This window comes from Hahella ganghwensis DSM 17046 (assembly GCF_000376785.1).
GTDB classification, from domain to species: Bacteria; Pseudomonadota; Gammaproteobacteria; order Pseudomonadales; family Oleiphilaceae; genus Hahella; species Hahella ganghwensis.
Genome location: NZ_AQXX01000102.1, coordinates 1 through 57671, shown reverse-complemented (window position 1 = coordinate 57671; position 57671 = coordinate 1). Strand labels below are relative to the sequence as shown.

The following is a 57671-nucleotide window of genomic DNA, read 5'->3' as shown; positions in this document are numbered from 1 at the left end:
AAAGCGCTGCGCTGCGCCCTGCGCCTGACCCGCTGGCGAAGCGCGGGGAGGCAAAGAGCAATTGCAAAAATCGGAGGGGGATCTCCCGGCCTGCACAAATGAGGAACGAATGCGGAAGGTTGGGGATACCGTTTTTTGGCGTAGCGAACGGTTGATCTGCGCCAGGGGCAGAGCCCCTTAGTGTTCTTAAGTGATCAAAGATCAAAGATGGGCTGCTACCTCACCTTTTTGTTTAAAGCATTTTGATATGCTTCTACCAATTTATATCCTGCCTGCAGGGCTTTTACAGAAGGTTGTTCTCGATATTTGCATTCATGTTGATCCCAGGAAGCCTTTGATTGCTCTATTTCAATTCCCAAAGTTGACCGCTTACCATCAGGCTCTTGAACAGAAAACACTCGGTATCTCCCTTGATAACAAAGCTCAGCATAATCTCCAACACAATGGTCTAATTCGTATCCCTCTACAGCAAGCGATTTCGAGCAATTTAACGGCACGAAAAGGACCTTATCTATCATTGTTTCGTTGATTAATGATCCCCATTTCAAAACCGTCAAACCACTTAGTGCATCTTCCATTCGTTGTATGGCTATACGTTGATGCCAATCATCAGACCTGCGTATTAATGCTTTCCATGTTGAACGCTTATTAAGGACTCCTTCCTCAAAGCCCTCAGCCTCCAGGTAATCTAATAAATCTCTAAAAGTCGAATGAGAGCTATCGCGTAGCCAAATTCGCACTGCGGTATAGCCCTTCTTTTTCCATAACTTTGCGCTGTAATCAAAAAATAGCCTTAGTAACAACTGCATTCTTTCCGAGACCCCGTATCGTTGAAGCCTTCGGGCTAGCCGAATAATCTGCACATAAGCATAAACCGGTGCTTTAGAACAGATATTCGCAAGGGCTATATTTGTGATGATGGTATTATCTTTGCGCCCCGCCCATTCTCTGACGATAACCGAGGAAGCATTTGATAACCATCGCCAGGCTGCAGCTACCTCAAAACTTTGATAGTGAGTAGGTATTCTACGATTAGCGCCCTTACCGTTCTGGATCCGTACAGGTGACCTATCCAGAGGTGTAGTTTTCCTCCCATCTTTAACCCACAAATTTCTAGATAACAGGTCATTACGCCCCCACTGTTCAGGGTTAATACCAGGCAGAAGCGGAAGTAGATTTCGGCGTTCTGTTGATACTTTAAGCAAACCAGATCGAAACCGTGCGTAGCGAAGATAGCTCAGGAAACAAGTATCTCGATAGTCGATGGCCAGCATGGCTGACAACACTTCATGATCAAGAATGTAGTTAAAAAAGGCCCCGCGCAATGAACGAGCCCCGTTTTTCGCAGACTCAGGATCTAGCCATCCAGGTATCCAATCAAATTCTTTCTTCTTTTTATTGAATGCACCTTGTTCTCCTATGTAATGTTTTATCAGGAAGTAAGCCATTTTGTTTGGGCTCATTGTTTTTCTAGATCTTGGAGCAGGGATTGGGTTTCCTGCTGAATCGAGAGTCCATGTTTTCTCCTCAGGATAGTTCTTAAGGGAGAAAAACCCTGCTGCAGATAAGGCTTTCCATATCACTTGTCTGACGATAGACCGCCACCAGTCAAGTGATTGAGTATTCTTGATGGGGTAGAAGGGTACCCTCGGCCATCCTTCTAACTTTTCCACTTCCAGCCATAGACCCGACTTCAGACAATATTCAAAAGTTAAAAGCGAGCTATCTGGCATTCGCTCAATTCGCCAAAGATTGCATATTGTTAGGATTCTCGTCTCATCATGTTCTTCATATTGGCAAATTCTGAATAAGTTATGCCTGATGATGATATCTTTAGCAGTCCGGTAACATTCAGCCAGGTCTTCTCGACCGAATGCATTTTTTCGTAGTTTTCCAACGAATGAACTGGCTTCCGGCTCCTCAAGCCTGACACTAATTTGCAGATCTCTGATCTCATGAGATTCCGGAATCCACTTAGGTGTAGAGCCGCAATTGAGAGCTACTTGAGTCAAGTCTGATAGTTGTACTGTCATTTTTGATCGTCCTGTTACTAATTAAAAATTTCAGCTATCAGACTGTAGGAATCCCATCTTGGTCTCGAATGAACTTCCGACATTTCTTTGCATGCGAGTCAGCCTTGTGCATCCAGAAATAGGAATCCTTATTCTTCGAATACTTACGAATGATTTTTTTAGAGCATGCTGGGCAATCCGAAGTCTGTCCGCCCTGGATAACAGGCGTTCCCTCGTTATCATTGAGGAATTTCACGCAGCCCTTCGCATCTTTTTCCTGGGAGTGTGCCCAGAAAATTTTCTCACCTTTAACAATCCGCTTAATTTCCTTCTGACATCCTGGACATGCTGCAGTTTCATATTCCTGCTTTTCCCGATAAACCGGCACGCCGTCTTGATCGCTCAAATAACGCTCACAGTCGGAGTCCTCCAAGTGGACCCAAAAAGGACTACCGCCCCGTTTTTTTGACGGCAATTGTTTGAGGTCTTTTTGACACAATGGACAAGGCGCTGTGGTAACAAGCTTGGACATTGAAATGTGGCTAGACTCAGCCACAATGGTTTCGTAAACATCAGTTACAACTTGCAGGTATTTGGCTGTTCCCTGGGCGATGTCATCCAGCCGGTCCTCGACTTGTTTTGTGTAGTCGAGTTTGAGAAATGACATTGCACGCAACCCTTCAACCAACCGCTCAGCCAATTCTTCTGAATAGATCCGTCCTTTCTCGATTTTGATATAAGCCCGCTTCACGATGGTTTCAATAATCTGATCATATGTCGATGGCCGGCCAATTCCCTGTTTTTCCAACGCTGCGACTAATGATGCTTCAGTATACCGGGGAGGTGGTTCTGTCGTTTTTGTCACCAATTCAGTTGAAACTGCCAGGCTCTCTCCTTCATTCACCAATGCCGGTAATTCTTTGTCTGTCGCCTTCTTACTAGGTTTTTCAATTGAACAGATTGCTCGCCATCCTTTGTACTTTTCGACTTTCCCTGACACTGTAAAAACCGGGTATCCAGAATACTCCACCACGTTCACCTGTTCGTGTGCTGTCATGACGATCGTAGTGACACTATCAATCGCAGGTCGCATAGCACTGGATAAAGATCGTTCTCGGATGAGGGCATAAAGCTTTTGCTGGTCTGAATCTTCACCCGCCTCCTCCAATGTGAAGTCAGTTGGTCGGATAGCTTCATGGGCCTCCTGGGCTCCGGCTTTTGACTCTCTGATAATTTGCTGTTCCTGGTAGTCAAACCCCATTTCAGTTAATTGTTTTGTTGCCAGTCGAAAACCTTCATTAGACAAATTGGGTTTGTCTGTCCGGTGATAGGTAATCACTCCCTGCTCAAATAACGACTGAGCGGCCTGCATAGTTTTGCGAGGCGACAACTTAATTGCAGAAGAGGCCGCTTGTTGCATGGTGGAAGTGGTAAAGGGTGGCCGAGGGTTTGATCGCTTGTCATCGATGGAAACGGAGGTGACAGAAACCTGGTTAACTTCACGCGCAATCGCATCAGCAACCTGCTTATCAAAGATGTGTTTGCCATCTTTACACCATCCTTTTGGATCCAGAAATGCCGTTAGTCCGTTCGGGCAGGTGACAGCTACCAGATAAAAATTCTGTTTGGTAAAAGATCTAATTTCCTGCTCACGCAATACTGCTAATAAGACTGCAGGGGATTGAACACGGCCGGCACTAAGCTTTAAACCAGATTGCTCTGAAATGATTGGGGATATGTAGTAACCCACAATTCGATCCAGAACCCGCCTGGTTTCCTGGGCTCCGACAAGCCGGTAATCGATCTTACGTGGGTTTTGGAGGCTCTTTTGTAAACCAGCCTTGGTTACTTCATCGAATGTCAAACGGATTGGATCATGCAAGTTCAAGCAGGATTTAAGATGAAACGCTATGGCTTCGCCCTCTCGATCTCGGTCAGTTGCCAGGTAAACCTCACTGGCTTTGGCGACAAGTGATCGTAAGTTGGAAACCACTTTCTGCTTGTTTTTATAAATCACATATTTCGGCTTGAATGAGGGGGGCTCTACTCCCATCTCATCATCCGGTAGATCACGAATGTGTCCAACACTCGCCGCCACTTGCCAGCCTTCGCCAAGATACTTTCGAATTTGTTTCCCCTTGGCTGGACTCTCTACAATCATCAATTTCATATGTTCGGCCTATCCGATAGTCCTTGCAGATTTATAACTTTCTCTCCAGCGTTCAAGTTCTTCGGGGCAAGATGAGCACACCCCCTTCCCTATTTTTCGGTCTACAACCAACCAATGGCACGGCCGATGAAGCTCTAAATCAATGCATGCGTGATAATCATCACAACCACACCCGATACAAACTGCAGGGGTTTCAGGAAGTGAATTGGATAACAAAGTGATGAACGTTTCGCTTGGAATATACAGCGAACTATTAAGGGCAGTGGTTATTTGAGTCATTGGATATCTCCTTTAATCCGGTCTGTGTTTTAGCTCCAATTAACCACTCTTTCTCATTAAGCAGAGAACAAAAGATTAAAGGATGGGTATTCCATTGATTAGGACCAGAACGACTGTAGTCCTGGCCCAAGCTAAAGGCATTACCGGGTGAGATCGGTTGAGCAAAGATTGCTTCATAGTCCGGTGGGAGATTGACATTATGAAGCACGACATAGCACTCCATAGTCTTCTGAACTGTCAGAAATCGCTTCTTTAACATCTCTTAGAAGCCTTGAAACCCTGACATCAGCTGATGGGTCAGACATGTTAATTGTGCCGCCTGAATTACGATAACCATAACTGCTGAGGTATCGGATGCTATAACGCAACGTTTCAGAGGCTGGCCTTGATAAATCTATTTGAAGGCCTTTGATTGAGCACGAACGATCTACAAGCGTATGAATCTGTTTCAGACAACTAGCGGTATTTGCTTTCATGGAGCCCTCCAGCAAGTGAGTGGTATTAGTCTCCGTATATACTGCTTTCATTAAGCATATATGGAGCGCTCCATATTTTCAAATGAATCTAGTTCATTTTTTATTCTTTTTCAGATTATCAAGATGCTCTGCTATAGCAATAAAAATCCCCTCTTTCAGGTTGCTATAGTAACCTTCGAGCGCCTTGATAAGCTCCGCTTCGTCTTCGTTGAGGTAATAACCGGTCAGCCTGGGTTTACCCTTTCTATTACGTTCGTAATACCCGCGCTCTGCTCGCTTTGTAGACGGTTTTCTTTCGCTCATTTAGCCAATTCACAATAGAAGGCCTCATAAAGAGGCCTGTAGTTTCAAGTCAATATCCACTGTTCTTCTAAAGAACTGAGTGAATCATATCCGCACCCTACTCCACCAATGGGGTCATCATCGACAAAGTAAAGTTTTCCGTTGAACCACACATCACACAGGATACAAGAGGCGATGCCAAATGCACGTGAATCTCGTGCCCGGGCAATGACTTCTCCTCCTAAGAGTGCAAAGGCTCCCTCAAACACTGTGACATGACAAGAACCTTGTGGGGTATCAAAGGAAATATGATTACCATTTCTCAAAGATGGGATTACATCATCCGCATCAACATCATAGAAAGCAGATAGTTTCCTAAAAGCAAGATCTGGATCAGCAACATAATATTGCTGGCTATCGGGTAGCGTGACCAGGTACGCAGTCATACATCCCTACAAATCTTGATCTGATTCTTCCTGGTAGGTCTCGATCAATTCGAATAAGCACTGATCAGGAATATCATCAATGGCTGCGAGCAAATCAGGCAGGATATCAGCAGGACAACTTGCTTTTACCTTAGCTTCTAACTCTTCACGCTCCATTTTGCCTACTGCCTTTCAACAAAGTGCTGATATTCGGCTTCACTTATCCAAGAGATCCGTGTGCCCTTTGGTAAGGTTTCATCCGTTGAGATCTTGTAGTCATAAAAACTAATGACCTTGTCAGGCTCACCAGAGTTAACAGATTTGCTGTTAGTGGCATAGGCCGTTAGATAACCAGGTACTTCTCGGCAGGCATCTAGAGCTAACTCGACATCATCACTAGATCGGTAGGTGTGACTTATCATCAACACAGCTTTCATTTTCTATCCTCATGAACAGAGGCATTCACCCATAAGTGAATACCTCATGGGCTTATTGCATGTTCGATAAAGAACTTACACTACAGTTCTAAACCAAGCGGCTATAGTCGCAAAGGAAGGCTGATCAGCTAAAGATCACCCTGTTTGCAGGGACATAGTGGACATTGCACGGATTGGCTGATGGTCGGACCAAATAATTGGTATCACCTTCATGTTCATCGACATCAATTATCGTACCTTCATGAGTACAACGATCCCTAGTGATATAGTTTATGGATCGGAGTACTTCTTTAGGCCATTGATACTTTGCCAATAATTTGGTCACTTCTACGTCTGACTGCAGGTCGACTTTTTCATACCCTGCATGGTAGAGGTTCTGGTCAATCGAAAGATTCGAAAGCCATGGAGAATAGAATTGGGAAATCATCTTCCTGGCAGATTCGTAACGATCAAAGACACCGCCATATACACGATATGCTTCTCCACTTGAGAGAAGCAATATTAGGGCTTTGCCCTTCTCACCGATATAGAGCGATGGCGAATCATCACAAATATGCTGATAGTGGTACTGCATCGCCGATCCTTGGCTGAAATTGATGTGTGATAAAGATTGACTCATAGCCATAATAGTTCCTCTTGCTAATTTTCCGTAAGTAGGCGCAGGAACCATCATCCCTGTGGGAAGATACTTCCCACGGGGTTGGCTTTACACTGGACTATTTTCTAGTGGTGTCTTTCACCAGCTTGGACACCTAAGTTTTGCTGACAAAGCAGCGAACTACTCAGTTAATATAGGATAAATTATATCCGATTTAAAGAGATTACCTGTCGTAATCAAACGGATCGTCGAACGGATCATCGAAAACAGTCCGGCGATGGTACTGGAATCCTTCGGTAGACAAACGGACACTTTGGTCATCGTCTTGTGCATCACCAACAAGACCCAGCCGCACACCTTCAACAATCCCTTCAATTATTTCAGTTAATAGTTTTTTCAGTAGTGTAAACATATCATCACCTTTTGAATCTCAATTAGAGGAGATCCTGTACTGAATTTACTTTCGATTCTGAGAGTCCATTGGCAATATTTACCCAGACGTCTTGTCCACCGCTTTCAACACCTGAGTGAAAATAGGATATTCCAAAGGTCTTCTCTTCAAGAATACGTTTCTTCTGAGTTTTCAAGTTTCTCGCCACAACCTGAGTGCCGGACGTCTCCAGGGAGACTAATATCGGTCCAGATGACACTGAATGGACTTGCCACATTGATGACAGTTTATCTAACTGCCTATCGTAAGATTTTCCTTCCAGGGAAACCTCTAACGCAGTAGTCACTTGGCCTGTATCCAGGCTAAATAGCATTAGTGCATATTTGTGGCTATCCTTCGAAGCCAAACCCAACAAAGCATTATCTCTTAATGGCTTTAGTAATCCTATGTGCCTGCTCGCGGAAATATCTGAGTTCTGCCTCGGTATAACTCTGGCCCCCTCTGGTAACGTAAAGCGATTACTACGACCTTGCTCGATATAAGTTACAACCGAGTCCTGATTGTTAAACAACACGCCTTTAGAGCCGAGAATAATTCCAGTCCCCCCCTGGATGCGCTGCCCATCCTCACCAACAAAATGGTAAAAGCTGGCATTCCGCTCAATTGTTCCCCATTTGGAACGCCTGGTGATCTGCCCATCACTCTTGAAATGCAAAGTATGCAAATCGTATAACTTGATATATCCATCTCCAGCAAAATCCCTAAATGTAAGCAAAGTGACCGCCCCGGTTGCAGAGCTTTTCGAAAGCTCATTGATGGGGATTTCCAGCTTATGCTCCTGGTTATTTACCGTGAATGAATCAGCTCCGACCTTCTTGACAGTCAATCGACTAACGACTGGGAACTCATTTATATTTTGATTTGTTCCCAGAGGATCTTGGATCGATGACTCCAGTTTTCCCTCTTCCTTAGAAGACATTGATACAGAAAGCCCTGTCAAATCCTTCAACTGCTCATTAACTGCACAGCCCTGAAGCAAAGCCAATGTAAGAATTAATGCTAACTGCCTCATAAGGCCTCCCTATCCCCTCTGGGAAAAATACGTTTTTCTTTCTTGCCTTAGCTGCCTGGTCAGTGGCTGCAAGATTTTTCGTAGTTTTTCTCGATCTTTCGTAGCACGAATCGAGATTACCGGTTGATCAACATCGTTAGTTTTCAATATTAACGTAGCCCGACCTACCAATCCTAACAGTCCCGCAGGTGGAGAGTGTATATCCGTAATATCAGAGATTTCACAATAACGTTCATGTCGAAATACAGAGGTCAGGCCACGCTTTTCAGTAATTTTGTTTCTTGTGATAACAATCCGCTCTGATCTTATACGTAAATAGTGGACTAAAGCCATCACTGGCGGCACAGCAAAGAGAGTATAAACCACAGTCAGGTAGTAACGATGATACTCTTCATAAGAGAAATAATATCCTCTGCCGTGCCAAACAATTACGATGCCCGTTGCAACCACCCACCACAAGAGATAGAAGAAATATTTCCCAAAATTCAACCATTGAGAGGGACTCCCCTGCCACAATATGGTTTCGTCATCGTAAGCTGTACTCCCTATGGAGGCTTGGTTGTTATCCATTGAATCTACCCTTTAAGAGTCACTGTAATTCCACCAAATGGTATTCCAAGTCACAATGCTCAAAATCTCGCGTACACGTTTCTAAAACAAGATATAAGCGTTTTGGTAACTCGCTGATCATATCGCTTACATAAACTTCTGGGTTGTCAGGGAACTCCTCACCGGTCAGCCCACAAGACATATAAAGAGCCATTGAAAACCGGCATTCTATCTGCGTAGTGTCGCCACATGCCTTGTCCGCTGCACAGAAGTCGTCCCAGAACTGCATAGAAGCCGATGCTTTTGCATCATAACTCAGACTCAAAGCAGCGTAATATGCATCACGATCTACGCTCCATGTCGCTACAAAACGACCATTTTGGATAGAAGCATTAATCCCCTTGATCAGATCCTGGTCCTTCATCTCAAAACTCTTCCCGTAACTATCTTCGAGGCCAAACCTCTCTATGACAGGAGTGGGATCTTTCTCAACCAGGTCAGAACCGCATCCTGCAAGTAGCAATAATGCGGTTATCAATGTTAGAAATTTCATGAAATCCTCAATGAATAGCTCAATAGAGATCAATATTTAACCTAAATATATATGGAGCGCTCCATATTTTCAAACATTTTCCATATCTCTAGTGGAATACACCTACTTCTTCCCTTTCATGGGAATCTTCGCACTGCCTCCAAATCTAGCACCCATGCTTCGAACCGGCCCCATAAGAGACTGCCCACCAGCAAACGCTACATTGACGCCAGCAAACGAAATGATACTTAGTAGTATGAGTGGGCCAACAACGTAGAACACACTCATCACGATGTCGAGCAGCAAACGGTTTATGTTTAAAGTGAGTACACTTCCTACGATGGAAGTATCTGGAAACATGGCTACAAATAATTGGGCATCCAATAGCTCCGCGGCTACCCATAATGGGGTAAAAAGTCGAATGACAAAAAGTGCTGCTAACATCATGAATACAGCTCGCACGCTGAAGCAACTTACCAGTAAGTAAAGCGGCAAAAACATATAGATGAGCATGAAGATAATTGATTGAACCATCGGGGCAGCTTTTCGTGCCAGATACATCGAGGCATAAAACGAAGCGGCTTCCTTGGCCATTGTTATGCCAGTGAAAACGCCGGCAACGGCTGTAGCTTTTAGGCCGACTGTGGATACAACCGCCGCACTCAGGGCGCCTGAGGCAACACCTCCACCAAAGGAATCGGTGTAGGTAACTGTCGAACTAGTCTCTACAAGGTCATCCATCCCTGTAAAATCTACGCCGTTACTGGTAATGAGCCGTTCGATGATGATTTGGTCCACATCATCGTCATCCCATCCACTCACTCCAAGTTTATCAGCAGACCAAGCTAATGCTTTTGCAACACGATCTCTTATACTTTCACCGACAGTTGGCTCAACCTCTTCAGCCGCATTTACCAAGCGTGCTTTTAATCCACTACCATCTGCACTTTCCCACCACTCATCGCAATAGGGACGACCGATCCCTGCCACAATTTCCTCGGCTGTATAATCAGCATCTCTTGTCGCATCATACCCAAAACCCTCCACAGGAGCCTTGGCCCTGAACCTATGCAACCCACATTCAGCTGGATCTACACAAGGGACATATAACCCTTCAGTATCCATGTAGAACTTTGATCCGATATAATATGGATCACCTTCATCCCATTGATCATCATCAACACCGTCAGTGAATTTAGCTTGAATATAGTCAGCCATTGCTCCATCACCCATGGCAGTAACAAACCGACTCTTAACCGGTACAAAACACTCATTGGCAAATCGGTTAAATTCCTCCTGCAGAGATCGATTCTTAAGTGTTAAATTTCTGAGCTTATAATCCAATTCAACGACGTCTTCGAAGCATGACATGCCAGCTATCAAGGCTCTTGAGGACCCATTATTAATCGCCATGCTTAAATAGAAAATTAGAGGCACGTCAACAGTCGCATCATTAGCGATAAAATCATCAATCGAATCGTAGGTAGTATTAGTATTGCCACCTGGCACCTCCTCAATCTCACTCTCATCTGAACCGTCGGCACAGACCAGTTTTGGGTAGTTCAAATTGTCCAGATCCAACTGGACAAGTGGCACCCCAGCAAACATGACGACAACAAACATGGGAATAAGCGCCCACCCCATAGCCACATTGGCGTCAGCAGCGGATTTCCTATGTCCCGATAAAGCTATTTGCTTCCAGGTCGAGTAAACAGCAATGATGAAAGGAATGTATAAAAGCCCTGTAGCCGATAATAGTTCCCAGAGCAGTTCATAAAATGCCCAACCAAAAAAGGTGGTATATATTTCTAATAGAGAGCCGACAGTCATCTAGTAGTAACCTCTCAATTTAGAAAATACTGAGGCAACCTCAGTACAAAACAAACTTCAAAAAAAAGGATCAAGGATAGAAGCATCCACTTCTGATCAACCAGGTTTCTTTCAAGCTGCTCCTCCCATTTGTTCCGGCGGGCGATCCATCGCACAATCTGTTTCCAGTACAAAACAACAACTGAAAGTATGAGCATTCTCCCGATAAAAAAAGCGTACTTATGAGTAGCAACAAACTCTTGGGCAACCACCACATTGTTTGCCCCAATCGCGATATATAGGGCCAATGCAACATTAAGGAGAACCGCAAGTAATAACAGGAAAAATAGGAATCGACGGCACTTCCTAAAGATGCCTAACCCTACTGACTTCGGTACCGCATCATTAGTCACTGTCTACTCCTCCGTCTTGACGAACTGTATTCGGATTTACGGTGGCAGGCGGCTCTTTTCCAGCAGCTGATATAGATTGTTTATGCCCATACTCCAGGATCACAAGAGCGGTCGAATGCAAAGCCTTTGATTTGAATTCATAAGCTTTCAACATGTCTTCTACCTGGTTATCTAATTCAGGAATTGTGGTTTTACGAACATGTGTAGAAGCAATTGATGAGGCTTTTGAGGCTGTTATGTCAGCATTCTTTAGTCCTGCGTTCAGCAGTTGTTTAATTAGGGTGATTCGTTCCTGGGTTTCTGCTACAGCCATTTCGGAGGCAACCTTCGAGATCATTAAGGCTCTCAAATATGGCGGCTCTTTACGGATTGCCTCTACAACAGGTACGGCCACCCCCATAGCATCGACGTCTCTTAGCTCGGCCCAATCATTTTCCTCTACTGCGGCCTGCAGATACGACTGAATATTTTCTGTCATCAAGTCAACAAAAGGCCTCACACCACGGCCTGCTTTAGTGGTCGTGGTCCCAGAGTTATCTGTTTTTAATTCTGACTCACCCACAATATCAACGAGAAACTCTGCAGCGTCTAAAGGAGTTCCCCAGACTTTGACAATGTACTCGTTGTCCAATGGGGAATCAGGAGGATCTGTTTCACTGGTAGGAGCTCGTCCAATCAGCGTGTTATAACCAGCTACAACCAGGTCTCGGTTAAACCGTATCGGATCCTGGTCCAGCCCGGCATAACGAACACCATCCAACCATCTAACCCCATTGTTTCCAACTTCAACTGAAACTTCCTCTTCTATCTGATCCAAAGTCCGCCCGTCATCCAGTCCAATTTCAAATTCATATCGCTCTGCAACACTGGCTTGAATCAAGTTCTGATATGGATTGAAGTCTTCCCCCATCGAATTCATTTCCTTTTCAATTTGGCGGCAATTCTTCACGGAGATTTGAAATAGCTCGAAGGACTTATCCAGAGTTTGGGTGATTATCCCGTAGAGGCCTGGGTAGGCGCGTTTTAGCAGGTAACCAGGCAGGCTGACCATTGCCGAAGTAAATGCAGCAGTCAGCTGCGAAGGTAGCTCTCTGAGACTATCTTTAATTTGGTTGATCATCTGGGTAACTGTTTCATGCGGGTTAAATTGCCCACAGCTATACCCAAACGAAGAAGTAAAACCAACCGTCAACTTAATAGTGTCGAAACCGGTCAGGGGGCTCCCTACAGCTCGCCCTCCTCCGATCTTATAATAAATTGGACCGATAGATGACGGCACAGACTCAGACCGAGCAGTGCTCACAAATAGACAGAAGATGATCAAAGCAATTTTGATCATCAGTCGAGCAAATTTCACATTACAGTAGGCATATATCATCGATATTCACCGTCTCTACATAATTACCTTCAAAATTCATGCAACACTCATACTGTCTCCAGAATGTCCATGCATTTTTCCCATCACCAATTGTTCCACCGCTATCAATAACATCTCCCTTATAGGCAACTGATGAGTAACACTGATCGCTTGGATCAGGGTAAACCTCAGACCATTTCCCACCTGTCCAGCGAGGCGAGAAAAGCGCCCGATATTCATCGCTTGATGGGAGCTCAGATGGTGGAATCCTAATCCTATATCCACCCTCTTCCACAGCGACATCAACAGCTCGTGCAGCCATTACACCTGCAGTTTTGTAGTCGTGGTATGTTTGTAGAAATCCATGACGGGGGAATAAAGGCCCCCATTCATGGGAATCCTTTTTAACAGCTTCTGATGTGAACGGATTTAGAACATCCACAGCATGTTCGATATCTGTGATTGGCCAGCCGTTTCGCCAAAAGAAGCTATCCATGGTAGAAAGATAGTAGGGAACGAATGGGTAGATTGGGGTATCACACAGTAACCGTTCAGTCTTCAACTCACCATTTATGCCAACCCCTACAGTAACGCTATCAGCCACAGACTGTATGTCTTCCAGAAGGTCAGCCAGTTCTATTATTGACTCGAATTGATCCCTGGTTGAATTCGCAGCATCAACTACATTGAACAACCTGGTTATGCGTGGGTCTGCTATTAGCTGCTGAACACCAAAATTTTGGATATACTCAATAGCAGCATCAGAACCTTTATCGAAAGCCTCCTCAAGCGTCAGATCCTGATCAGTGCCGGTGTCTGGACCATCATCACAGTATTCTTCCTCCCAGTTACACCAAATGTCACCACTGTCATCAGAATTGTTTGAGCCTTGTAACCCAACGTCTCCTAGCTCTCCAGACAGGCTAGACACAGGTCGAAATTCACCATTGGTCGTCAGAATTTTTGGCAGTAAGGACAAGGGATGACCAATAACCGATGCTTCTTTAAAAAGCGTTTCTCTATCCTGGGAGTCGTATTCAACATCTACAACTTCATGCCCGCCTGAGAAGTCAACACCCATCAAGGAAACTAGCAAGCTCTGAGCTTCTTTTTCTGCAGGAGCAAATACCTTTGACCATTCCCACCAAGGCTCTTCTCCAACTTCAGGATGGGTTTGAACAATATACTCCGGAAGGTAATGCCTTATTTTTGGACTCAGGATGATGTTAATGCCGGCAGGAAAGGCAAACTGCCAGTGGACGCATACCCCAACAAAACAATAGTCCATGCAGTCTGGTATCTGTTGACCTGTAATTTCTACAATATCAAAAGTTGTAAATTGATCACTAGTCGGCAAGCCATCAATACTACCCACTTTACTATCAGTTGCTTGGATATCGGGCATATCAAGGCTTTCCAATGAAAAGTTGTTGTTTTCATTGGCAGCGTGCCCTTGTAGTGGAAAAATGAACAACAGAAAGAGACAAACAACCATCCTGCTATTCATTTGTCACCCCGCAGGTCTTCTTGCCAGATTTGGATGACTCGATCTAAATCTAAAACGCCATATACTACAGATTCGCCATTATTAAATACGGCAGCAGGATAGCTAGTCAGCTTGTATTTCTTTGCGAGTATTAAACCGTGAAACACTTGTTGGAGCTCACCGTTGGCTTCATATTTTTTGAGCCTGGCTTTTATTTTATGAGTAATAACGTCCTTATCTTCTTTTGATACTGAATGAGGAACTGACTCGAATCCTGCACCAATCTTTCTTTCCAAAGCAGCAGGGGCATCCAAGCTATACTCGTTGACTTGCACGCCTTTTGATTGCCAGTATTTAATCTCTGACGGTTCTAACTTGAGCGAGTCATTTGAGATGAAATCAATGGAACTAGGTAACACTTCAGCCACGCCAAATAAACTTGTTAAGAGGAGTAGCAAGCAAATTAGAATTTTAGGCATACCTCCACTCCCTCTGTTCCTTGATCCTATCTGCAATTGCCAGTGCAGCATCTAGATCGTCAGCTTTGGGATCATTTGCTTGAAGGTCTTTCTTAATCTGCTGAATTTTCTTCTTTTCATCTCCATCCGTCATAGCAAGGCATAGAGGAAGGGCAGGAATAACCGAACGATATTGCATAGTGAGCTTATCGCTCATAACCACCCCTTCAACATAGGCACCAGGTTGTTTCTGAGTCGTCATGCACAAATGAACCTGTTCATCTGTCATCTGAGTACGAAACCGGGTTTTCATTTCGTTGATTTCATTTGGTGCCATGTTGAGGCAATACCACCACTCTGCCAGGTTAAGCATTTTTTTGGCTTCGTTGGGGTAGTCATCGAGGTTTTGAGTCGCCTGAATCAACCAGATAGCAAGCTTCCTCCAGGTTTTAACACCAAATACGAACGGACCCACGATAGTGGGGTTTGTTGTCAAAACGTGACCTTCATCAGTCCAAACAACGGTCTCTCTATTGTCTGTATATTGATACTTTTCCCCGATTCCAGTGATCGTGTTTACAAGTGTGATCATCGCCAGGGTAAGCATGTCATTGTTCTCTGGCTTGGCCAGGATGCCCATGTCTATAACGGTAAGGTCAACATCTTTCCAACTCTCACCGTAGCGATTAAAAATCATCCCCTTAAGACCACTGGTCCATCCTTTCAGGGATCTGGAAAACTTGCGAATTCTTTGGAGTTCCAGCTGATCATAGAGTGGCTTTCCTTCTGCACTCTTCGGTGGGTTTGTCACTAGGTCTTCCATAACCTCAACCAAGTCTGTGACTCTGGCATGGGGATTCCCTTCTCGAACGGCCTTCTCAAGGGCTTTAACTATGCATTCCCTGATAAGTTGGCGTTCATCAGACTTAATCGCAGATAATTCATCCTTGTTTGCATTGGATATCATTATCAACGTGGCCTGTTCCATCTCACCGAGATAAAAACGCTCTTCGTCTTCTTCGTCTATCTCTGCATCAAGCCAATCCGTAACATCCATTGTGATGTAATTATCGTCCTCCTCTAGTTGCTCCAATGCTTTGCGTGTTTCAACAAATGGCGGAAGTGATGGGCATAACTCTTTCTTGGCTGTGAATCGCAGATAGCTAACCGTTTTACCTTGTCGCTTGAAATACTTTGCTAGAAGTTTAAAAGATTGGCCTTTTTCGATTATGAATTGTCGATGATTAAACATCGCTGCGTAATAAAGACTCTTATAATTAATTGAGGCAGACTTACCTGCCCCGGTTGAACCAAAAATTAACCCATGAGCCGTTTTAGTACGATCTCGCTTATTGAATTTATCGTACATAAGGGGCTGGCCGATTTTGTTGAAATACAAAATCCCTGGATTTCCGGTGCCTGTAGACCGACCAAATAAGGGGAGTAAACGTGCGACATGATGGCTATAAGTCATTCGAGCACGTTTTGAAACTTTATCTTTATCAGGCCGATAAACCATCGGCAAGTTTCTTAAATATGAGTCCCTACCAATTGGCTCATCTTCAGGTTCAATAGGCTTTAAGCCCGCGTCGCTCAAAATATTGGCAGCATCCAGGCATTTAGCCTGCAATGCTTCCTCAGAATCAGCACGCAGATACACTCCGGCATATAGGCGATATAGTTTCTTATTGCGGGCTAACTGCCTTTTTGCTTCTTCAATTTGTTTCTGAGCCTCTGCTGCTTTTGGGCTTACCGCCCCACCCTTTTCTCCCATCACATGTAAGTGATTCTTTATTTGCAATTGGGACTCAATAACTATGGTCATGACGAAAATGGAGCCCTGAGGCATTTGATCCCAGGTGGAAACACTTGTTGTTTTCGCTCCACTACTTCTTTCGGACGTTATTATTCCAGGCGAAGGCGGTGAATCTAACGGCTGTAACGCCATAAACCGTTGGTACTGGCCACAAAACTTGAAAACCCCCTTTTCATCACATGATGGACGCTTAATCAACGTCGATTGGGCTAAATCAAAATATGCTGGATCATCTTGATTCTTCTTAAATGGGTGTTTTGCCATATATTCATAGGCATCCTTAAATCCAACAGGGTGGGGAGAAAACCAGGGAAACATCCAAGTCCTGAGATCTGAATCATCGTACTTCAAATGTCGAATCCCAGCCTGTTCCAATGCTCTACAAAAACTCCGGACAACCTGATGATTCTCTGCGGTCGGAGTCATTACGCCAGGTACCGGCTTACCATTCTTGTAATGGCTTTTTTCGTTTGCAATTCGATACAGGCAACACCTGACTCTCCGGATTATTCCTCTCCAAGGAACACCAGAACTGTCATCAAAAAATAGCCCTTCAGGGTTAGCTAAGTGGTAGATATGTTCTTCCAGCTCTTTCATGAAAACTTCATGAAGCTTTGTCTTTTTGGCATCGGGGGATGCATAGGCTCGAAGTTGATCGATCAGAGAAATGATTGGTTCATCGTTCAAATAGACCTGGAGTATCCACGGATTATCAGTTCTCTCCGGAATCCGCCCTAATGCAGAGTCCAAGGACGCCTCTAGCATTTTTTTTACAGTTTCGGGTTTTCCATCAACATCTGCAGGAAAGATTTCAAATGCCGCTCCGACAGACACATCATCATCAAATAGAAAAACTCCGTCTTCGTATTGCCGCCATGGAAGATACCCCGTAAATGACCGCTCAGCCCGGAATAAAGAGTCAAAATCGTGAGCAGTAAGAGGCTCCTCACCTTTAAATGGCAATGATCCGGACAACTTCCGGATTGCTGTAGAACATTTGTTGTAGAGTGTCATCGATATTCATCCGTTTGGATTTCATTATCGAAACTCTACATTGAGGGGGGAGAACTTAGGCGAAAGTAAAGAATTTAGATGTAAAGCATTAAAAATGACAGGTGATTAATACCAATTATGCTAGAACAAACATAAACCGGCGAGTTATAACTCGCCGGATTTATATTCCATCCAATCAGTTGGTAACAAAGCTTTCTTTTTTTTCCACAGACCTATCGGGGACCAATTCCCCGGGAAGGGCATAGTGGGTTTTCTCAAAAAGTGGCCATTGAGTGGCATACATTGGAATGGGCAATCCCCCTACTCTCGTAAGATGAGGGTACACATAAAAAACGAACTCTGGATTTGGTAACTTTGCATACTTTGTCCGCAAAACTCCTGCGTCCGTGGCACTGGTATATAAACGGTAATCAGTAGCTTTCTGTAAAGCAGTTCGTTGCAACGGTAAGTTTGTGCGCTCTCGATCTGCAACTATTTTTTCAACTTTGCCAGGATTTGATTCGGCTTCTTCGTCCGTCTTATTTTCCCCATCCCTTTTGTTGGGTAGTTGATCCTTAACACCACTTGGCCGTTGGCCAATATGTTGCTGGTAGACCTCTAGTGTAGTAGGTCCGGTAGCTGGTAGTTCCATTGAAGTGGAGCACCCTGCTGCACTAATCAATGTACTGACCAGGAATAGATGTCTTGGCAATTGAGTCATAATGAATCAGTCTCCGGCCATTGGTTTCATAATCAATTTCTATTTGCTGTTCAACATGGATCGTCACATCCTGGCCTGTTTGAAGATAAACCAGATCAATCGCATCAACTTGGCGTTCTTCCAGCCATTTGGCCAACTCACCCAGGGAAGCTGACAAAGTTTCGCCGGCAAGAAACTTGGTTGAATCTCCATCGACAATAGTCGTAATCAGGCCTTTTTCGACATTGTTTATCGTTGTTTTATTCGTCTCTGCCGCAGCCTTTGATAAAGCACTTGAACCGCCAACCAAGACTCTGTTGCCGATATACTCATGAGCATTATCAATTAGGATACCTGGCAAACAAGGTTGGCCCCATTTGTCTGATATATAGCCAAGACCTACCTCTTTATCTTTCGCAGTTACAGTTCGAATAGTTCCGTCAGCAAAAGTAAAGGTCACTTTGTCAACAATGCCTTTTGCACAACTCAACTCCCTATTCCCTATTACTACTCCAGACCAAACTATATCTCGCACGTTCGGAAGGAAATAACCGTTTGTAGCAATATTATTTCCACCTGTAATCACCTTGAACCGAAACGGATCTTTTACCTTGCCTTTTTTGGGGACTATTCCTATTAAGGAAGTCATAGTAGTGTTAGAAAACAGGGTGCCATTCGCCGGAATGGTGTAATAAGGTTTATTCTCTTCTGCTTTGTGCTTCGTTTTTTCGTGACCATTTGGTGATTCAGGCTCATCGAAATTGACTTTTCTAAGTCCACTGCCTTTACCTTTCTGTTCCTGCTGCTCTAAAGGAACTCCCTCATAGTCAAATAATCCACCATGACTTGGCTTTAGAGTAACCCTTTCGCCTTCCTTTTTATTTTGAATCAGCCTGCGAATAGCCTCAGATTCAAATTCATTGCCTGAACTGGAAGTTCCCTTTTCAGAAATACCTGATGAGGGTTTCGGCAAATCATCGAAACCCAATCCATTAGGCATATCTGTTGCCAATACATTGCCCTTTTCATCAAGAACAATCTGCTTAGCAGGGGCATTTTTAATCTTGCCGTCAATCTGAGTCATGACTTGATTCTTAAATGCTTCAAACTGCTTCTGCATTAGATCAATGCCCTGATTAGTTTCCTTCTGAACTTTCCCAGTGAGATCATTCATTAGTGTTTGACTCATCGATTCGTCGATGGTCTTCATACGATCTTCTAAGGTTTCTTGCCTTGCAGCGACTGTTTGAATTGTTTCTAAATAGTTACTTTGTTCAGCTTCTGCTATTTCCTTAACATCATAGGTCAGGTCTTCAGGTTTACTGGGTTGGGTATCTAACACAGTCGAAACGGGGGGCGCAGAGTCGGGGTCATCCTTCCTTTCGCCCTTACTTGCATAGCCAGCAATCATATAGGCACATAAAAGGAAAAGTGCCAAAACGACAACTGGTACAAATTTATTGGCCATTGACTGCCTCCTGGAAGGAGCGATTTGAGACTAGTAAAACCACCATGGTATCAGAGGGCGTTCCTGCCGGGGCTACACCAGGAAATAACGGGCTAGATCCAATAAAATCACCAATGATCAATGTTGGATCAAACTCGACTTCATAGCTCATTTTGTTTACCAGCTTAACTGATGTCACATAGAAACTATGAGGTGGAGGAGCTTTATACTGTTTAAGCGGGAAGGCTAGCAGCTCGCCAGATAGATACAGTTGAATTGATTCGCCGGACACAGGTACAGAGGTGACTCCGGGAAGATTTCCAACTAAGCGCCGCGGCACCTGCTTCAGGGTATCTTGAGCGGCAAGCCTCATAATATCCACATAATGGTAACCTTGCTCTGGCGCTCCAATAATTGCCTGGTTTCCATCTGCAATTGGGTTGGGATATCGAGTATCAATTATAGTCACAGGATGAGTAGGCCCCCCTTTCTCTATCGCCATAATGTCCAATAGATAGGTGTACCCAGAAGCTGTTGTTACTGCCACTCGTTCTGCTTCAAAAGGCGAATTAGCCCGCCAGAAAACAACACCATCCCCCAGTACCTCGATGGAAGAGCGATTCACTAGTCGCTTTGTCAAATTGACTTCAACCATTTCAGGGAATTTTATTACCCGCTCGTGCCCAACAGGAATGACGATCTGAATGGCAGTATTTTTCCAAACGATTTTTTCGACCTCACTTTCTTGAAAAGCCAATGCACTTCGAGAAAAAAACAAGGCAGCCAGTAGAAATGTCGTAACAAGCATCTTAGCGTTCATTAACCACCACCTTTTTTTGAGAGCTGAATAGGAGGAGTCACGTACCCTGCTAGAGCTAACTGCCATGGGTTTGCCTCACGAGCTACCTCATACCGAACGACCTTCATTGGATATCTGATATAGACGTCTTTTACTGGTGAGCCTTTTATGTATTCCTTGACCTGAAAATCCAGAAAGACCACCCAACTATTTGGCCCTAACACCTTGACCGATTTGCTTTCAAAAGAGCTCCCTGGTATTGGGTGCAACTCTCTTCTCCTATACAGCAAATCTGCTTTTCGGCTTTCTGCATCATCTGTAATAAACTGCTGATATTGCGGCGTAAGGAAAGCACGGAACTTCTTCCGATTGTCCATGTAATCCTGAGCTCCATTTGTCTCCCAGTTTTGTAGATGCTGGAAAATGTAGTGGGAGAACGAATATATATTCTCAGGAGGAATCTCACCTATCTTGGAAATTGCCCCACTTCTCAGGTCAGGTGGATAGTGGAGATCTATGTCTTTTGGCGCATCTTTCCACCCCCAAAGACAAATTGTTAATAGAATGAATAGCCCGACTATAATTCTGTCTCTGTATCGAATATCCCGGGCTAAATTATCGGTTTTGGATTTATAGTCACCCATTTCGTTCTATACCCCATGTACCAACGTGATCCTCAAATTGATTTGCCTTACCCAGAAACTTTAAATACTTCTGAAAACGTAGATACATCACGATTTGAAAGTAGCCCTCGGGCCGATTCAATTTAGCAAGCTGCAATCTTTTCAGAGCGATAACAGTGGTAATGAAGAGCATCACGATGCTCATTGGAAGTGTCGCCATGACAATAATTCCGGCCCCGACCAAATATGCAATCGTTGAAAACAAAATTCCCAGAAATACAAACCAAAAACATCCAGAAACGACTACCACTGTCATAATTTCACCACCTGTCGCGCCAAGAAAGATTTCTTGTTCGTAGTCAAGCAAATTTGCCAATGGTTCATCATTCTCAGTAATGCTCTCCATCCCACCAGATCCTTATTAACTCAGGGGTGAAAACTCACTCAGATAGGTGTAGCCAAGAATGCACAAAGCATCTGCAATGACCACCACAAATACACCAATCGCGGCGACTTTTGCGAATTCACTCCATCCGTCTTTTTGCGACCGTGCTTCTGAAAATGCACCATAGACGTGAGCACCGGTACCAAATGTTGCGACAGCCCCTATCACTACACACAGTACCTGCAGGCCAATGAAGAATAATTTCGTTCCAAACCCGATTGGATCATCGGAATCAATTCCATCAGGAACGATATCGGAAGCATCTGGCAGGTCGGCCAACGATACAGGCGATACAACTGAGAAAAGTGCTGCCATGGCCACCCAGGAGCGTAGAAGCAAATGACTGCCAGCTTTTTGGACTGCCGTAGCTGTTGAAAAAGTTGCCGTGAAGAGCTTTAAGCTCAGAAGTTGATTTTTGAGGTTGTTCACTGTCCTTCCTCCAAAAAATTACTCTTAAAATAAAATGAATACAATTCCAATTACTGCTAAACAAATTGAAAAAATGATGTTTGAACATAGTGCAACAATATTGATGTCTTCCTTCTTTTCCTCCCTCATATTTTTAAATGAAACCCAGACATTCCAAGCAGCCCAAACAACAAGAAAAGCTGCTAAGAAAGTGCCTAAACCAACCTGAGATGCTTCCAAGCTGAATCCAGCTCCTGCTTCAAATTCTTCATTCACCCCAAGCCTCCTTATTCGAATAATCACCGTTGATGCTGATTTGCTCGCGGACGCCAAGGTTGGAATTTCTCAACTGGTTATCCAGCCCGGTTTGTATTGCAGACAAATCAGCCTCCAGCTGCCTGTAATTCAATAGCTTAAACCCCTCGCTCCGGAGCTTCTGCACTTGGAGTTTTAGGTAATGCACTTGATTTGTAATGAGAGCTAATTTTTCCAGGTGGATCGATTTATCACGCTCTTCGCCATACATTTGTTCTGTATGTGCCAAGCCAGAAGTAACCAGAAAAACGCAAATGAAAAATACTTTTATCAGTTTCATAGATGCTTCTTGAATGTCGTTGCAGTTAGATAAATAGCCAACGCACTAAAGCTTGCAGCGGGTACGAATACAAAATTCGGGTGTAAACTGACTGGAAGCCCCAGATAGACTGCGATAGCGAGTGATACACATGGAAATATTACTGGTTTGATTTTGTGATAGATAAATGCCGACTCGTTCCCACCGCCAAACTTACGGAGATCGCGCTGAACTAAGCCGTCAACCAAAGCCCCTACGCCAGAAAGAAGAAAAACGGGGAGGCTGAATAAAACAACAACCAATTTGATGAAGAACAGTTTTGTAATGGTCAGGCTGGCGATGACATAATCCCTTATCGACCAATAGAGCACTTTAAAATTGTCCATAAGTGAGCTTTGACCATTCAATGGGGATTCTAATTTTTCCAATAATTGGATAAGTCCTATACCTTCATATAATTCATTCACCTGTTGGCTAACCTTATCTCCAACATGTAATGGCGAGAGACCATAAAGCGTTTCTTGGCCGTTATCCGCCAAGTAGCTCATTTCAAGTTCCAGCATCTCCTTGCTGTGATTAACGCCTTGGTCGCTCCAAATAAAAGTCATTCCGACAAGCTCAATTACTATTGAAGTTAATAACGAGATAAATAGTACACTGAACAAAATCGATGGCAGCCCAAGTAAAGTTTGAATCGCTGAAGCTTTACTTTTTTCAGGAACTTTCACTTGTTGAACCGGTTTAGACATGGCTTTGCTCCCAAGATGGAGTAAATTTGTACCAATCCCTTGAACAAGAGTGATACTTGGCCGCCATGTCTTCAGTAAGATCAACGATGTTCTGCGGGATGTTTACAAAATCACTCTTATCGGGCAGAGGTAATCGCGATTTCCATAACTTTCCTCCTTCAGACTGAATGAAACAGTGACCTTTCGGTAACGAGTAAATATCATTTACGTGAATCAAATCGAACAATTGAGATGATGCCCGATCTTCAGTACGAGAAGTAAAGTCCACACTGGAAGAGGGATCGGATGAATCCGAGGCGGCCGAGACAGTTGTTAAGAGGTCTATTGGTACTTGCTTTAACGACTCGGTTAGGAGTTTTGCTGTTTTTGGTTCAATTACACGAAAATAGACACTGGTATTGAAGTTACCGCCAATTTGACCAGCCTTTGCCTCGCTATTTACTCTTGCCTCGACATCACTCCAGGTTTGCGTGTACGCGGTGACCTGGATTCCGCTCCCGCCAGCCTTGTTAAGCAAGGGAATAAACTCATCGCCGATTAACTCATTAAACTCATCAGCATGAACGTTTATTTTTGACTGCGTGACCCCAGCATCAGGCAGGCCTGCATAAGCTCCCTGCTTATATAGGCGACCAGACCTGGCTGTAAGGTCTGCAAACATGGAATTGCCAACTGCGGATGCAACTTCTGGGTCTGAAAGGGCGTCAAGGCCGACATAGACGATTCCGCCGGTTGCAATTATCTCTTGCCAGTTAAAGATGGGACGTGGGTCATCGAGATCCAGATAATCGGGGCTAATTAGCTCTGAACATTTACCTGTGCAAAGCTTTTCCATAAGAGGGAGAAGTGAAGCGACCAGGTTATCAAAATGCTTTTTATCGTACTCAAAGGTCTTGATCAAAGAGTGTGCTACGTTATCTTTTAGACCAAGCTCTTTATATAATCTGGCAGCAGCCAACGCTCTGTCTGTACGGTCCTCATTATTACGAGTGCGCTTAAATCCAGAGTCATGACTTCGGTAACTCTTTTCATACTCATCAAGCTGGACTTTCCAATCTTTCGGTACCTCGCCTTTCTGTAGCCCTCTTGTCATCAAGAACTCAACGTACTCAACAACCAGGGGATCAATGTCTTCTCCGTAATATTTAATTTGTTCGTAATCGATTTTTTTGCCAAGAGCATTTAGGCACTTGGAGATGACATTAACGTACCTCCAAACAAACTCACGGAACGCTTGTGAGGGCCCTTCTCCAGGCATTTGCCCAGCAACTCTTGCAGCAACTTCAGTAACTCGTAAATAATCCGAAACCGGATTATATCGTGCCGATATGTTGGGATATCCGAGATGGAAGAAATAGAGCTTGTCCAGCCGGCCAGCCGCTCTTGCTTCAACATACATCCTCTTAAATAAGTCTGGATCGCCCTTAGGATCAATGACGATGACCACTTCGCCCCTTCGGATGTCCTGAGCAATTAGTAATTCAGCCAGTCTGGTTTTTCCAACCCGAGTAGTTCCCAAAACTCTCGTGTGCCCAGGCCTTACGCCTAAATCAATTTCAATTTTGTACTCACCCTCAAGAAGGCCAACAGCATGTATTGCAGGCTGCCCTTCACTTGCCGGGAGAGGTTTCAAAGGATTCCAAAAGATTTGAGAAGCAAGGGCTCTAGATAGGAACTCGAACCGTGTAGCATCGAAATAACGCTCAATCCGCCTGGCTATTCGATATGACCAGGACTGCCTCAAGTATTTGGATCCAGATTTCAAGCTCAGATCAAATAGTCGTTGTGTATGTCGTTGATCCCATGGAAAACCAATTCCCATGTATAGAGTGCGCTTGCTAACTGGAAGGTCAGCGGAGGACATGACCGGAATTTTCAACTTTAGTAGGCCTTTCTGATAACGATAGATCCGCCATCCCTGGGCAAATCTTATGTATGCCCGGCCAGTTAGTATGCAAAAGGCAAGTATTGAAACATCAGGTGTGAAAAAGAATAGCCATTGCCCCAACAGCGCAAGGATTGCCAATAGCGACAAGCAAGCCACGGAATAGAATTCCACGACTGGTCTAAGCAAGCTTTCAATTGGGTATTGATTAGCCATCTATCTGTATCAGTATTGAACGATTTGTCTTTGAGTGATTAGCACTGGGTAGTGCTGCAAATCGAACATCTCGACAAGAACGCTTCCTTTAACAGGGATGACCTGAAGTCCGTCTGTGTGTGCTTTTACTCGTTTCAAATCATCGACAGTTTCAGCTTCAACCAACCAACAAAAAGCGTTAATGGTTTTTAGATAGTCCAACTGTATTTGGACCCACTTCAAACTATTGAGATCTGATCCAATGACACATATGGGACGACTTACATTGGAGAAGTACCCTTCTCTTGGCTCTACTTCACCAAATGTAAGCTCAGGTGTGTGAACAGGCAGATATGATCCAAGCATATTTTTTAAGTTTATTGCCAATTGTGCGTACTGCTGATCCATATTTTCCTTTGATCTTTTTTTTCTAAAAAATGCGCCGTCATAATGTTTGAGAGAATGTGTATTCTCTGTGTTTGAATGCAGAATTTTGGGTTCTGAAAATGCAGGACCAGTAATCATTGCCATCAAAAAAATGAGTGTGAGTTTTTTCATTTTGAAGCCTCTAAAAATGCTCTCAGGTTTGATCTAACCCTAGCTTTATACTCCTCAGCAGGAAGTGGTTTGTTTGGGCTGTAATAGGCACCGACAGCGGCCTCATAGCTCCCCCTGTTTTTGTAAAAGAATTGAAGCACCTGAATTCCAACATCTATGTTCTTTTTTGGATCTAAAGCTTCCCAGGGTGAGGAGAAATATGAATGGTTATACTTCCAATAAACCTGCATCAAACCTATGGCAATATTTTCATTACCTTTCTCCAGTTCTGCTTGGAGCTTGTTGAACGCAGCTTCTCTTGAACTGAAGTAATATGGCCTCTCGGAAACATTAAGTGTCCAAGGCCATGGAATGCGTTTACCAGCAACGGGGCGACCGCTTTCAGTTAATGCAATGGCATAAATCAGATGCGGGCTAACGCCATGCTTCACCGCCGCTTCCCAATAGAGAAACGGAACCTGGTCTCCAAGGGCCTTAAATGGCAGCAAAGTCCATATGATGAAAAAGAGAGTCGAGCGATAATTCATACCAGGGATCGATGCCTATTATTTAAAACTGAAGCGGTACAGCTTCGTTGCCTCTGACGTTAAATAGTTTTGTTTGAATCTCATCGAGACCAAAAACCTTAGACTCACCATTATCGTAATTGAGCGTTATCGCTCCTTTTTCTACATCTTCCGGATCGATCTTGGCCGCTTTTGCCCAAGCTTGGATTTGCTTATCCGTAGTGGCCTGCATGAAATACACCTCCAGAGCCACGGCCGTTTTCAAAGAAATCTGTCTGGCAGTCTCAAACTTCGAAATGCTTTCTTGATCGCTAGAATTTACAAACATAACCAACGTATCACCTAGCTTCGGAAGGTTTGATGCTTGTGATTTCTGATTGTCTGGGAGGTTGTAGGTTTGTGCTATTTGCCTATAGTCAATAAATGGAATCCCGGCAAAAATCTCCCTTCCAACACGGTCATGAACTGCCTCAAAGGCTTTAAAGCCATCCATTCTCTTCTTGTCCTGGAGTATCAATAACCGTGCATATCGCTCTCTATCTGTCACGTTATCCGCATAGATACCCAGAACAAAAACTGGCGGCAGATTGGCAAATTGGTACTTTGCATCGGTCTCCATTAATACCTGGTATCTGCTCCACTCTTTCTCGCTTAACCCCCAGTGGATCCGTTCAGCTTCAGAATGCTCAATGGCAAAAGTATCAGTCGCAGTTTTTGATATCTCTGTTTGTTGAATATCAACAGCCAAAGTTAGACCAGGCATCAGTATTAGGGGGATAGCAATTAGGCACTTAAGGTTCATAGTCGCCTACTCCGTCAATCTCTGTTTAATTACTGGAGTCACACCGGTCAAAGACGCCAGGTTCTTTTGACGACGTTGCGCGTGAGGGAGATCAAAGTAGGCCCCGACATAGATAAAAAAATTGCCTGAATTCCCTCCCTTCCACTTATCACTTTCAGAGAGCCGCTCCAAGGTGTCCCAAAGTTCCTCACGTGGTGGTTTTATTGGAAACTTGTAAACCACCGTGAAGTTGTACCCGGGAAGCTCTTTTTGATCTGAAGGGGTGGCATTGTTCTTTAGATCAGTTACCTGGTCTGTACTGAATTCTGACGGCTCGACTCGGGCATTCTTAGAACTGGTTGTATACGCGGCTTTAACTACGGGTTGAACCGCTGCAGAAGCTTTTACAACAGGAGATGCGTACTGAAGGCTTCTGATAATTCGCCTGCCATCACTACTTGCTACAACTGATGCAGGTTTCGAAGACGAATAATCTAACGACCTTACTAATGGGCCACAATAATATGTTCTATCCCGCCAGGAAACTGCCAGGTTCCGTTTTGTTCTTTTACATACCGCCGGTACAACCTCTTTAACGAGCGGTTCTTGTGACATTGTAGGTGCAGCTACCAAATCCTTTGATTCCTTTGGAGCTTGATTAATGACACAACCAGATAATAAAAGGATGACTGGAAATATTGCTTGCCTCATTTCCCCTCACCCCGCTATATCAATGGGGATGAATTTGCAGAAGGGCTTACCATCTTGGTCAATGCACCCGGTAACGCCACGAGTTGTAGATATATCAATGGTCCAATTCTGGATAATGTCGCCATTTCTGAGGTACTGTTTCTGACCGTTGAGCATCACAGCTGCACTATAATCTCCGCCCCAAATATCTACAGAGAGAACTTTGAAAGGAGGGGTCAATTTTACTTTGGTCTGCTGAGTTTCCAGCAGGTTTCTGAGCGCTAGTAATTTATTGCGAAAGCTCTGGTTTTCTTTGGTCAGGGTTTCTATTCTGGCGTTGAGTTCAGCCATAACAGCCGTACCCGCAGCTTTTTGTAGGATGGCAATTTTTTGCTCTATCTCTGTTGAGCGTGCAGCCAATCCGCTAGTAGTTTCATCTAGAGATGAAATGCGACTCTCAAAATCATTTAGATTTGAGCCTAATTTTGTTAAATCAAGTTTGACAGTGCTCCCTGCAACATTGGATCTAGAGACCTTTAGGTTATCAGGCGGCTCCTGAGCAGATGCAGGAACAAATTCATTGTCTGGCTCAACAACTTCAGGTTCATTCTTGTGCCGATTGTCTTTGAATGTTGCCACCGCCTTAGGGCCGTCTTCGACTGCCGCAATTTCAGGTCTATCTCCATCGATAGCGCCCTTTAGCCATGTAAAAAGTACCGCAACAACCACAATCAAGATAATTGCCAGAGCCGGCAAGCCAAATTTAATATAATTAGGGATAGGTGAATTTGGCACGTCCTCGTCTGGTATTGGCGCACGAAGGTCTTCCAAGTCTGGTAACGATCCTTCACTACTGCTAGGGTTTTCGTCTTGCTCTGCCAAATCATCCATTTCTTGGTCCGTGATCTGTTCCTCAGAGTCCTGGTGCAATGAAACCTCTTCTTGCTCTATAAAATCTTCCAGATCATCATCTGCGGGCTGTTGAGGCTCTTCATCGCCGTAAAATGTCTCATCCAGGAACGGAAGATCTTCATCCAGGAAGTCGTTCTCAGATTGCTCACTTTTTAGGGTTGTGACTGCCTTATCTGGGTCACTTAAGACATTTTTTTCAGTTTCTACCTGGTCGCTCATAATTCTTCGTCCTGTTCTTGCAGATCATTGAAGCTGCCTACATATCTATGTGATTCGTAAAGATGGTTTAACTCGAACGAAATAAGTCTGCGCACTGGATCCTCTACCAAAACCCATGCCTCAGAAGCCAAAACTCTCAAAATGGTTTCTATTGGTTGTTCGTGAAACTCTCTGTGGACTGCTGGCAATGGGCTAGCTAATAGAACCCGTAACATCGGATCAGAAGATTCTAGGCTCGCTAATCGATAGCCAGAACGAAGCAACAGGGTGTCTATGGCTTCGCCCACGGTTTTTATGGATTGGGGGAATTGAATTGTTGTGCGAACGGCAAGGAGTTCAATTTTTTGCTCTAGTGGCTCTACTGGGGCATAACGATTTTTAACGAAGTTCTGACCTGTCGATCCAACCTCTGCTTGTGTATACACCGACAAGGCGCTGCATAAAAACAACAGCACATACCCAATTACTTTCATCTGGCAGCTCCAAAAATGTAAGGTTCTGGGTAATTTAGTTCTATTGCGAGGCAATTTGGTGAAAGTAAAGAATTTCGCGTTAAAGCATTAAAAAACGGGAAGGGGCCTACCTAAAGGGAAGAAACGGTTAACGGAAAAGGTTTAATGGTAAAAAGGTTAAATTAAATGAAGTAACGGAAATGGGAAAAGGATTTTACTTTGGGCTTCTCTGTTGTTTTGGCGTATATCATACGCAGAAATTTTCAGTATAGGCTCAATATGATCAAGCTTTTTAGAAGAGCAAATTTGCGGCAATCCCAGACAGACAACCTCAGAATTGATGCAATCAATGAAAAAAAGATTCCTGTACTTGGGCCACACGCGATCTTTCAGTTGGTTGGGGCAGCAACAAGGTTGTCAGCGATACGGGCGTTAACCGGTATCAGTGACGCACATTATCAGCTCCTGTACCAACCAGCTATCGAAGCATTTGCCTCTCAGTGCCAGTTAGTACCAGCATCGGCTACACATCACCATTGTGGTCTTGGAGGGTTAGTTATTCATACGCTCGAAGTGGTGGAGCTGGCCCTACGTATGAGAAGAGGAAAACAACTTCCGTTACAGGCCGATCCTGAGCAAATAGCAGACGAAGAGCATCAATGGACCTATGGTATTTTTGCTGCCGCATTACTTCATGATATGGGGAAAACTATCTCAAGCACTTCCCTTAAACTTGACACAGGTGTTCTTTGGAACCCACTTCATCACCCCATTCAAGAAACCGGTGCATCGTCGTACAGCGTTCATTTCCACCGGCCGAACTATTCTTTGCAGCAAAGATCTTCCACTCTATTTACCACAAATATTCTTCCTGCTGCAGGCCTCCATTGGATTTCGAGCAACAGTGATTTGATGCATCAATTGATCAATTGGCTATACGGCCATGTTTATGAGTATGGGGTAATTGGGGACATTGTTCGGGAAGCCGATATGACAAGTGTTGCTCGAAACCTCGGAGCCTCTGGTAAACGCTTATCAAATGCTCCGTCCATACCATTGATAGAAAAGCTTATGACTGCACTTCGCCAGCTAATTGAAACAGACCAGCTTCGAGTAAACCGAAACGGGGCTGCAATATGGATCAAAGGTGAGTATGCCTACACAGTCTGCGGAGTGGTCGCAAAAAAAGTAATTACACAATGCAACGATATCGGGATTACCGACATCCCACACGACAATTCTCGACTTTTTGATACCTGGCAAGAGCATGGATACGCCCTGTCCACATCAAATGGAAATGCAATCTGGTTTGTAAAAGTTGCGAACAAAAGCCGGGATGAAACTGAAACATACAGCCACTTTCTGACTGTTCTAAAATTTGAGGTAAGAAAGTTGTTCCATCCAAGTCGCAGACCAATGGACTTCGATGGAACAATTGAGGAATTGGATGAAACAGAATTCAGAAGAGCACAATTGCTCCAAAACGAAGAGGCTATGGGGGTAGCTCATCAGGATGATTCAAATCCCATTACCGAAACCAATGAAGTTGTTCCAAATTCAGAAGAACAATCAACGAGAGTTGCCGCAAATTCCGACACAACTGCGAGTGAACCAATACCAGCCTCCACCGGAGACAATGAAGAGAAAGAGGACGTAACCAGCAAAGTGAACCCTCCTCCCCTACCCTCAATTTATGATGGGAACTTGTTAAACCACTTTCTATCGTGGATCAGGGAAAAATTACGTACCGGAAAAATGCTAGTCAATCAGAAGAGCGCAATGATTCATGTTGTCAAAGAGGGAACCTTACTTGTATCCCCAAGACTGTTCTCAAGGTACGTTGATGAATATCAACTTGACCAGACTCTTGATATAAAGGATGGGGAAAAAACAAGCCAGGAAGACTTAACGAAAAGAGCTTATACCATCGTTCAAAAACGACTCGAAAAATCAAGACTTAATATAAAAGCCGCTAACAGGATGAACATCCACATCTATGCAATTAACGGTCAGAATAAGAAGTCGAAGATTAAAGGATTTCTAGTCTCATCTGACCTGATATTCCCAGATGTTGATACACGGCCTCAGCCAAACGAAATTCTGGAAAATACTACCGGGATATACAGCAAGTAAGTAAAAAGTGTTGCAGGCTGCAACACTTTTTAAAGTGATCACAACAGAACGTAAGATTCATCAGGCTGACGCTTGATGTTAATCCCTTTCGTCTTAGCAAAAACGACCAAATCTTTTTTGGTTGCCGGGACTACCGCTTCTTTCATATGCCCCATGAAGGCAGCCCAGCATGCCTTATACTGTTTCAAGATGCTCAACTTGTCTATTATCGAGACTTCCGGATTGAGTAGCTCTTTTTTATGCTTCCTCAGTTTGTCATCAAACAGGGAGACATCCATCCAGTTTCCGAGCAGTACCTCAATAACTGGATCGTTTTCTCGATTATCTAAAAACGATTGAACGGCCTCTCTATTTTGTTCTTTCAGTTCAGCTTCCAACTCTTTAATGATTTGTTCCACACTTTTTTTGGCCTGAAGGTTCTCATTTGAACTATCGGCATCCTTGAGAGCCCGCTTTGGCACTTGACCCGATGCGGAAGGAGCGCTAACCCCCTCTTGCAAGAGCTTTTTAAAATAAGCACTTTTCGCTTTTATCTCTGTGCCTTTGCAACGTTGTTTGTAAACAGAAATAGCTGCCCTAACCTGCTCTTCAGGATACTGGTCAATGATTTTAGAGGCTGTAAACTTCTTGCACCTCAGCAAATCAGTGAGTTCCTCCGCAAGTCCTAATTCCTCGTCCAGGACTTCAGCATCTATGACTTCATACGAAACGGATCCATACTCCTGCTCAACAACCTTTCTTATACGTTCAGAGTTTTCCTCGTTCGGATTAATGAGAAATTTTAAACCGATAACCCGTTTACCAATTTTTCGTTCTTCAAAATCAACGCTAAGATCAGTCTCATTATTAATCTCAGAAACTACTGGAATTAGTACTCTCTTCTTAAAATCACCGTACTGAGAGTATTTAGCCTTCTTCCCGGTCAAAGGTATCCCTAACTTTTCCCGGAAATCTTCATATTCAAAATACCGGTACCCTATTTTTCGATATTGCTGCAGAAGCGTGTAGGTTTTAATTGAATACTTAACAGACAATCTATGCACATTTGCCAAATAGTATTTAGTGTAATGCCCTTTTTTAGCCAGTCCCTTGATATGCGGCAGGATATCGGGATGAAACCGAGTACTGATTAAGCCTTCATTGTGATGGTAAGTGCAGTGATAAAGGATGTTCACTCGCCGCTCCTTACCTTCATAGAAGATGGGTATGACCTTCGACTGGATCTTGTTCGTCATCTGCTTCAGTTTATGATGATTTTCAGAACCAATCCCAAAGGCCTTAAGTAGCTTCCTTACCTCAAAGAAATAATCCTTGTCTTCCGGATCATCTTCTCTGTGATCAGCTATTAGCTGGTCGAGAAACTTGTGCTCATTCGCGGTATAATCGTCATTTGCCTCAATCAGGTAATTACTCTTTTGAACAATAGGGCTGTTCAAGAAATCCAATCCATCAGCTTCGTTCGACGACATATATCCCCCAATGTCTTTTTAACAAAGACATATTTGCACGCCTGTCTTTTTAGTTCAAGCAAAGAATCACAGTAACCCACTCATTTATAAAGACATTCAATTTGTCTTATTTTAACGAGTGAAGGGAGTAAGGCATTCAATCTGTCTTTTTTGATTAGTGTGGAGCCATGATAAACACATTCAATTTGTCTTTTGAACAAAGATTCTTGGCTTGTGGCAAACATCCGGTTTGTCATAATTAAGGCAGAGAACAACATTCATTTTGTCTTTTTAGAATAGGATAGTCCTTAAAACTTAGGACATTCAGTTTGTCTTTTTTGGAATGTAGACCTTAAACCTGCATCAACATTCAATTTGTCTTTTTTAATATGCCGCACAAACTAGTGATGACCTTTCTAACCCTTATCGATGAAATCACTCAATAGGCGAAGCATTCGATTTGTCTTATTAGAAAACGCCGACAGGCATTCGATTTGTCTTAACTTGTTCAGGAACTCCGGACCGCCAGGCATGGCACAACATCTTGTGCTTCAGCATTCGATTTGTCGCAATAACAAAGATCCCATTCATAATGTCTTTCAAGACATTCGATTTGTCCTCACTCACATTCGAAATGTCTCCCATCACATTCCATTTGTCCTTCGCAACATTCAATCCGTCTTCTTTATGCTGAATTTTATGTTATATATCAGTTACTTACAGGACAGGAAAGCTATTAAATATGTAAATTATATAAATCTTTAAAGCTAGATTGCTTGGCATTCATTCTGTCTTTCTTAAGAAAAACGTTGCAGGCTGCAACACTTTTTTTGATGACAGATGTTTACCCCTATTGATTTTGTTTTTTATGTCGTGTAGTTATACCCGTGTTGCAGGGCTACGGACCAGTAGGGAGTGATCGCACTCCTCCGTGGCAAATTTTCACATTTGTTAATGGAGTTATACCTCATGGCTAGATCTTTCGGGATTATTGGCACGAAGGGCGGTACTACAAAGACGAGTACCGTTGCTAACCTGGGCGGCTTAATAGCTGACCTCGGACACAAAGTACTCGCAATTGACGGTGATGGCCAACAATCACTGAGTGCATATTTTCAAATTGCCGAACGCGCGCCACATGGTTTGCTTCACTTTATTACAAAGGCAAATCCTGAAGGCTGTATCTCAAAAACTAATATCAAAAACTTTGATGTTATTCTGAATGACGACCCAGATAATAAACTCCGGAACTGGTTTCAGCAGGCTGGCAGCCATTTTGAATACCTGAAATTTGGCCTTGCGCAAGTCGATAAGCTTTATGAATACGACTACATACTGATTGATACCAAAGGAGAAAGTGACGGCCCTTTCCAGGAATCTGTTATTCGGGCTGTTGATGAACTTATTGCACCAATAACCCCTGAGTTTATGGCTGCCAAGGAGTTTTCCAGAGGTACATTGAGAATGCTTAGCCGCCTGCGTGGCCCTGATAACATTGAGTTATTCAAGCTGCCACCCCTCAATGTCGTGATTTCCAGGTTAAAGTCAAACGTAGCGACTTCCCGCAGCATCGTTACTCAGTTACGGAAAATCGCCTTCCAACAGGAAGGTACGAAAGTTCGAATCCTGGACACCGTAATTTATGATAAAGAAGCCTACAATGTCGCTTGCGGCAAAAGGCTTCCAGTACACAGGATTGAGCCAAACCGCCCAAAAAGAAACTCTCCAACTCCTTCAGCATTAGAGCTACAACTTAGCCTTGTCAGAGAGCTGCTACCGCATCTTGAAGACGAGTGGCCGAGCTGGGAAGGAATGCCAGCGATAGAAGCTCAAACAGCTTAGTTGTTTGTGTTACGGGTAATTCCCGGAAAAGACTTTTATACGCATATGGAGATTTTTTATGAGTCGACGCAAATTCGATGAATCAGAGGCGGCTGCCATTCTTACTGATGATGTTGTATCTTTCAGTAATTCCGTTCAATTAGACGCAGAACCTGTTGACCTTGTTGAGGTTACTCTTGATGAAGTCATCCCCTCTCGTTTAAACCCTCGAAAAAAGGAAAATCCTTTATACGAGGAAATTAAAGAGTCCATTCGTAATAAGGGGCTAGATCATGTACCCAACATTACGAAAGAAGACCCTTCTGACCCTCAGTGGCAAATTGCTGATGGGGGCAACACTCGCTTAAAAATTCTAAATGAGTTGTACCGGGAATATCGTCAGTTGGCTAAAGAAACAGACGACATTCCAACGAAAATTGAGTACGAAGAGCGTGCTAAGAGTTACTATAAATTTAAAGCGCGACCAGTTCCCTGGACCGGACCAATTGGTGGAATTATTGGTCATATGGTCGAAAATGAGTTGCGTGGAGATACCGCATTTATTGAAAAGGCACTTGCCGCACAAGAACTACAAGTGCTTTTCGAACAAAAGTGCCGTGGTGATGAATGGGAGCAGTATAAAAAATTCGGCATTAAGAAACGTTTGGAAGAAGGACAATCTATTAGCGCAAGGAAACTAGCAGACTTGATCACTGCTGAAGGCTGGCCGATGCAGGCCCCCAATCTAACAAGATTTTTATATGCCGCAAACGAACTAATACACTTAATCCCTACAGCACTCTGGGAGGGAATTGGTCACGACTCAGTAATTAAACTGAGAAAACTTGGTGCTGATTTCAAAACGCTCCTGAAACACTACATTGGAGAGGAGCAGTGCAACGAAATTCATTCAGCTTTCTGGTCTGATGCACTTTCATCCCACGATGCTCCTGTATTGGACTGGAATGGAATTCAAAATCATTTAGTTACTCTACTGGCAGATTACGTGCATCAAGATTCTGATGTAATTGCTAGTGAGTTCCAATCCATCCTTGCAGGCGTATCAATCGACAATGATAAAAGTGTTGCAGGCTGCAACACTTCTGACTCGATCCCTGACGCCATTTCCAATGAACCTAGTATTGATGCTGCTAACTCTGCCGAAGGCAGCAACGACGATCAAACTGTTGCAGCCTGCAACACTTTTGAAACAACTAACGATGGGGATGCGGCAGAGTCGCCATCCCACCAGACATCAAAGTCTGACGCGCTTATTTTCCTAGTGAATTCAATTTTGGAACCTTGGGGACTAAGCCATTTAATCGTTCAGTGTGAGAGCGCATTAGGGATTCAAGTAACCCCCCCTGAGGATGCAACCTTTGAAGTCGGTGATCCTGTAGCCGCTGTTTGGTGGTCCTTATACACCATCATCAACAACGTGGATGATACCTTAACCGAAGCAGACGCTCTATCCGCCATAAAATCTACATTCGGCTCAGAGCTTTCTCTGTTTACTGTCTACAACGAGACGATCCGTCTCATGAGTCAAGACTCCAGATTAAAACAATTTTTAACCCAATTTAGGGAAGTTGAAGATCGGATTCTTGAGCTTTGTAACGAGTAAACTATGGAGAGTGTCTCATGTCAGAGTTTCAAACTACACGCCACATGCCAAAGCATGATGCAGCGTTACATGCAAGTGAAATAAACAAGGTCGCTCTCGATTGCGTGATAAATGCATACATTAACGCTGATATAGATTTACTGAACAAATTTGGTCTCAGTATCGATACGGCTAGAGAGCTAACGTCCCTTACTGTTTGTGAGGCTGCTCAACTTGCCAAGTCTGGAGCAGCTCTATTTGAGCTTAGCTGGAATGATAAAATGGTCCAGCACGTTGTCAGATCTATCAAGCTCAACGGTAAACCGGAATATCTTGAGCTAGTTGACCAATTAATCAAACACCAAGCCCCAAACAGTCTCATCCAATTCTTTTTTGATTTCAATGCTGCAGAGCTTGCAAAGCGACGTGAGCTTTTGGGAATGGGGGTTTGGCGTGGTCGGGATCAGAGACTCACTCTTTCTGAGAGAGAACAGATTAAGTTGGTTTGGCAACAATCTTCGAAGTCAAAAGTCCCTGAGAAGTGCCTGGATCTTGCCATTGAAACAGGTATACCTCTAAGACGCTCCTGGTATCTGATTAAAGAGCTTTTGCTCACGGACAAACTTATTTTGAAGAATGCCCCGATACCCTTGATAGAGGAGTGCTATCAATGGGAGCGATACGAGATCGTGCTTCGAAGGCACCAGTTGGGTTTTAGGTCTCAAGAAGTAAATTCTTGGATTCTGAGCGAGTCTGACCGTGAACGTGTAATTTCAAAGTGGGATTACTACGCAAAGCTACCGACTGTGGCTGAGAGGTTTATTGCTGTGGCAGACGCCACATCATGCAGCTTAAGCCAAATTTGGGAAGCCGTTCGTTTACGTATCGAAGTCAAATAAGAATCAGAAAAGTGTTGCAGGCTGCAACACTTCTAAGGAGTCAATTATGGCCAGTACAACCAAAAAGCCTTTACCAACCCCTAAACATGCCTCAAACCCCGCTTTTTACGATGATATATCGGACATGGAGGATGATGTTACCGAACAACCCAAGTCCAAACCAGGACCTGGAGCCTATCGCACCAAAGGCAAATACACCATTCACACCAAAGCAGCACATAGGTTGTTCTATGGTCGCAAAAAAGCTCCCGGTGTGGAGCCAATCATCGGTTTGGTACAATTCAGCAGCCGTGTTAATGCCATTTGGCAAGCTTCCGAGCTTGATGACCCATACGCTGATAGCAAATTATTAGCAATTGAGGAAGCTCTGGACCATGCACAAAAACTAGTCGAGGCGTCGAAAGAGACACTGGAAGGCCTTCTCGGTTCTGACACAAATATTGAGATCTTTCCTGCTGAAACAATCAGGCCAGAAACTGTAGATGTTGAGTTCAAAACTCCGTATGGCTTCCTTGCACTCAAGTTGCTCTCAACGTTTGATGGGATGGTCCAAAATGCCCTAGCAGCTAGGCATGCGGCAATGATTTTCAACAATGATTGGCAACAACTGGTAACTTTCCCTTCCCGTAAAATACGGCATGCATTTGCGCTATCAGACTTTAGGTTCTCAGGATCATGCCGCAATGATTTTGCCGCCAACAACCAAAGAGCTCGGGATGCAGTTGAAAAGTATGGTCAATTGGATCCGGATATTCTCCAGGGTAAAAGACGGCCTCGAATGGCCCCGGAAGCGAAGCGTATGAATAAGGCAACTTAATGGGAATGCGGCAGAGGGTAGATAGTCAACATGGTAGCTACCAGTAATTCACTACACGATAATCAAGTGATCCTTTTAAAAAGGTTTAAGGGTAAGGGTGGGGATGCGGCAGATCGTGGAAGGTGCCTGCGGCAAGTCCGGAAACAGTTAACCTATCTGGAGGGGTATCGGTTATCTGTTCTGGATGAGATGGAGCGATTGGTAAAATATTATGACCAGATATATTCGCCGCCTCGAATAATTCATTTGAGGCTGCTCTCAAACAAAAACAGCAAAAGTCTGTATTGGAGAATGCCTGGTATTCGCGGAGATCAACCGTTCGTCAGATTGTGGCAATCGGATTCCGGCAAGCAGTATCTCAAGTCGATACCTGTCCACACGCAGAAGATGTTGCAGTCTGTGGAATTGTCGAGGCTTGATCTAAATACAACGTATTCGATAATTTTGAAATCTACATCTAGTCTTCGTAAACATCTTGATGACTTGGAATGCCTACCTGAATAGCAAAGCGATTTAGTTCTTTACTTTCACCAATCCCCCTCTTGAATTCAGTAACCTTCGAGTGTAATCACACAACTGAACCAGGGGGATAATATGCCTGAAATTGTATCAATTGCGCGTGTTGGGACTAAGCCAGAACTTAAACTTGTTGGTGAAGACAGGGACAAGAAAGTAGCTGAATTCCGGGTGAATTTGCTCAATGTTCGAAAGAAAGGGGAGGAGTATATTGATAGATCATACTGGGCCACAGTCCATTGCTGGGGGGCATCTGCAGAAGGGACAGCAAAGCTATTTAGCGTTGGCGACAGAATCGTAGTGATTGGTGCCCATTATCAAGATCGTTGGGAGAAAGATGGTGAGCAGCAAGCAACCATGGTTGTTGACGCAAGGCTCGTTCTACCCTTCACACCAGATCTCCAACAACTGCAGTACAAACCTCGAAAGTCCTCGCAGGAAAGCTCCGCTCCAAGTGATGATGCATCTGCAGATGACAGCAGTTTTGATAACCAGGAATTTTAGTTAGCAGTTATTTGATAAAACTCATCAACCAACAAGCCTTTGCATATTGCATGGGTTTGTTGGTTTTCAAATAGGATAGGGTGGCTTGACAGATCTTCCGAGAAACTATGGCTCCGCAGTCTCAACAACCCTAACAAAATTTTGTCAAAATGGTTTCGAGAATCATGATGAAACTGCAGGACTTTGTCAGAATCCCTAATGGGTATTTATACGAAAATATTGAATTTGGTCAGGTAAAAGGAGTTGTCCTGAAAAGCGATTTACCACATTGGACGTTGAAAATGTTTTCCCAGGACTTAGCAACCGAAGCGAGTAACGAAATCTCACTCCACTTCAACAGAAGAACCTGCATTGAGTTCGTCGGGCTTATTGCAAAGCTTTTTGAAGACTTAATGTTTGAGGAAGAGCAGCTACTGCTACAGGATGCTCAAGAGTTAAGCGATCTGAAAACAAACATCAGTTTTATTGGGATAAATGATCGCATCACGCAATACTCCAGGGTGCTGTCTCGGATTGAAGCACTCAAAGCTTTTCGAATACTTCTCGAGAGTGAGCAATGCGATTTGGCGTTAGGACTGTTGCGAAAAACATTAGCGCAGGCACTGGGGTCTAACAATATGGATCTAATAAACCAATGCGGCAAGGCTATTTCTGATTTGGCCGGCGAGGGCAAAGAACCAGGTTAATTGACGCATGACATTCCGTTTGCTACATTCTAAGTTCAATATAGGTCTCTCACCGATAAGGAGACCCTGCTTCGGCAGTCGGTTAAGCGCTCGTAGCCTATAGCGCTGTTAAAATGGCTGTTTATAACCCACCTGGGGAAACTAATTTCCCAGGATGGGATTGATGTTTCCCCGCTATGCATAGCAACAAGGAGAAACATCATGTCTGATGCTTATGATCTTATCGTTAACGGTGTTGGTACACTTCATCGTCTTCGTTATGTCAAACCAAGCAAAGGTAAACCATACTACGCTGTCACTGTTTGTGCTTTTCACGGGTTGAAAGACTCGAAGCAAACCACATTCATAGACTGCTCTATTGTTGGTGAGCAAGCTGTATACCGGATTGAAGAACTGATTTCATCAGGCGCCTTCACTTTGGGACAAAAACAAGGTCAATATGATATTCCTGGAGGAGTGTTTATTAGCTTCTCAATTGGAGATCTTAGATCTGATATGTTCTACCGGAATGTGGATGGTAAGCAGGAACCAGTCCCAACGATTAAAGGTAGAATACTTAAAATCCGAACTGCCAAAATTCGGTTCACTAAGGATTCAGATCCAGTGGACTTTCATTTTGGTGATTCGAACACTGAAGAAGCACCTCCGGTTGAAGAAGCTTTACCGGTACCGGAGGTTCATGAAGAAACATTAGAGGATCGTGTAGTTAGACTTGATAAGTCTGATCCAAACTGTTTCATGCATGCTTCTCAGCTAGTTAACGAAGGTTACACTTATGATGAGAGCGTTGATGGCTTCATCAAAGTGGCCTGATTTAGATTAAGGAGAGGCTTGCCTCTCCTCATTTCACTGTCCGTCCTTGTGACGTGGCTAGGTGGTCGTGGGTTGTGAAATACCACCCTCTGCAACCCGAGAACGGAAAAAGAGTGGCCCTGCAACAGTCTCTCTACTGTCCTGTTCTGAGTCTTCACTGCGGGGCTCTATTAAGCCGATTGAAAAGTCGCTTTAATAGAGCCCCGCAGTGCTCTTACGATGTGTCTTCGTCGGCTCCGTGGCCGGTTCATAAATTCACGCGGCCTTTTGTATTCTGGTTTCCAGGATGCACTAGGTGTGATGGCCAACAGCTCTCGTGTGGCCATATTGGTTGATGCAGAATACGCACGCTGCTTAAACCTGATTAGAGCGTTACTGTCTAACTACTGCGGTTTCTTGTATCTAAAACGGTTGTTTCGACAACCGTTTTACTCTATCCAATTTCAATTATATCCCAAACAGCCATCTACCCAATGTCCTCCTTGAGGAGTTATTGGATAGATGGTTCTGTATCGATCGTCCTGATCGACCAGAGAGCTGCTCGTGGCTGAAAAGCAGCATTTAAGCCGTACCCGCTTGGGGAGACCAAGTGGGCTCCCCAAATCACATGAGACAAAATCTTCTGGTTAGGGGAGTTATATGATCACGTTACAAGGCGATCTTGTAGTAGAAAAACGCTCTGGTAGAAATGGCGATTTTAATGTGGCAAAAATTCATACCAGCATTGGTAAGTTTTCTGTCAGATATTCGTTGTTAGACCAGTTTGAACAGGGAAAATATGAAGGGGAGTTTGACGTATCTCAAATACGTGCGGCGTCCTTTCAACTTGGTAATACCGGAAAAATTCTGATTGAAGCTGTTGCCCAGATTGATGCTATTAGAATCACTGGAGCTGAGCTCGGTCATGAAGAACTTCCGGATCCCGTCATCGATCCTGGAACAGACCAGGCATGCGATGTTCAAAATGCGAAATCGGAGAAGAAAGTTGCTACAAAAAGAAAGGCGGCTACTTCTTCAAGAGATTCTTATGCAGATCCTGCTGGTGAATCACTTTTTGGCCATCTCTGGCCACTTGGAAGTGTTGTTAAGCTCGATTCAACTGTTGATAGAAATACCCTGCGTGCTCAGATTAAGTATTTACAAGATAACGGTTGGTCAATTGACCTAAAAGAACAGGTTTTCCGGAAACAACGCTGAGATTAAGTTTTTACAAAACCCATCATGGGGAGTACCCATGTGGGTGCTTCCTATTGATTTATTGATGATTAGGAGGCTTTATGGCTTTAATGCATCCCCGAGTAGTTCATAACTATATCAAAAATGGATTCTACCCAACTGATGACGAATCCCTTTTAAGACTTGGAAGAATGGTTAATAGCCGTTCAGAAGGGTCTGTACATCTGTTAGATCCATGTTGTGGTGAGGGTGTTGCTCTTCAACACCTAACCGGTGTTCTTGAACGAGATGGCCGGAAAGTGGAATCGTATGGTATTGAAATTGATGAAGAGCGTGCTTGGCAGGCAAAAACGAGAGTTAGCGTTTGTCTTCACGCAGATCTTCAAGATACTTTGGTTTCACCGCGCTCATTTTCGCTTCTTTTTTTGAATCCGCCTTATGGAGATCGCACCAGTGATCACCATAACAAAGATATTCGAAAAAACGAGGCATCAAGATTGGAGGAGTACTTTCTTAACCGATGTCAATCGCTATTGATGTATGGCGGTGTTTTGATTTATGTAGTTCCGCATTATTCTCTCAAGAGTAAAACTATCTGTAACTTAATTGCGAAATCGTACCAGAAGGTAGGTATTTTCAGGCTACCTGAACAGCAATTCAAACAAGTTGTTGTTGTTGGATACCGCTCTAGACCTGGCACGATTTGTAAAGAAGTTCAGAAGCAACTCCTGAAAGTTGGGGAGAACATTGTTAATGCTGATGAGCTGCCGGAGCAACCTGAGTATTTCTATGAAGTCCCAACGGTTACCAGCAACTCGAAGAAGTTTATGAAATTGACTCTCGATCAACACCAACTTATCGAGCAAATAGACGCCCATAAGGGATTGTGGCGGCAGTTTGACATGCTCTATAGGCCAGTAGTGAAGTCTGAATTTCGACCTTTGTGCCGGCTATCTAAATGGCATTTAGCCATTAGCTTGGCAGCTGGAGAAATTAACGGTCTAGTTTGTAAGTCAACCGGTGAAAAATTGTTGATCAAAGGCGATACATTTAAAGTTTCCAAAGAAAGAGTCACGTCTTCTGTAGACGAAGAAACTGGAAAGCAAACTACTACCCGTGTCCTAACAGATCAGTTCGTTCCTGTAATTAGGGCTATAGACCTGACCGAGAACTCGGATACTTATGGTGAAATTCTAACTATTAAGTAAACGTTGAATTCAAACTTCTAACTGGCTCGTATCAACGACCAGTGTCTTTTACCTGTAGAGGTCATTAGCTGCCTCTGCAGCAATGCCCTCTGATTTTTTGGAGGCGGCAATGATTTTCAAAATCTTAGAACAAGATGATATTTTTATTGACTCTATACTCACCTGGAATAGCGGCCTAGTGTTTCTATCCGCGTGGGGCAGAGAAACATCGCTACTCGAATTTATCGCAAGGATGCAGGCAAGCGATCATGAGACTGGAATTGATAAAATTACCCTCGTGAATCCCCCAGCAGGCGCAAACCGTACTGCATATGTTCCCAGTGCTAAGATGCTTGAAAAGCACACCAGTAAAATTGTCAGTCCAATTTTTGGTGATTTAGTACATGCCTTTGTTGTTGATAAGCGGACTTCTGGGTTTGATGTGGCAACACGAGTCGCTTTGCACTTACATCTTGGAAATCCTGATATTTGGGGAATGTTGAAGAAGTATGTCCATGTTCCTTTATTGGATGAATGGAAGGATGAGCTTATAGAGCGATTTTTGGACTCTGGTCTGCTCGAATTCCTGGAAGACGGTATTGGAGTGAACGGAATATGCTTTAAGCTTGATGAGAACGTTGTGGAAGATGTCGTAACTACATTCTTGAAAGCAGGTAGAGCGTTTAACCGCCTTTCTGCATGAACATATACTCGTTAGGGTGAATAGGGGGCTTCGGCCTCCTTTACTTCGAGACAAAAAAAGAGCAAATAACCTCAAACTATTTGCTCTGAATGGCCCTGCCGCCTATAAATCATTAATGATATATATAAATCAAATATGATTTATTTTCAAGCCAATTGCTGAATTATTTAGTTGATTTAATTAAGCTTTGCCAAAAACGGTAAAAGCGCGAATGCTAAAGGCAAATCAACTTCATCATCGTAGGGTTTTCTTTGCCCATATTTTACGTGTCAAAGACCAGCTTGGTGGGTGGGCAGTACTATATGAAAGGCTCTATGGTAGAGAGGGCTCGCGCAAAGAAATACAAAAGTTGCAAAACCGGTTTTATCCTGAGCGATCTAATCCAAACTTAGATTTTATAGCTTTTTGCTTAGATTCATTGCCTGAACTTGCTAATTTGAAGGCTGCAGACCTATTTGGTGTGGGGCCTAGTAAGTAGTCTTCCTGAAATCTCACAATCGCTTTTATAGCGATAGAGGTTCTACGCTCGCGGATCCATAAGCGTAGGCTGGTAAATATTACCAGTGGATCCTTCACACAACCCGCCAGGGAAACTCCCTGGTGGAGTCTCCTTTGGTGCAAATGATTTACAAGGAGACTCTTATGACCAACGAAATCTCTCTCGCTGATTTTATCAGTGACTGGGGCAGTGAACTACTTGACCAAGTGGAGCGTAGTTGCCCGCCTCTATATTCCCAGCCCAACCCGATTTGGGACATACTCCTTGAAGACCTACATAGAACCCCCTTCGAGGCTCAAAAATCAGCCATTCATGCTATGTGTACTCTCTTGTTTGAGCAGAACGAGAGAACAGCAATCCTGAATGGCAAGATGGGAACCGGGAAAACGTTCATGTCATTAGCTGTTAGCTACATCGCCAACAGCTTTGGATATCAACGATTTCTAGTTTTATGTCCACCCCATCTTGTATACAAGTGGGCCAGAGAGGTGAGGGAAACTGTACCTGGTGCAGATGTTATCGTTCTGAATGGTCCAGCGACGCTGTCGACACTGGTCAAGATGAGGTCTGAGGGCTTCAAGCGTGATAAACCATGCTACTACATCCTCGGCCGCGTGAGGATGAGAATGGGATATCACTGGAAGCCAGCTGCAGCTGCAAGGAAAATTCATTCCCTGGAATCAATGGAGAATAACAATGAGAAGGGAAGGACATTCTTATACTCCACAACGGTTGCAGCGTGTCCCAAGTGCTTCGCCCCAATCACGAATGAAGATGGAGAACCCCTAACACAAGAGGAGTTTGAGTCTCTCTCTGCTAAGAGTCGATTGTTCTGTTCCAACAAGGAAAATGATGATCGTGTCTGTAATGAGCCTCTTTGGACGCTATACAATCCAAAAAAGCCTAAAGACTATGATGAGCAGGTGAGTCGATTTCTGTGCAAGCTTCCCACCATTGGACCAAAAACTGCGGAAGCACTTTGTGGAACATTTGGTGCAGAGTCGATAGGAAGTACCTTGGCAGACAATGTGTATGATCTTGTCAATCTGATGGATGAAACCGGGGATTTCGTATTCTCAGACCGGCAATCTGGTCGAATAGAGAAAGCTCTTGGTAGGTTGGAATTCTCACTTTCTGAGAGTTGTTACCAGGCCAGTGAATTCATCAAAAGATATTTCCCAAGAAACTTTTTTGACTTGGCTATAGTTGATGAAGCTCATGAATACTCAGCCCCTAGCAGTGCTCAGGGTCAAGCCATGGCTGTTATCGCATCTCAAGTGCAAAAAGTTCTACTTTGTACTGGAACATTGATAAAAGGGTATGCAAATGACCTATTTTATCTGCTGTGGCGGTCCATGGGAGGGAAACTCAGATCTGATGGTTATATAGCAAATGCCTCTGGTAGTGTTGCAGGTGCTGAAATGTCGTTCATGAGGTCTCACGGGGTTTTAAAGGAGGTATTTAAAGAAACTCTTGAAGGGAGTCATAAAACGGCAAGGGGGAATAAAACCTCTGTCTCTGTTAGCCGAGCTCCGGGGATATCGCCAAGCTGTATTACCAGGTACCTGCTGCCTAATACAGTTTTTGTGAAGCTAGGTGATATCTCGGACAATCTACCTCCTTATACGGAAGAGTATCTCGAAGTTGAGATGACTGATGACATGTCTGAATGCTATGAAAACTTAAGCAATCGTTTGACACTGGAAATGCGCAAAGCACTGGCAAGAGGTGATACAAGTTTGCTAGGTGTTGTAATAAATTGCTTATTGGCATGGCCAGAGACATGCTTCCGTCCTGAGGTAGTGAAGCGTCCAGGGTCCAGGGATACTATCGCGTTTGTCCCGGCAATAGCGGATGAAGCTCCTACTCCTAAGGAGCAGAAACTACTCTCGTTATGTAAAAGGGCTAAAGCAGATGGGATAAAGACTTTGGTGTATACGATCTATACTGGAAAAAGAGACACTATGGCTCGACTTAAAAAACTGTTGGAAGCAGAAGGCCTTAGGTTTGCTGTTCTAAGGTCGACTGTTCCGGCAGATCGTCGAGAAGAGTGGATTGATAACCAGTTGGATCTGGGGGTTGATGGAGTGATATGTAACCCCGCTTGTGTTGAAACTGGACTGGATTTGCTTGCGTTTAATCAGCTCATATTTATGCAAACGGGCATCAAACCAACGATTGTGGAGCAGTCATCCAAACGTAGCTGGAGAATTGGGCAAAAATACCCTGTTAGCGTAAAGTTTTTAGGCTACCGGGGAACGGCTCAAATTGAGTGCATGGCCCTCTTGGGGCAAAAAATTCAAGTGTCGCAGAGTGCTTCTGGCGAAGTTCCGGACTGTGGCCTGGATGCATTAAACCCTGGTGAAGGTAGTGTGGAAGTTGCCTTAGCCAAACAGCTGTTAAGTCATGCTGCATGAGTTAAAGCGCCCAAGATATGGGCGCTTCATTTTCAGCTTAGGAGTGTCAGTTGTTAAAATAAAACAGAGTGTGGATTGGTTTGAAATTCTTCACTAAGCCAATCATTGGCCAGTTCATTCAGCAGAATTAGTTCATGCCCAGGCCTAGAGAGTGCTGCTGAAATCTCATCCTGGTATTTGGCATACGCTTTGTCTCTGCAGCTTCCTGTGTTTTGAGAAATTGCTTGGCTATTATACTGGGTCGCCATAGAGCCATAGCATTTTGAGAGCTCGATAAAGCCAGCTCTATACGACAATGACGATAGGCCCGACAATACAAATGAGAGGCGTTTGTATACTTCAGCTTGATTCTGAATTCCCCCAGCTACGCCAATAGCCGTCAGAGTTTTGTACAGGTTGGCATCGATAAGTTTCAATATCGCTATCTTCTCTTCTGCTTTGTAGCTGAGTATTTCTGGCGTAGCCGGATTATCTGAGCCATATACTGTTCCGGGAACCAGTAGATATAGCACAACAAGAATACGGATTATGGTCTGAGTCATGAGATTGAGTCCTTTGGTCGATTTACTAGCGACATCCTATTGCATAGGGCATCTCAATTGCGTTCAGTAAAGTTTTTGCCGGTCTTCCATTAGATAGACTGACTCAGCTAGTTGCCTGTATTATTGAAATAATTACCAGTCTTTGTTGCCTATGATGGGCGAAAGGAAAGCATCCGTAGACCTGAAATGATGCACGATTCTAAATAAGAATTGGGTCTGACTACATTTTCACCCCATTGGGAAGCTTCTCCTAATGGGGAGCTTCTTCTGGGGACAAAAGGAGAAGCGTATGGTAAATGTACTTGATTTGAAGTGGTTAAAAACCTGTCACACTCAATTAAGAGAAATGGCAGAGGATCCAGACATGGCTGTCTTGATAGTTGATGTTCTTAACGAGGATCGCGAACTTAGGGAAGAGCTATCGCATATTTATGTTAGAGCGTTACGAACCGTTGAAGCATCACGTAAGAAATGATTCCAACATTTTGTGGATTAACTTCTCTTCAGGAGTTGAGTCGGGTTGGTTGGCCAATTGCTCGCGAACAAAGGAATTGAGCTGAGTTTTTGTCCGTAAATGGGAAACCGAACATTGAGTCAACTGACTTAGTTGGTTCAACTCCCTTGAACTAAGCCTAATTCTATCTCCTGATATCAACATAGTCTTGAGTCTCCATACCTGCATTGCTGCTTTGAAGCGGCTGTGTGGGTATTTTTTTAACTTGTCATCACCGCATTTTGTCTAATCTGTATATTACTCGCAATCAATCATAGAGTCATGGCGAGAACTACAGTGAATGGAAGTGCCCAAATTCCTGGGCGCTTCATTTAATAGGGTGCAGAACAAATGACTACCATCTATTTGTTCTTGCTTTGTGGCCCTGCATGCCAACTCTGTTTTCAATCCTCTCGCAAGGATTGCTTTAAAAACTGGTTAGAACGATGTCGTGAAACGCCCCTGATTGTCTGATGGGGTCCGTTATTGGCAGCGTTATATCAACTAATATTGCGGAAACTATAGTTTTTCATTTCGAGTGTCAATTAAATGTGACGTAAATCCCAAAAAAAAATTTAGGATAACTAAAATTGACCTACTGTTCTGACACAGATTACTCTCTCTCACTATCTGTATGTGCCTGAGATTTCTTGCTACAAAAGGCTTTGGCTTCCTTGTTAGGATAGCGTTCTACGAGGAATCAGGATTCTTTGGTATAAATTGACTAGATAGATACCGCAATATTTATTAAACTTCGGCAGAAATTTGGTTTTTCTTTGCACAGAATTGCTGTAGGTTGGCCGTGTTGCCGGCTATTGTCATTGAAATGGCATTAATTACAAATACGGAAGGAGAGTTCCTCCGGAAGCTGAAGCTGAAGGAGGGTCGCTGAATGGGTACTAACACAATAACCAACATTAACATTGAAGCTTTTGGAACACCTGGCGAGCGACTCAATCACATACTTGACCAGATAGGTTTCAAGCAGGGGAGGGGGCGTGTCACAGAGTTTCATTCTTTTCTCTCTGAAACATCTCCTGAAGCCTTCTCGGACTTAAAGTACACAACGGTGAGATCTTGGTTCGGAGATCATGCCCCACCAATGCGGAAAATTAACGCTGCCATTCAGTCTCTACAGACAGAATTTAAGTTCAACCACAATATTTCCCAAATTAAAACTTGGTGGAAGGTGGGTGGGTTTTATCCATTTTCAGTGGAGCACGATGAATCGACACCAAGCGTTAGTGAACTGCAGCAGTCTTCAAAGGAAAACGAAGAAAAACTCATTTTTATTGTAATGTCTCTAATAACAGAGGAAACTGGCACCCACTTTCACTCCTTACCTGGAAGTGAATTGGTAAAAATAAAAGACAAAGCTATAGAATTCGCTAAAGATTTTTCTGACCCGTTTAAAACCAATTGCCCTGAGAGATATATTCGGATGGCAATAAAAGAAGAGCTGTCTTCAATTTTGAATAAAAGTAAAAAATGCTAACGAATCAATAGAGTTAGCGTTCGTAATGCCCTTTTGATCTGTTCATGATTTAAAGGGATCTAGGAGTAGGTATTGTAATGGATGTACGCTTTAGAAGTCTTAGTATTATTCTCAAATCTATTTTTCCTCTATTTCTATTCTTCGATGCAGCCTCTGCAGCCGACAGCGTGGACGTTTGGAGTGGCCAGGGGCACGATGATCAGGGAAACCTAATTTTTCTAACGCCAACCAGAATGGGACAGCTCATAGAAGACATTCCTGGGACTGTTACCGTGATCACACGAGATGATGTCAAAGTACGAGGAATAGAGAACATCCCCGAAGCTCTACGGTTGGTTCCTGGAATGTCTGTGTTAGAGATTACTGCCAACTCTCAGCTTACTGGTCATGACTATAGGGTAGGCTATCACGGAGGATCCGCCTTACTTCCAAGAAGGCTGCAGGTTCAGATCGATTCGATGTCGGTATACTTGGGCGCACTCTCCAAAATAGACTGGTCACAGCTACCGGTAACAATTGACGATATAGAACGTATAGAGGTACTCAGAAATCCCTCAGCTGCATCATATGGTGCCAATGCCTTTCAGGCCACGATTAACATCATCACACGGCACTCTATCGATGTACCAAATAACGAGCTAAACGCTAATGTTAGCAAGCGTGGCGAAGCCCTCTATTATAAAGGAGCATTCAGCTTCGGTGATTCGAGCCTTAGCTTCGGTGCTTCAACAACAAGGGACGATGGATACGATGACCTTGAGGTATCAAACCCAGATAGGGATACTGCAACAGGAAGCAGAGACGATGCTAAGGTAGACAGATTCCTTGCAAGATATGATGGTTACATTGACCAAAATACTGAACTTATGTTGCAGGCAGGGTATGTGGAAGCTGACTATCAAACAGAGTTCGTTTTTGACGGACAAGTAGAGGATGTTTATCCAGACATTGCAAATAACGATGCATTCGTAAATGGCCATTTAAAGGTTATTCATTCAAATCGATCTGAGACTAGCTTAAAGGCATATTTTAAGCGAAGCGAGCTTGAGCAAGATTTTCGGGCCTGTATTCCTGCAATATTGTCGTTACAAGAGTCCTTCGATTTAAATGCTTCAAACCCGTACTACTTTGAGACCCTATTAAATGGTGGGATGCCAACAGGAGGGAGTGAGCGGGATGATGTTTTACTAATGGCATTACTAACAAAAATAGCAAGCTTGGGTCCAACCGTATCCCAATCTGTGTGTGCGACCACGAATCAGGATTATGTGGACAAGCGCACACATCTATCCACGGAGCACTACCGTTTTCTATCGAACAACTTACGGTTGTTCTCGGGATTCTCTTATGACCAAATTGACGGATATAGTAGAAGCTATTTTAACGGGACTGAGCGGACTGAAACTTACAGTATTTTTGGCAATCTGGAGTGGAAACCGACTGAAGACTTTACCTATAACGTTGGTATGATGGCTGAAAGTCCCAAGAACATTGGGAAGACATTAATTAGCCCTAGAGTTTCCGTCAATTGGCATCAATCTAAGTCACTGACTTATAGGATCGTCTACAACACAAGTTACCGGTCTCCTGATTTATTGGAGACTAATCGATTCTGGAACTATCAATTAACGAACATCCAACCCAGGCTTGGCGGAAGTTCAAAGGGAATATTTACCTATACTGCCTTCAGCGAAGATTTTGATCTAGAAGCAGAGAAAGTCGAAGCAGTTGAGCTTGGTGCGCTTTATCGTACTTGGGAACACCGGTTAGTTTTTAATGGACGAGTGTTCTATGAAAATCTGTCGAACCTCATATCTGAAGAGCCGGCTTTTGAAATATATCACCTTACCAATAATGGCAATGGCCATATTAAAGGAGTTGAAATCGATGGAGTATTCAGTGTTACACCGATGCTAGTACTGAACTTTGGTTATAGTTACCAAGATCATGATTTTAGCTCACAAAACGAAAATGGACTAAATGCCACTCATAGTGGCAATGCAGCAATAATTTATAAGATGAAGAATGAAAGTGTATCCTTTGGCTATATTGGAAACAGTAAAATGTCCGGGGGATCACTTGATATTTGGAACTTAACGTATCTAAAGAAGTTTGATTTTTCGAAAAATTCACACATAACTGTAAGCAGCTCCATTGAATATCAGCCAAGTGACGTTGAATACTTGTATGAGTTTGAGCGTTACTCATATTCTGATGAATACAATATACGCATTGGAGCTTCAATAGTCTTTTAGAAGGATGTAAAGTGACTATGAACTATAAGGTTTCTTCATCATTAGGCTTAATGGCTTTAAGTGGTATCCTTGTATTGATAGGGGCAATCCCATTAAGCAATTCCGTACTAGTATGTGGATTTGGGCTACTGATAATCTGCTATTACCTTGCTTGGCAAGAAAAGCCCTTGATTAAACATTTAGCATGGATATTCACTATTCTTTTAGGTTTTTTTACTGCAACTTATCGCCCTAGTGATTTTAGTTATCCTCTAGTGTGGGATTTCACTGGCTCCGGCATTGAATTTCAACTACATATTAATACTGCCAAGACCATATGCGGTTATTTGATCTTAATTTGGTTTCTGCAAAGTGCGAGTAAATTCAGGCTTTCCTTGCATTCCGCCTTCACATTGTCTGTGTGCTCTGCAGTACTTGTAATACTATCCTTAGCCGCTATAAATGGGGTGGCATTCTTACCAAAGCTTCCTGGCGGAATAATACTTTTTGCAATAGTGAATCTTTTTACCACTGTAGTTGCTGAGGAGGCTTTTTTTAGACTATTGATTCAAAAGAAAGTTTCTGAGCTATTTCAACGCGAAATGACTGGCACAGTGGTTTCGATACTAGTGGCTAGTACAATATTTGCATTTGCGCACGTACCGAAGCCGTCACTTGCATTTCTAACATTTTTCATAGCAGGGGCTGTGTACGCAACGGTCTATCGGGTGACTAATAGGTTTAGTATGGCCTTAGTTTGCCACTTCACAGTAAATATTATTCACTTTAGTCTATTTGAGTATCCATTGGTTATACGTTAGTTACTACTATAGAGTAATTTATGTCTGTACTCTCTATAACCAAATGCATAATAATTTCGATACTCACTGCTTCGATAAGTTTTTCGACGTGTGCAGAAATTGGAATATACGCTAATGCAGATGACAGGAACAGCGAGATATATTCAAATTTGAACAGGCTGGTAGCTGAGCATGGCGATACCAAGGAAGATATTGTTATAGTCCTGGGTATTCAGGCCCTCTCAAATCTACTAAGTGAAAAAATACACCATGCTGATACTCACTTTATCGTTTTGCTACTAACAAAGCGAGAGTTTGATAAATTTCAGAAAGGCAATAAATTTAAAAGCAATATCACTGCAATTTATTCTGAGCCAGCTATAGAGGCCCAGGTTTTTCTTGGAAAGACGCTTTTTGGTGTTGATGCAAAAATAAAAATTCCTACCTTCGATGAGCTAGATAATAGCCTCTATCATGAAGAAATTCGTCAGTACCTTATGCCTGTGAAAAAACCAAAAAGTTGGTTACGCAACATAGGGAATACAGATGTTGTGATTGCTACTCCAGATGACGATATTTTTAGCCAGTCGAATATAGTTCCGATTGCTCTATCCTTATATAGAAGGCGAATTGGGTTAATTGGCTACTCTGAAAAAATGATAGATGTCGGTGCAATTGCGAGTTTATACGTTACTCGTGATGATCTCTTTGATAGTCTATTTGAAGTGATTAAATATACTGAGAAATACAGTAAGCTACCAAAACCTACACACTCCAAAAAGTATAGAGTGGCAATAAATAAGGTGTTGGCCAAGACCCTAGGCCTTCATTCAATTGATGTTAAATTTATAGAGGAAACTATAAATAATTACCTTCGCGTCGGAGAGGAAACATGAAGATTTCGTCTCTGCGGGTAAAGTTCTTCATCTTTGTTTCGGTTTCGATTGCCGTGATTAGTATTCCTTTGGTTTACATCGATTACTATCAAAGGGACAAGATGCTTACAGAACACTTTAGTCAGAATCGTAAGGCGATGATTGAATATCTATCCTATGACGCAAGAGAAAGCCTTGAAACGGGCTTGTATGGGATATTCAAAGAAAAAGCGAAAAATCTTTCTAAGAGGTTCTATATAAACTCTGTGGAGCTAAGGGATTCCACTAATCGGTCAATTATTGTATTGCCTGATAACCCTAAGTATACCGGTATTGTCGAGACCCTCGATATATTCGCATCTTCAGAATCCTCGCTGCTTGATATTGAAATCAATAGTCGTACCTCCAGTGACCCAAGAAAGGTTGGGACATTAGTCGTTTTCTACGATCAGTCTATCTATGATAGGCAGGCGCATGAGTTACTAATGAATACATTTTTATTAGTTGTATTCATTATAATTATCGGTTTTGCATGTGTTTATGTATCAGAGAAATTTATTTCTTTTCCGATCTATGCAATTTCAAAAGCGATCAGGGAAATTCAGAGTGGTAACTATAAGTATAGGATTGGGCTAAGTAGAAATGATGAACTTGGGGGCTTAATTGAATTGGTGAATCATACTGGCTCTGTTCTGGAGAAGTATGATGATGATAGAGAAAAAGTATATGAGCTAAAGCACAATATTTTGCAGATCGCAGCGCATGAGCTTAGATCTCCACTGGGTAGTTTGAAGACATGTTTAGACATTGCAATACATCATAATAGCGAAGGTCGTCATAAGAATACCCTGTCCATCCTAAAGCGGTGCTTTTCGGATATCGAAGCTTTGGATCGGCATATTACCTCAATATTGTGCCTATCAGCATTGGAGAGTAATTCACTGACTAGGAACGATGACTGGGTAGCTGTTGGGTCGATTTTCTCAGAGCTAGAAAAGCAGTTCATTGTCAAATGCAACTCAAAGCCAGGTGTTACTTGGTCGTGTAATTCGATAGGGAGTGTCGATGGAATGGCATTTTTGGATTTGGACCTGGTATCCATTATCGTTTCGAATGCAATAGACAATGCGGTTAAGTACACAAAAATTGGCTTTGTTCAGGTTTCCTATGGGGTTAATGATGGCGAGCTCTTTATTTCTGTGCATGATAGCGGTGAGGGAATTTCTGAAGAAGAATTAAACGAACTAACTGATCGACCAGACCAATTGCAAAATACAATTAGGCGTAAGCGAGATGGATGGGGAATCGGCTTGGCTACCATGTATCGGTTCGCAAATTTCCTCGGTGGGCAAATTGATATCGAGAGCAAGAAGGAATTTGGTACTAAAGTGAAAATTCGTATACCCATCGAGTATCGAAAATATGAGGTACCTGTCGATAGTTTTGTTAGCTGTAGTGAGCCTGAGGAACATCCTAAGCCGAAATCAGTTTACTCAGGGCATTCCACAACCATTGGTGCAGACGGGGTCAGGGTTCTGGTTGTAGATAATGATCCACAACACCTTCTACAAATGCAGGAGTTATTATCGCCTGAGTTTCTTAGAAGAGACGATGTTGAGGTTACTTGTTGCTCGGTTTCTTCTGACGCGATTGGATATGTTGAAGAGTGTAATTTTGATCTACTGTTTATTGACTATCATATGCCTGATATTGATGGTTTACAGTTTCTACGGTTTATAAATACCTACGATAATCAATGTAAGCATTCTTATAAGATTATTCTGACGGCTGATGCAAATATTCCGGACACGATTAAGAGTGAAATTATGACCTTGGGTGACAGAATTATCAGTAAAGGAATAACAAGAATTGAAGTTAGGGAAATCATTAGATCGATTACTCTAAAGTCTGTTGGTTGAACCTGGTTTCAATATATAAAGAACATAATTATCAACAGGGAATTTTTTATGAAATCAAAGGTATTTTCTGCAGTGGTTGCTGCATTTCTATTTTATGCATCTTCAGCTATCGCAGACTATAATGTCGGATTATTTACTAGGGATATTTCGCCCTCTGTATTTGAAGGATTAACGAGCTGTATGGGCGGGTTTGGAGGTCCCTATTCGAGGTGCGGTAATACCAAGGTGCATGATCCACTATCAGTCCGATCTCTTTACATCGCTGATTCTGATTCAGAGATTGTTATCATTAGCATCGATTCAGTGGGTTTGGGTGACCAATTTACTGCGGACATAAGAGAAAGTACGGCTTTATGGCTAGATATTTCACCTCAACAGGTTTTTATCTCTGCAACTCACACTCATAGCGGACCAGACCTTCAAGGGCTTTGGGGGGGCGTCAATGAGTTTTATAAAGCTCGAATTGCCTTTAATGCAGTATATGCTTCGATTGAAGCCAAATACTTGTCTGAACCTTCTGAACTTTTTGCGTTAGAAACTCAGGCAAATGTAGTCAATCGCCGTGGCCTTGAAGATGTCGATAGCACTGTAACAACTCTGCTTTTCAATAATTTGCGCACTGGAAAGCCGAACGCAGTACTCGTAAATATGAGTGCCCACCCAACGATAATTGGTGAGGGAAATCGAGAATTCAGCAGTGATTATGTTGGCTATTTGCGGAGAAGGTTGGAGACCAATCTTGGTGGTAATGCGATTTTTGTCAACGGGATACTGGGAGATGCTGCGCCACGCGACCCATCCAACAATAGTAGTGTTGAGTCATTTGAGGCGGCTGAACTTTTTGGTAATCAAGTTGCGGATAGAATTTTGGATAGGATCCTGGATGCTACGCCAGTAAGAGGTGATTTATCTATCTCCGGGAGGCAATTCAGCCATCAAGTCACGAACTCTGGGCTTCTCGAATTGGTTGATGCTGGATTACTTGATGTAAAGCTTGATAGCTCCCAAATGATTCATGCACCAATTTCGCTGCTTACTTTTGGCGATAAAGTATCGGCTATTACTGTTCCTGGGGAGCTTCTAACGACGATTGGACGTAGGTATCAGAATGCAATGAAGTCAGACTACAAACTTGTACTTGGCCTTACAAATGGATCCTATGGTTATTTTATACCGTCGAATGAGTTTGGGACTGTTCCTGGGCGTGTGACAGAAGAAAGAGCGAGTATTGATATTCTAGCCGGTGATAATTTGGAGCTGATTACACTGGATTTAATAGATACTGATGAACCCTATTAAGATTAACTAACTTTGCCATCATAAAAAATGCTCTCCATAGGAGAGCATTTTGGGTCCAGTAAAAGTCAGCATATTGGACGAAGAAATTAAGGGTTACTAGCCTTATGTTTTGAATTGCGCCTTCTTTTATGAGTAGGCCCATTCCACCACAATCCTGTAATCACAATGAGACCAATGAGTGCCAATATTGTATACAGGTGCCAATTCACCATTTCATCACCTCTATTAAGTATCTCGCTTCTTCAGCAAAGACACTACCCAAAAAATTATGCCAACTATACCAAGTACAAAGGCGTCTCTACTTGACACTTTATCGGTGACGATAATAGCTCCGACTAGGGAGGTTATTATCATCGATACTGCGATTTTCCGCGTATCTTCACGCAACGCACTTGTATCAATTAGAAAACGGCTTCTGACTTCAACCAAAAAGTTAATTAGCCAGCGTACCATGATAGCTCCTGTTAAAAACGTAGAGCTATCCCCCTGTAGGTGGTAGCCCTACAGGGTTGGTAAAAGGTCTTGCTGAATCGCAGCAAGCACGTTGTCGTTTTAACCTAACGACCAGGTATAACAATATTTATTTTATGCGCCACTACTGGACATTACAAACTCAATCAAAGAGAGGGTCGGCAACGATTCCTTAGTTAATCAGCCACAAAGACCTTTACGACGCATCAAAAGCTCCATATGTTGGGAGGTAATAAAGGGGTGGACCAATCACCCCAGGGATAGAGTCTTTATATCTCTCCTACACCATAGGGGTTGAACCTATGGATATGATCAGTATTATGGAATCGTAAAGAGCGATCCGTAGCTGAAATCGGAGCCAGTCCACCCCCTGGGGATACGTCCCCAATCAGGGGGATGTATCTCGAATTTGAGCATAAAGGAGAGATACGATGGGCAAATATAATCTTATAATGCAAGTACTAAGAATCGTGGTTTTTGAACTGGTTAGTGTTAGATATTCTGGCTGTAATGTAGTTACAGGTAAAAGCCGTTGACGTGGTCAACTGATTTGTGACAACCCAGTTAAGCAACTTCTCGTAATTCTTTCCAGGCCGTTTCATATTGATTCGGGCTTTGGTAATCCAAATATGAATGTAGCCGAAAGCTGTTGTAGAACATCGTGATGTAATGCAACACATCTTGCTGTGCTTCTCGTCGAGTCTGGTAGTGGTGCCATTGAATCCGTTCTTGCTTCAGGCTACCGAAGAAGCTCTCCACTACCGCGTTATCCCAGCAGTTCCCCTTTCGACTCATGCTGCCAACAAAGCCATGGGCTTTTATC

The 57671-nt window shown here is 43.3% G+C and carries 56 protein-coding genes; 19 read left to right on the top strand and 37 right to left on the bottom strand.

The annotated features are described in order from the left end of the window. Positions 1-215: 215 nt before the first annotated feature. The 34 genes from F566_RS32535 to pilL2 all read right to left on the bottom strand — a co-directional run bounded on the left by F566_RS32535 (position 216) and on the right by pilL2 (position 29519). A complete protein-coding gene (locus F566_RS32535; protein ID WP_020406884.1) occupies positions 216-2033 on the bottom strand; it encodes a PcfJ domain-containing protein in 1818 nt (605 codons plus the stop codon). A gap of 37 nt (positions 2034-2070) precedes the next feature. Beyond that, entirely contained in the window at positions 2071-4182 is a 2112-nt protein-coding gene (topA, locus tag F566_RS32530; RefSeq protein ID WP_020406883.1) for a type I DNA topoisomerase, read from the bottom strand. A 476-nt stretch (positions 4183-4658) separates the two neighbouring features. Beyond that, positions 4659-4937, bottom strand: coding sequence for a hypothetical protein (locus F566_RS36880; RefSeq protein WP_157496729.1), 279 nt, complete (start codon positions 4935-4937; stop codon positions 4659-4661). Between the two features lie 93 nt (positions 4938-5030). Next, complete coding sequence (locus tag F566_RS0110150) at positions 5031-5240, bottom strand: hypothetical protein (RefSeq protein ID WP_020406881.1); 210 nt, start codon at positions 5238-5240, stop codon at positions 5031-5033. A gap of 44 nt (positions 5241-5284) precedes the next feature. Continuing rightward, positions 5285-5665 carry a hypothetical protein gene (locus F566_RS0110145; protein WP_020406880.1) on the bottom strand — a complete coding sequence of 127 codons (381 nt, stop codon included), beginning with the start codon at positions 5663-5665 and terminating at the stop codon, positions 5285-5287. A 6-nt stretch (positions 5666-5671) separates the two neighbouring features. Further along, positions 5672-5821 carry a hypothetical protein gene (locus F566_RS36875; protein ID WP_020406879.1) on the bottom strand — a complete coding sequence of 50 codons (150 nt, stop codon included), beginning with the start codon at positions 5819-5821 and terminating at the stop codon, positions 5672-5674. A gap of 5 nt (positions 5822-5826) precedes the next feature. Then, the gene (locus F566_RS0110135; RefSeq protein WP_020406878.1) at positions 5827-6081 is read right to left on the bottom strand and encodes a hypothetical protein; all 255 of its coding nucleotides are present in this window, start codon (positions 6079-6081) and stop codon (positions 5827-5829) included. Positions 6082-6205: 124 nt separating this feature from the next. Continuing rightward, the gene (locus tag F566_RS0110130; protein WP_157496728.1) at positions 6206-6700 is read right to left on the bottom strand and encodes a hypothetical protein; all 495 of its coding nucleotides are present in this window, start codon (positions 6698-6700) and stop codon (positions 6206-6208) included. A gap of 202 nt (positions 6701-6902) precedes the next feature. Further along, a complete protein-coding gene (locus tag F566_RS0110125) occupies positions 6903-7091 on the bottom strand; it encodes a hypothetical protein (RefSeq protein WP_020406876.1) in 189 nt (62 codons plus the stop codon). Between the two features lie 22 nt (positions 7092-7113). Next, complete coding sequence (locus F566_RS0110120) at positions 7114-8142, bottom strand: hypothetical protein (protein WP_020406875.1); 1029 nt, start codon at positions 8140-8142, stop codon at positions 7114-7116. Positions 8143-8151: 9 nt separating this feature from the next. Then, complete coding sequence (locus F566_RS0110115) at positions 8152-8712, bottom strand: hypothetical protein (protein WP_020406874.1); 561 nt, start codon at positions 8710-8712, stop codon at positions 8152-8154. Positions 8713-8731: 19 nt separating this feature from the next. Beyond that, positions 8732-9244 (bottom strand): hypothetical protein, encoded by a 513-nt coding sequence (locus F566_RS0110110; protein ID WP_026179898.1) that lies wholly within the window; start codon positions 9242-9244, stop codon positions 8732-8734. A gap of 102 nt (positions 9245-9346) precedes the next feature. Continuing rightward, positions 9347-11053 carry a conjugal transfer protein TraG N-terminal domain-containing protein gene (locus F566_RS0110105; protein WP_020406872.1) on the bottom strand — a complete coding sequence of 569 codons (1707 nt, stop codon included), beginning with the start codon at positions 11051-11053 and terminating at the stop codon, positions 9347-9349. 14 nt (positions 11054-11067) lie between these two features. Then, a complete protein-coding gene (locus F566_RS0110100) occupies positions 11068-11445 on the bottom strand; it encodes a hypothetical protein (protein WP_020406871.1) in 378 nt (125 codons plus the stop codon). Continuing rightward, positions 11438-12784, bottom strand: a complete 1347-nt coding sequence (locus tag F566_RS0110095) for a hypothetical protein (protein WP_157496727.1) — start codon at positions 12782-12784, stop codon at positions 11438-11440. The genes F566_RS0110100 and F566_RS0110095 overlap by 8 nt, the downstream gene beginning before the upstream one ends. A 19-nt stretch (positions 12785-12803) precedes the next feature. Beyond that, a complete protein-coding gene (locus tag F566_RS35390) occupies positions 12804-14309 on the bottom strand; it encodes a TraU family protein (protein WP_020406869.1) in 1506 nt (501 codons plus the stop codon). After that, on the bottom strand, positions 14306-14767 hold the full coding sequence (locus tag F566_RS0110085; RefSeq protein ID WP_020406868.1) for a DUF1525 domain-containing protein: 462 nt from the start codon (positions 14765-14767) through the stop codon (positions 14306-14308). The genes F566_RS35390 and F566_RS0110085 overlap by 4 nt, the downstream gene beginning before the upstream one ends. Further along, positions 14760-17576, bottom strand: coding sequence for a conjugative transfer ATPase (locus F566_RS0110080; protein WP_020406867.1), 2817 nt, complete (start codon positions 17574-17576; stop codon positions 14760-14762). The genes F566_RS0110085 and F566_RS0110080 overlap by 8 nt, the downstream gene beginning before the upstream one ends. Positions 17577-17751: 175 nt before the next feature. Next, a complete protein-coding gene (locus F566_RS35385) occupies positions 17752-18207 on the bottom strand; it encodes a hypothetical protein (RefSeq protein WP_020406866.1) in 456 nt (151 codons plus the stop codon). A gap of 22 nt (positions 18208-18229) precedes the next feature. Next, positions 18230-19723, bottom strand: coding sequence for a TIGR03752 family integrating conjugative element protein (locus F566_RS35380; RefSeq protein ID WP_020406865.1), 1494 nt, complete (start codon positions 19721-19723; stop codon positions 18230-18232). Next, on the bottom strand, positions 19713-20522 hold the full coding sequence (locus tag F566_RS0110065; RefSeq protein WP_020406864.1) for a DUF3438 family protein: 810 nt from the start codon (positions 20520-20522) through the stop codon (positions 19713-19715). Before F566_RS0110065 ends, F566_RS35380 begins: the two co-directional genes overlap by 11 nt. Then, positions 20522-21145, bottom strand: a complete 624-nt coding sequence (locus F566_RS32510; protein WP_020406863.1) for a PFL_4703 family integrating conjugative element protein — start codon at positions 21143-21145, stop codon at positions 20522-20524. The genes F566_RS0110065 and F566_RS32510 overlap by 1 nt, the downstream gene beginning before the upstream one ends. Beyond that, complete coding sequence (locus F566_RS0110055) at positions 21138-21530, bottom strand: DUF3487 family protein (protein ID WP_020406862.1); 393 nt, start codon at positions 21528-21530, stop codon at positions 21138-21140. Before F566_RS0110055 ends, F566_RS32510 begins: the two co-directional genes overlap by 8 nt. Positions 21531-21545: 15 nt before the next feature. Continuing rightward, positions 21546-21998, bottom strand: a complete 453-nt coding sequence (locus tag F566_RS0110050; protein ID WP_020406861.1) for a DUF2976 domain-containing protein — start codon at positions 21996-21998, stop codon at positions 21546-21548. Between the two features lie 24 nt (positions 21999-22022). Continuing rightward, positions 22023-22253 carry a DUF3262 family protein gene (locus F566_RS0110045; protein WP_020406860.1) on the bottom strand — a complete coding sequence of 77 codons (231 nt, stop codon included), beginning with the start codon at positions 22251-22253 and terminating at the stop codon, positions 22023-22025. Continuing rightward, positions 22246-22572, bottom strand: coding sequence for an RAQPRD family integrative conjugative element protein (locus F566_RS0110040; protein WP_020406859.1), 327 nt, complete (start codon positions 22570-22572; stop codon positions 22246-22248). Before F566_RS0110040 ends, F566_RS0110045 begins: the two co-directional genes overlap by 8 nt. Further along, positions 22569-23300: a TIGR03747 family integrating conjugative element membrane protein gene (locus F566_RS32505; protein WP_020406858.1), complete on the bottom strand. Its 732-nt coding sequence runs from the start codon at positions 23298-23300 to the stop codon at positions 22569-22571. The genes F566_RS0110040 and F566_RS32505 overlap by 4 nt, the downstream gene beginning before the upstream one ends. After that, on the bottom strand, positions 23293-25401 hold the full coding sequence (gene traD, locus F566_RS0110030; protein WP_020406857.1) for a type IV conjugative transfer system coupling protein TraD: 2109 nt from the start codon (positions 25399-25401) through the stop codon (positions 23293-23295). The genes F566_RS32505 and traD overlap by 8 nt, the downstream gene beginning before the upstream one ends. Before the next feature lie 9 nt (positions 25402-25410). Beyond that, entirely contained in the window at positions 25411-25938 is a 528-nt protein-coding gene (locus tag F566_RS35375) for a PFL_4695 family integrating conjugative element protein (RefSeq protein ID WP_020406856.1), read from the bottom strand. After that, complete coding sequence (locus F566_RS0110020) at positions 25935-26465, bottom strand: transglycosylase SLT domain-containing protein (protein WP_020406855.1); 531 nt, start codon at positions 26463-26465, stop codon at positions 25935-25937. The genes F566_RS35375 and F566_RS0110020 overlap by 4 nt, the downstream gene beginning before the upstream one ends. A gap of 22 nt (positions 26466-26487) precedes the next feature. Next, positions 26488-27246, bottom strand: coding sequence for a hypothetical protein (locus tag F566_RS0110015; protein ID WP_020406854.1), 759 nt, complete (start codon positions 27244-27246; stop codon positions 26488-26490). A gap of 6 nt (positions 27247-27252) precedes the next feature. After that, positions 27253-27936, bottom strand: coding sequence for a hypothetical protein (locus F566_RS0110010; RefSeq protein ID WP_020406853.1), 684 nt, complete (start codon positions 27934-27936; stop codon positions 27253-27255). A gap of 6 nt (positions 27937-27942) precedes the next feature. Beyond that, the gene (locus tag F566_RS0110005; protein ID WP_020406852.1) at positions 27943-29046 is read right to left on the bottom strand and encodes a hypothetical protein; all 1104 of its coding nucleotides are present in this window, start codon (positions 29044-29046) and stop codon (positions 27943-27945) included. After that, the gene (gene pilL2 / locus F566_RS35370) at positions 29043-29519 is read right to left on the bottom strand and encodes a PFGI-1 class ICE element type IV pilus protein PilL2 (RefSeq protein ID WP_020406851.1); all 477 of its coding nucleotides are present in this window, start codon (positions 29517-29519) and stop codon (positions 29043-29045) included. Before pilL2 ends, F566_RS0110005 begins: the two co-directional genes overlap by 4 nt. Before the next feature lie 258 nt (positions 29520-29777). Here pilL2 and mobH point away from each other — a divergent pair, with 258 nt between their 5' ends. Then, entirely contained in the window at positions 29778-31631 is a 1854-nt protein-coding gene (gene mobH / locus F566_RS0109995; protein WP_033416063.1) for a MobH family relaxase, read from the top strand. Between the two features lie 38 nt (positions 31632-31669). Here mobH and F566_RS0109990 read toward each other — a convergent pair whose 3' ends face one another. Then, the gene (locus F566_RS0109990) at positions 31670-33100 is read right to left on the bottom strand and encodes a replication initiation protein (RefSeq protein ID WP_020406849.1); all 1431 of its coding nucleotides are present in this window, start codon (positions 33098-33100) and stop codon (positions 31670-31672) included. Between the two features lie 948 nt (positions 33101-34048). Between F566_RS0109990 and F566_RS32490 the strand changes: the two genes are divergently transcribed. The 11 genes from F566_RS32490 (at position 34049) to F566_RS0109920 (ending at position 46720) form a co-directional block, all read left to right on the top strand. After that, positions 34049-34921, top strand: coding sequence for a ParA family protein (locus F566_RS32490; protein ID WP_020406847.1), 873 nt, complete (start codon positions 34049-34051; stop codon positions 34919-34921). A gap of 58 nt (positions 34922-34979) precedes the next feature. Further along, the gene (locus F566_RS0109975) at positions 34980-36524 is read left to right on the top strand and encodes a ParB family protein (RefSeq protein ID WP_020406846.1); all 1545 of its coding nucleotides are present in this window, start codon (positions 34980-34982) and stop codon (positions 36522-36524) included. A gap of 17 nt (positions 36525-36541) precedes the next feature. Then, a complete protein-coding gene (locus tag F566_RS0109970; protein WP_020406845.1) occupies positions 36542-37402 on the top strand; it encodes an STY4526/YPO1902 family pathogenicity island replication protein in 861 nt (286 codons plus the stop codon). Between the two features lie 46 nt (positions 37403-37448). After that, positions 37449-38219: a PFL_4669 family integrating conjugative element protein gene (locus tag F566_RS0109965; protein WP_020406844.1), complete on the top strand. Its 771-nt coding sequence runs from the start codon at positions 37449-37451 to the stop codon at positions 38217-38219. A gap of 594 nt (positions 38220-38813) precedes the next feature. Continuing rightward, on the top strand, positions 38814-39239 hold the full coding sequence (locus F566_RS32485; RefSeq protein WP_020406842.1) for a single-stranded DNA-binding protein: 426 nt from the start codon (positions 38814-38816) through the stop codon (positions 39237-39239). Positions 39240-39403: 164 nt separating this feature from the next. Continuing rightward, the gene (locus tag F566_RS0109950; protein ID WP_020406841.1) at positions 39404-39925 is read left to right on the top strand and encodes a hypothetical protein; all 522 of its coding nucleotides are present in this window, start codon (positions 39404-39406) and stop codon (positions 39923-39925) included. Positions 39926-40126: 201 nt separating this feature from the next. Further along, positions 40127-40738 (top strand): DUF3577 domain-containing protein, encoded by a 612-nt coding sequence (locus F566_RS0109945; RefSeq protein ID WP_020406840.1) that lies wholly within the window; start codon positions 40127-40129, stop codon positions 40736-40738. Between the two features lie 639 nt (positions 40739-41377). Then, positions 41378-41935, top strand: coding sequence for a DUF3275 family protein (locus tag F566_RS0109940; RefSeq protein ID WP_020406839.1), 558 nt, complete (start codon positions 41378-41380; stop codon positions 41933-41935). A gap of 80 nt (positions 41936-42015) precedes the next feature. Beyond that, on the top strand, positions 42016-43122 hold the full coding sequence (locus F566_RS0109935; protein WP_020406838.1) for a DUF6094 domain-containing protein: 1107 nt from the start codon (positions 42016-42018) through the stop codon (positions 43120-43122). A 109-nt stretch (positions 43123-43231) separates the two neighbouring features. Beyond that, entirely contained in the window at positions 43232-43804 is a 573-nt protein-coding gene (locus tag F566_RS0109930) for a hypothetical protein (RefSeq protein ID WP_020406837.1), read from the top strand. 642 nt (positions 43805-44446) lie between these two features. Next, positions 44447-46720, top strand: a complete 2274-nt coding sequence (locus F566_RS0109920) for a DEAD/DEAH box helicase family protein (RefSeq protein ID WP_020406835.1) — start codon at positions 44447-44449, stop codon at positions 46718-46720. A 53-nt stretch (positions 46721-46773) separates the two neighbouring features. Here F566_RS0109920 and F566_RS0109915 read toward each other — a convergent pair whose 3' ends face one another. Continuing rightward, positions 46774-47262, bottom strand: coding sequence for a hypothetical protein (locus tag F566_RS0109915; protein ID WP_020406834.1), 489 nt, complete (start codon positions 47260-47262; stop codon positions 46774-46776). A 289-nt stretch (positions 47263-47551) separates the two neighbouring features. Between F566_RS0109915 and F566_RS0109910 the strand changes: the two genes are divergently transcribed. The 7 genes from F566_RS0109910 to F566_RS0109880 all read left to right on the top strand — a co-directional run bounded on the left by F566_RS0109910 (position 47552) and on the right by F566_RS0109880 (position 56377). Further along, positions 47552-47737 carry a hypothetical protein gene (locus F566_RS0109910; RefSeq protein ID WP_020406833.1) on the top strand — a complete coding sequence of 62 codons (186 nt, stop codon included), beginning with the start codon at positions 47552-47554 and terminating at the stop codon, positions 47735-47737. Positions 47738-48647: 910 nt separating this feature from the next. Beyond that, positions 48648-49250 (top strand): hypothetical protein, encoded by a 603-nt coding sequence (locus tag F566_RS0109905; protein ID WP_020406832.1) that lies wholly within the window; start codon positions 48648-48650, stop codon positions 49248-49250. 77 nt (positions 49251-49327) lie between these two features. Beyond that, entirely contained in the window at positions 49328-51505 is a 2178-nt protein-coding gene (locus F566_RS0109900) for a TonB-dependent receptor plug domain-containing protein (RefSeq protein ID WP_020406831.1), read from the top strand. A 17-nt stretch (positions 51506-51522) separates the two neighbouring features. Beyond that, positions 51523-52305, top strand: coding sequence for a CPBP family intramembrane glutamic endopeptidase (locus tag F566_RS0109895; RefSeq protein ID WP_020406830.1), 783 nt, complete (start codon positions 51523-51525; stop codon positions 52303-52305). Between the two features lie 20 nt (positions 52306-52325). Further along, complete coding sequence (locus F566_RS0109890) at positions 52326-53180, top strand: hypothetical protein (RefSeq protein ID WP_020406829.1); 855 nt, start codon at positions 52326-52328, stop codon at positions 53178-53180. After that, entirely contained in the window at positions 53177-55078 is a 1902-nt protein-coding gene (locus F566_RS0109885) for an ATP-binding protein (RefSeq protein ID WP_020406828.1), read from the top strand. The genes F566_RS0109890 and F566_RS0109885 overlap by 4 nt, the downstream gene beginning before the upstream one ends. Positions 55079-55126: 48 nt before the next feature. Continuing rightward, positions 55127-56377 (top strand): hypothetical protein, encoded by a 1251-nt coding sequence (locus F566_RS0109880; RefSeq protein WP_020406827.1) that lies wholly within the window; start codon positions 55127-55129, stop codon positions 56375-56377. 1035 nt (positions 56378-57412) lie between these two features. Here the strand turns inward: F566_RS0109880 and F566_RS32480 are convergent. Beyond that, a partial coding sequence (locus F566_RS32480; RefSeq protein ID WP_020406825.1) for an IS3 family transposase occupies positions 57413-57671 on the bottom strand: 259 nt, incomplete at its 5' end.

Excerpts from the sequence above, each read along its gene's own strand:
- F566_RS0110105 (WP_020406872.1), bottom strand. The coding sequence starts at position 11,053 with ATGACTGTCGGCTCTCTATTAGAAATATATACCACCTTTTTTGGTTGG.
- F566_RS32535 (WP_020406884.1), bottom strand. The coding sequence starts at position 2,033 with ATGACAGTACAACTATCAGACTTGACTCAAGTAGCTCTCAATTGCGGC.
- F566_RS35390 (WP_020406869.1), bottom strand. The coding sequence starts at position 14,309 with ATGAATAGCAGGATGGTTGTTTGTCTCTTTCTGTTGTTCATTTTTCCA.
- F566_RS0109880 (WP_020406827.1), top strand. The coding sequence starts at position 55,127 with ATGAAATCAAAGGTATTTTCTGCAGTGGTTGCTGCATTTCTATTTTAT.
- F566_RS0109920 (WP_020406835.1), top strand. The coding sequence starts at position 44,447 with ATGACCAACGAAATCTCTCTCGCTGATTTTATCAGTGACTGGGGCAGT.
- pilL2 (WP_020406851.1), bottom strand. The coding sequence starts at position 29,519 with ATGAAAGTAATTGGGTATGTGCTGTTGTTTTTATGCAGCGCCTTGTCG.
- F566_RS0110115 (WP_020406874.1), bottom strand. The coding sequence starts at position 8,712 with ATGGATAACAACCAAGCCTCCATAGGGAGTACAGCTTACGATGACGAA.
- F566_RS32505 (WP_020406858.1), bottom strand. The coding sequence starts at position 23,300 with ATGTCTAAACCGGTTCAACAAGTGAAAGTTCCTGAAAAAAGTAAAGCT.
- F566_RS0110040 (WP_020406859.1), bottom strand. The coding sequence starts at position 22,572 with ATGAAACTGATAAAAGTATTTTTCATTTGCGTTTTTCTGGTTACTTCT.
- F566_RS32485 (WP_020406842.1), top strand. The coding sequence starts at position 38,814 with ATGCCTGAAATTGTATCAATTGCGCGTGTTGGGACTAAGCCAGAACTT.
- F566_RS0109940 (WP_020406839.1), top strand. The coding sequence starts at position 41,378 with ATGATCACGTTACAAGGCGATCTTGTAGTAGAAAAACGCTCTGGTAGA.
- topA (WP_020406883.1), bottom strand. The coding sequence starts at position 4,182 with ATGAAATTGATGATTGTAGAGAGTCCAGCCAAGGGGAAACAAATTCGA.
- F566_RS0109970 (WP_020406845.1), top strand. The coding sequence starts at position 36,542 with ATGTCAGAGTTTCAAACTACACGCCACATGCCAAAGCATGATGCAGCG.
- F566_RS0110010 (WP_020406853.1), bottom strand. The coding sequence starts at position 27,936 with ATGAGGCAAGCAATATTTCCAGTCATCCTTTTATTATCTGGTTGTGTC.
- F566_RS0110015 (WP_020406854.1), bottom strand. The coding sequence starts at position 27,246 with ATGAACCTTAAGTGCCTAATTGCTATCCCCCTAATACTGATGCCTGGT.
- F566_RS0110020 (WP_020406855.1), bottom strand. The coding sequence starts at position 26,465 with ATGAATTATCGCTCGACTCTCTTTTTCATCATATGGACTTTGCTGCCA.
- F566_RS0109895 (WP_020406830.1), top strand. The coding sequence starts at position 51,523 with ATGAACTATAAGGTTTCTTCATCATTAGGCTTAATGGCTTTAAGTGGT.
- F566_RS0110085 (WP_020406868.1), bottom strand. The coding sequence starts at position 14,767 with ATGCCTAAAATTCTAATTTGCTTGCTACTCCTCTTAACAAGTTTATTT.
- F566_RS0110110 (WP_026179898.1), bottom strand. The coding sequence starts at position 9,244 with ATGAAATTTCTAACATTGATAACCGCATTATTGCTACTTGCAGGATGC.
- F566_RS0110065 (WP_020406864.1), bottom strand. The coding sequence starts at position 20,522 with ATGAACGCTAAGATGCTTGTTACGACATTTCTACTGGCTGCCTTGTTT.
- F566_RS0110125 (WP_020406876.1), bottom strand. The coding sequence starts at position 7,091 with ATGTTTACACTACTGAAAAAACTATTAACTGAAATAATTGAAGGGATT.
- F566_RS0109905 (WP_020406832.1), top strand. The coding sequence starts at position 48,648 with ATGGGTACTAACACAATAACCAACATTAACATTGAAGCTTTTGGAACA.
- F566_RS0110080 (WP_020406867.1), bottom strand. The coding sequence starts at position 17,576 with ATGACACTCTACAACAAATGTTCTACAGCAATCCGGAAGTTGTCCGGA.
- F566_RS0110120 (WP_020406875.1), bottom strand. The coding sequence starts at position 8,142 with ATGAGGCAGTTAGCATTAATTCTTACATTGGCTTTGCTTCAGGGCTGT.
- traD (WP_020406857.1), bottom strand. The coding sequence starts at position 25,401 with ATGGCTAATCAATACCCAATTGAAAGCTTGCTTAGACCAGTCGTGGAA.
- F566_RS0109915 (WP_020406834.1), bottom strand. The coding sequence starts at position 47,262 with ATGACTCAGACCATAATCCGTATTCTTGTTGTGCTATATCTACTGGTT.
- F566_RS0109900 (WP_020406831.1), top strand. The coding sequence starts at position 49,328 with ATGGATGTACGCTTTAGAAGTCTTAGTATTATTCTCAAATCTATTTTT.
- F566_RS35380 (WP_020406865.1), bottom strand. The coding sequence starts at position 19,723 with ATGGCCAATAAATTTGTACCAGTTGTCGTTTTGGCACTTTTCCTTTTA.
- F566_RS0109945 (WP_020406840.1), top strand. The coding sequence starts at position 40,127 with ATGTCTGATGCTTATGATCTTATCGTTAACGGTGTTGGTACACTTCAT.
- F566_RS0110130 (WP_157496728.1), bottom strand. The coding sequence starts at position 6,700 with ATGAGTCAATCTTTATCACACATCAATTTCAGCCAAGGATCGGCGATG.
- F566_RS0109990 (WP_020406849.1), bottom strand. The coding sequence starts at position 33,100 with ATGTCGTCGAACGAAGCTGATGGATTGGATTTCTTGAACAGCCCTATT.
- F566_RS36880 (WP_157496729.1), bottom strand. The coding sequence starts at position 4,937 with ATGAAAGCAAATACCGCTAGTTGTCTGAAACAGATTCATACGCTTGTA.
- F566_RS36875 (WP_020406879.1), bottom strand. The coding sequence starts at position 5,821 with ATGGAGCGTGAAGAGTTAGAAGCTAAGGTAAAAGCAAGTTGTCCTGCT.
- F566_RS35385 (WP_020406866.1), bottom strand. The coding sequence starts at position 18,207 with ATGGAACTACCAGCTACCGGACCTACTACACTAGAGGTCTACCAGCAA.
- F566_RS0110145 (WP_020406880.1), bottom strand. The coding sequence starts at position 5,665 with ATGACTGCGTACCTGGTCACGCTACCCGATAGCCAGCAATATTATGTT.
- F566_RS0109950 (WP_020406841.1), top strand. The coding sequence starts at position 39,404 with ATGATGAAACTGCAGGACTTTGTCAGAATCCCTAATGGGTATTTATAC.
- F566_RS35375 (WP_020406856.1), bottom strand. The coding sequence starts at position 25,938 with ATGAAAAAACTCACACTCATTTTTTTGATGGCAATGATTACTGGTCCT.
- F566_RS0110055 (WP_020406862.1), bottom strand. The coding sequence starts at position 21,530 with ATGGAGAGCATTACTGAGAATGATGAACCATTGGCAAATTTGCTTGAC.
- F566_RS0109910 (WP_020406833.1), top strand. The coding sequence starts at position 47,552 with ATGGTAAATGTACTTGATTTGAAGTGGTTAAAAACCTGTCACACTCAA.
- F566_RS0109935 (WP_020406838.1), top strand. The coding sequence starts at position 42,016 with ATGGCTTTAATGCATCCCCGAGTAGTTCATAACTATATCAAAAATGGA.
- F566_RS0109965 (WP_020406844.1), top strand. The coding sequence starts at position 37,449 with ATGGCCAGTACAACCAAAAAGCCTTTACCAACCCCTAAACATGCCTCA.
- mobH (WP_033416063.1), top strand. The coding sequence starts at position 29,778 with ATGATCAAGCTTTTTAGAAGAGCAAATTTGCGGCAATCCCAGACAGAC.
- F566_RS0110005 (WP_020406852.1), bottom strand. The coding sequence starts at position 29,046 with ATGAGCGACCAGGTAGAAACTGAAAAAAATGTCTTAAGTGACCCAGAT.
- F566_RS0110135 (WP_020406878.1), bottom strand. The coding sequence starts at position 6,081 with ATGAAAGCTGTGTTGATGATAAGTCACACCTACCGATCTAGTGATGAT.
- F566_RS0109930 (WP_020406837.1), top strand. The coding sequence starts at position 43,232 with ATGATTTTCAAAATCTTAGAACAAGATGATATTTTTATTGACTCTATA.
- F566_RS0110095 (WP_157496727.1), bottom strand. The coding sequence starts at position 12,784 with ATGATCAAAATTGCTTTGATCATCTTCTGTCTATTTGTGAGCACTGCT.
- F566_RS0109975 (WP_020406846.1), top strand. The coding sequence starts at position 34,980 with ATGAGTCGACGCAAATTCGATGAATCAGAGGCGGCTGCCATTCTTACT.
- F566_RS32510 (WP_020406863.1), bottom strand. The coding sequence starts at position 21,145 with ATGGGTGACTATAAATCCAAAACCGATAATTTAGCCCGGGATATTCGA.
- F566_RS0109890 (WP_020406829.1), top strand. The coding sequence starts at position 52,326 with ATGTCTGTACTCTCTATAACCAAATGCATAATAATTTCGATACTCACT.
- F566_RS32490 (WP_020406847.1), top strand. The coding sequence starts at position 34,049 with ATGGCTAGATCTTTCGGGATTATTGGCACGAAGGGCGGTACTACAAAG.
- F566_RS0110150 (WP_020406881.1), bottom strand. The coding sequence starts at position 5,240 with ATGAGCGAAAGAAAACCGTCTACAAAGCGAGCAGAGCGCGGGTATTAC.
- F566_RS0109885 (WP_020406828.1), top strand. The coding sequence starts at position 53,177 with ATGAAGATTTCGTCTCTGCGGGTAAAGTTCTTCATCTTTGTTTCGGTT.